45 protein-coding genes are annotated in these 42,595 nt (G+C 59.5%); 23 read left to right on the top strand and 22 right to left on the bottom strand.

Annotated features, from left to right (window positions below; translation table 11 throughout):
• Positions 1–1,066 (top strand): hypothetical protein (locus C0398_00145; protein ID MBA4364405.1); only part of this gene is annotated, 1,066 nt, incomplete at its 5' end.
• 123 nt (positions 1,067–1,189) lie between these two features.
• Here the strand turns inward: C0398_00145 and C0398_00150 are convergent.
• Positions 1,190–1,489, bottom strand: a complete 300-nt coding sequence (locus tag C0398_00150; GenBank protein ID MBA4364406.1) for a hypothetical protein — start codon at positions 1,487–1,489, stop codon at positions 1,190–1,192.
• Positions 1,490–1,625: 136 nt separating this feature from the next.
• Complete coding sequence (locus C0398_00155; protein ID MBA4364407.1) at positions 1,626–1,928, bottom strand: hypothetical protein; 303 nt, start codon at positions 1,926–1,928, stop codon at positions 1,626–1,628.
• Positions 1,929–2,101: 173 nt separating this feature from the next.
• On the opposite strand from C0398_00155, the gene C0398_00160 reads away from it, so the two are divergent.
• From C0398_00160 to C0398_00170, 3 genes are read left to right on the top strand one after another with little or no spacing between them, the layout of a single operon-like run.
• Complete coding sequence (locus tag C0398_00160) at positions 2,102–2,995, top strand: aldo/keto reductase (GenBank protein MBA4364408.1); 894 nt, start codon at positions 2,102–2,104, stop codon at positions 2,993–2,995.
• A gap of 30 nt (positions 2,996–3,025) precedes the next feature.
• Entirely contained in the window at positions 3,026–4,048 is a 1,023-nt protein-coding gene (locus C0398_00165; GenBank protein ID MBA4364409.1) for a DUF2804 domain-containing protein, read from the top strand.
• A gap of 7 nt (positions 4,049–4,055) precedes the next feature.
• Complete coding sequence (locus C0398_00170) at positions 4,056–4,853, top strand: hypothetical protein (GenBank protein MBA4364410.1); 798 nt, start codon at positions 4,056–4,058, stop codon at positions 4,851–4,853.
• Positions 4,854–4,938: 85 nt separating this feature from the next.
• On the opposite strand, the gene C0398_00175 is transcribed toward C0398_00170, so the two are convergent.
• The 6 genes from C0398_00175 to C0398_00200 all read right to left on the bottom strand — a co-directional run bounded on the left by C0398_00175 (position 4,939) and on the right by C0398_00200 (position 9,359).
• The gene (locus C0398_00175; GenBank protein ID MBA4364411.1) at positions 4,939–5,946 is read right to left on the bottom strand and encodes a hypothetical protein; all 1,008 of its coding nucleotides are present in this window, start codon (positions 5,944–5,946) and stop codon (positions 4,939–4,941) included.
• A gap of 301 nt (positions 5,947–6,247) precedes the next feature.
• On the bottom strand, positions 6,248–6,577 hold the full coding sequence (locus tag C0398_00180; GenBank protein ID MBA4364412.1) for a hypothetical protein: 330 nt from the start codon (positions 6,575–6,577) through the stop codon (positions 6,248–6,250).
• Between the two features lie 46 nt (positions 6,578–6,623).
• Positions 6,624–7,079, bottom strand: coding sequence for a hypothetical protein (locus C0398_00185; protein ID MBA4364413.1), 456 nt, complete (start codon positions 7,077–7,079; stop codon positions 6,624–6,626).
• A 29-nt stretch (positions 7,080–7,108) separates the two neighbouring features.
• Entirely contained in the window at positions 7,109–8,251 is a 1,143-nt protein-coding gene (locus tag C0398_00190) for an NADH-dependent alcohol dehydrogenase (GenBank protein MBA4364414.1), read from the bottom strand.
• Positions 8,252–8,350: 99 nt separating this feature from the next.
• Positions 8,351–9,172 carry a hypothetical protein gene (locus tag C0398_00195; protein ID MBA4364415.1) on the bottom strand — a complete coding sequence of 274 codons (822 nt, stop codon included), beginning with the start codon at positions 9,170–9,172 and terminating at the stop codon, positions 8,351–8,353.
• Position 9,173: 1 nt separating this feature from the next.
• Positions 9,174–9,359: a hypothetical protein gene (locus C0398_00200; protein ID MBA4364416.1), complete on the bottom strand. Its 186-nt coding sequence runs from the start codon at positions 9,357–9,359 to the stop codon at positions 9,174–9,176.
• Positions 9,360–9,511: 152 nt separating this feature from the next.
• Between C0398_00200 and C0398_00205 the strand changes: the two genes are divergently transcribed.
• Complete coding sequence (locus C0398_00205) at positions 9,512–10,051, top strand: flavin reductase family protein (protein MBA4364417.1); 540 nt, start codon at positions 9,512–9,514, stop codon at positions 10,049–10,051.
• A gap of 194 nt (positions 10,052–10,245) precedes the next feature.
• Positions 10,246–10,689, top strand: coding sequence for a hypothetical protein (locus C0398_00210; GenBank protein ID MBA4364418.1), 444 nt, complete (start codon positions 10,246–10,248; stop codon positions 10,687–10,689).
• A gap of 75 nt (positions 10,690–10,764) precedes the next feature.
• Here C0398_00210 and C0398_00215 read toward each other — a convergent pair whose 3' ends face one another.
• On the bottom strand, positions 10,765–11,331 hold the full coding sequence (locus C0398_00215; GenBank protein ID MBA4364419.1) for a chromate resistance protein ChrB: 567 nt from the start codon (positions 11,329–11,331) through the stop codon (positions 10,765–10,767).
• Positions 11,328–12,602, bottom strand: coding sequence for an MFS transporter (locus tag C0398_00220; protein MBA4364420.1), 1,275 nt, complete (start codon positions 12,600–12,602; stop codon positions 11,328–11,330). Before C0398_00220 ends, C0398_00215 begins: the two co-directional genes overlap by 4 nt.
• Before the next feature lie 535 nt (positions 12,603–13,137).
• On the opposite strand from C0398_00220, the gene C0398_00225 reads away from it, so the two are divergent.
• Positions 13,138–14,004 carry a hypothetical protein gene (locus C0398_00225; protein ID MBA4364421.1) on the top strand — a complete coding sequence of 289 codons (867 nt, stop codon included), beginning with the start codon at positions 13,138–13,140 and terminating at the stop codon, positions 14,002–14,004.
• A gap of 548 nt (positions 14,005–14,552) precedes the next feature.
• On the opposite strand, the gene C0398_00230 is transcribed toward C0398_00225, so the two are convergent.
• The 3 genes from C0398_00230 to C0398_00240 are packed head-to-tail and all read right to left on the bottom strand — an operon-like array spanning position 14,553 to position 16,265.
• A complete protein-coding gene (locus tag C0398_00230) occupies positions 14,553–15,500 on the bottom strand; it encodes an alcohol dehydrogenase (protein MBA4364422.1) in 948 nt (315 codons plus the stop codon).
• Positions 15,501–15,550: 50 nt separating this feature from the next.
• The gene (locus tag C0398_00235) at positions 15,551–15,778 is read right to left on the bottom strand and encodes a transcriptional regulator (protein ID MBA4364423.1); all 228 of its coding nucleotides are present in this window, start codon (positions 15,776–15,778) and stop codon (positions 15,551–15,553) included.
• Positions 15,771–16,265 (bottom strand): hypothetical protein, encoded by a 495-nt coding sequence (locus tag C0398_00240; protein ID MBA4364424.1) that lies wholly within the window; start codon positions 16,263–16,265, stop codon positions 15,771–15,773. The genes C0398_00235 and C0398_00240 overlap by 8 nt, the downstream gene beginning before the upstream one ends.
• Before the next feature lie 316 nt (positions 16,266–16,581).
• On the opposite strand from C0398_00240, the gene rlmN reads away from it, so the two are divergent.
• On the top strand, positions 16,582–17,625 hold the full coding sequence (rlmN, locus tag C0398_00245) for a 23S rRNA (adenine(2503)-C(2))-methyltransferase RlmN (GenBank protein ID MBA4364425.1): 1,044 nt from the start codon (positions 16,582–16,584) through the stop codon (positions 17,623–17,625).
• 96 nt (positions 17,626–17,721) lie between these two features.
• Here the strand turns inward: rlmN and C0398_00250 are convergent, their stop codons facing one another.
• From C0398_00250 to C0398_00265, 4 genes are all read right to left on the bottom strand, one after another.
• A complete protein-coding gene (locus C0398_00250) occupies positions 17,722–18,468 on the bottom strand; it encodes a 2,3-diphosphoglycerate-dependent phosphoglycerate mutase (protein MBA4364426.1) in 747 nt (248 codons plus the stop codon).
• An 87-nt stretch (positions 18,469–18,555) separates the two neighbouring features.
• Positions 18,556–19,086, bottom strand: a complete 531-nt coding sequence (locus C0398_00255; protein ID MBA4364427.1) for an ECF transporter S component — start codon at positions 19,084–19,086, stop codon at positions 18,556–18,558.
• Between the two features lie 191 nt (positions 19,087–19,277).
• Positions 19,278–19,925, bottom strand: coding sequence for a hypothetical protein (locus C0398_00260; protein ID MBA4364428.1), 648 nt, complete (start codon positions 19,923–19,925; stop codon positions 19,278–19,280).
• Between the two features lie 109 nt (positions 19,926–20,034).
• Complete coding sequence (locus tag C0398_00265; protein ID MBA4364429.1) at positions 20,035–20,568, bottom strand: hypothetical protein; 534 nt, start codon at positions 20,566–20,568, stop codon at positions 20,035–20,037.
• A 208-nt stretch (positions 20,569–20,776) separates the two neighbouring features.
• On the opposite strand from C0398_00265, the gene C0398_00270 reads away from it, so the two are divergent.
• From C0398_00270 to C0398_00280, 3 genes are all read left to right on the top strand, one after another.
• Positions 20,777–20,983: a cold-shock protein gene (locus C0398_00270; GenBank protein MBA4364430.1), complete on the top strand. Its 207-nt coding sequence runs from the start codon at positions 20,777–20,779 to the stop codon at positions 20,981–20,983.
• A 149-nt stretch (positions 20,984–21,132) separates the two neighbouring features.
• Positions 21,133–22,647, top strand: coding sequence for a carboxypeptidase M32 (locus C0398_00275; protein MBA4364431.1), 1,515 nt, complete (start codon positions 21,133–21,135; stop codon positions 22,645–22,647).
• A 158-nt stretch (positions 22,648–22,805) separates the two neighbouring features.
• Complete coding sequence (locus C0398_00280) at positions 22,806–23,021, top strand: cold-shock protein (protein MBA4364432.1); 216 nt, start codon at positions 22,806–22,808, stop codon at positions 23,019–23,021.
• Between the two features lie 147 nt (positions 23,022–23,168).
• On the opposite strand, the gene C0398_00285 is transcribed toward C0398_00280, so the two are convergent.
• Positions 23,169–25,664: a hypothetical protein gene (locus tag C0398_00285; GenBank protein ID MBA4364433.1), complete on the bottom strand. Its 2,496-nt coding sequence runs from the start codon at positions 25,662–25,664 to the stop codon at positions 23,169–23,171.
• Positions 25,665–25,929: 265 nt separating this feature from the next.
• Here C0398_00285 and C0398_00290 point away from each other — a divergent pair, with 265 nt between their 5' ends.
• The 8 genes from C0398_00290 (at position 25,930) to C0398_00325 (ending at position 37,141) form a co-directional block, all read left to right on the top strand.
• Complete coding sequence (locus C0398_00290) at positions 25,930–26,958, top strand: hypothetical protein (protein MBA4364434.1); 1,029 nt, start codon at positions 25,930–25,932, stop codon at positions 26,956–26,958.
• 211 nt (positions 26,959–27,169) lie between these two features.
• Positions 27,170–27,985, top strand: coding sequence for a hypothetical protein (locus C0398_00295; GenBank protein MBA4364435.1), 816 nt, complete (start codon positions 27,170–27,172; stop codon positions 27,983–27,985).
• Between the two features lie 261 nt (positions 27,986–28,246).
• Entirely contained in the window at positions 28,247–29,653 is a 1,407-nt protein-coding gene (locus C0398_00300) for a maltose-binding protein (GenBank protein MBA4364436.1), read from the top strand.
• Between the two features lie 122 nt (positions 29,654–29,775).
• A complete protein-coding gene (locus C0398_00305) occupies positions 29,776–31,188 on the top strand; it encodes a sugar ABC transporter permease (protein ID MBA4364437.1) in 1,413 nt (470 codons plus the stop codon).
• Positions 31,185–32,066: a sugar ABC transporter permease gene (locus C0398_00310; protein ID MBA4364438.1), complete on the top strand. Its 882-nt coding sequence runs from the start codon at positions 31,185–31,187 to the stop codon at positions 32,064–32,066. The genes C0398_00305 and C0398_00310 overlap by 4 nt, the downstream gene beginning before the upstream one ends.
• A gap of 35 nt (positions 32,067–32,101) precedes the next feature.
• A complete protein-coding gene (locus C0398_00315) occupies positions 32,102–33,646 on the top strand; it encodes a glycosylase (protein MBA4364439.1) in 1,545 nt (514 codons plus the stop codon).
• A gap of 10 nt (positions 33,647–33,656) precedes the next feature.
• Positions 33,657–35,267, top strand: a complete 1,611-nt coding sequence (locus C0398_00320; GenBank protein MBA4364440.1) for a hypothetical protein — start codon at positions 33,657–33,659, stop codon at positions 35,265–35,267.
• 275 nt (positions 35,268–35,542) lie between these two features.
• On the top strand, positions 35,543–37,141 hold the full coding sequence (locus C0398_00325; GenBank protein MBA4364441.1) for an alpha-glucan family phosphorylase: 1,599 nt from the start codon (positions 35,543–35,545) through the stop codon (positions 37,139–37,141).
• Between the two features lie 70 nt (positions 37,142–37,211).
• Here the strand turns inward: C0398_00325 and C0398_00330 are convergent, their stop codons facing one another.
• Positions 37,212–37,883, bottom strand: a complete 672-nt coding sequence (locus C0398_00330; protein MBA4364442.1) for a hypothetical protein — start codon at positions 37,881–37,883, stop codon at positions 37,212–37,214.
• 288 nt (positions 37,884–38,171) lie between these two features.
• On the opposite strand from C0398_00330, the gene C0398_00335 reads away from it, so the two are divergent.
• Positions 38,172–39,239 carry an aspartate--ammonia ligase gene (locus tag C0398_00335; protein MBA4364443.1) on the top strand — a complete coding sequence of 356 codons (1,068 nt, stop codon included), beginning with the start codon at positions 38,172–38,174 and terminating at the stop codon, positions 39,237–39,239.
• Between the two features lie 17 nt (positions 39,240–39,256).
• Here the strand turns inward: C0398_00335 and C0398_00340 are convergent, their stop codons facing one another.
• From C0398_00340 to C0398_00350, 3 genes are all read right to left on the bottom strand, one after another.
• On the bottom strand, positions 39,257–39,715 hold the full coding sequence (locus C0398_00340) for a hypothetical protein (GenBank protein MBA4364444.1): 459 nt from the start codon (positions 39,713–39,715) through the stop codon (positions 39,257–39,259).
• Between the two features lie 72 nt (positions 39,716–39,787).
• Positions 39,788–39,979 (bottom strand): hypothetical protein, encoded by a 192-nt coding sequence (locus tag C0398_00345; protein MBA4364445.1) that lies wholly within the window; start codon positions 39,977–39,979, stop codon positions 39,788–39,790.
• Positions 39,954–40,226: a hypothetical protein gene (locus C0398_00350; protein ID MBA4364446.1), complete on the bottom strand. Its 273-nt coding sequence runs from the start codon at positions 40,224–40,226 to the stop codon at positions 39,954–39,956. The genes C0398_00345 and C0398_00350 overlap by 26 nt, the downstream gene beginning before the upstream one ends.
• 246 nt (positions 40,227–40,472) lie before the next feature.
• Between C0398_00350 and C0398_00355 the strand changes: the two genes are divergently transcribed.
• The 3 genes from C0398_00355 to C0398_00365 form a co-directional block, all read left to right on the top strand.
• Complete coding sequence (locus C0398_00355) at positions 40,473–41,102, top strand: hypothetical protein (GenBank protein MBA4364447.1); 630 nt, start codon at positions 40,473–40,475, stop codon at positions 41,100–41,102.
• 382 nt (positions 41,103–41,484) lie between these two features.
• Positions 41,485–41,700, top strand: a complete 216-nt coding sequence (locus C0398_00360; protein ID MBA4364448.1) for a hypothetical protein — start codon at positions 41,485–41,487, stop codon at positions 41,698–41,700.
• Between the two features lie 232 nt (positions 41,701–41,932).
• Positions 41,933–42,595 (top strand): heavy metal translocating P-type ATPase (locus tag C0398_00365; protein MBA4364449.1); only part of this gene is annotated, 663 nt, incomplete at its 3' end.

Raw genomic sequence — 42,595 nt, forward strand, 5'->3', positions numbered from 1 at the left:
GGTCATCAGCGGGATGACGTGGCAAGAGTTTTTCCGTGTCCGTATCGCCGAACCTCTCGGTATGAGGAGTACGACCTTCAACTTGATAGGCCTCAACCGGAATCCAAATGTGGCGGGCGGCGCACGTTCGACAGCCGAGGACTATGCCCGGTTCCTAACCATGCTCCTTCAGGGCGGCATCTGGTTCGGCAAGCATATCCTCTCGGAGCAGGCTGTCTCCCAGATCGAGCAGGACCAGGCTGCCACATCCACCATCGCCGTGACTCCCTATACCGCAGTCGTGTCGCTTCTCCCGTCGACCAGTCGTGCCCGTCCAGGGCTGGGCATGTGGCGGGAGGAAACCGACCCCAGTACCGGAATCCTCCTTATCGCCTCGTGTCCGGGAACCTACGGGTTCACGCCATGGATCGACCACAGACTGAACCTCGTGGGGGTCCTCTCCATGGAGTACGACCTGGCCAAGGCCGCCTATGCCATCATGCGCGTGCGCCAGCTGGTGCCCCAGGCCATTGCCGCCGGACTCCGCTTCAAGGATGTCCCGACCACATCGTGGGCCTTCGCCGCCGTCACCGACCTGAGTGCCCGCGGTCTCGTCACCGGGTATGAAGACGGCAAGTTCCACCCGGACAACGCGGTGACGCGAGCAGAGTATGCCAAGCTTGTCTGCACCGCCCTGGGTGTCGAGCCGGACACCGTGACCTCCGATCCCTTCAGGGACGTCTCGGCCGCTCACTGGGCGTCAGGCTACGTCGCTGCTGCTGTCCGCAAGGGATGGCTGACCGGGTACCCCGGAGGCGTCTTCGAGCCCGAAAACCCTGTGAGCACGGCCGAAGTCCTTGCGGCTATCGCCCGTTCACAGAGTTGGAACGACACAGCAACCCTCCCCTATGCGGACGTCCAGTCCGACTACTGGGCCTACGCCTTCATCGAGGCCTGTTTTACCAGAGGCATCATCAGAAATCCCGACCCCGGCATCGAATCTGGGGGAAAGCTGAACCCCGAGGGCCATTGCACACGCGCACAGGCATGCGTTCTCCTCAGCCGCCTGCTGTCCCTGCAATCCTGACCCTCCGTTCAGAGTTGTAACACTGACGTCTGTCCTTGATGTTACAACAATGAGGACTGTCCCGTGTTACAACGCCCCGGAGCAATCCGGGGCGTTCTTCATTCAGGAGACTTGGGCGAACAACTATTCGTCTTCGTCGTCCTGGGCTTCCTCCGCTTCTTCCTCTTCCTTTTCCTCGTCGTCCCAGTCGGTGTCACTATCGGCAAGGTCCTCCAGGATGTCCTGAAGGTCGTCCAGCCGGTCCATCAGATCATCGATATCATCATCCGACAGGCCGGACGCATCGATCTGTTCATATGCCTCATCAAGCTCTGCCCGCAAGCGTGCTGCCTCTTCCACGGCAACGTTGTCCTCGTCCAACTCGCTGATCTTCAGTTCGAGCGCACTGACGACTCCCTCGACCCGTACTCTCTCGTCATCCATGACTGCCTCCCATGTGAACATGTGGGTGTGATGCCGGCACTATAGAGAAAACGCCCCATGTTTCAAGCCTAGGACGCAGAAATGCCAGACGGCCGGGCAAAAACCCGGCCGTCTGCAGTACCCCAGCGGGGGCAGATTACTGTGCTGAAGTCTCAGTCTTGTCCACGGACGAGCCTTCGACAGTCGGTTTCGCCGGCGCGTCGACAAGCTCTACGGCAATGGTATACGACGCCGCGAGAGCGGCGACTGCCCCAATGGCCGCCCACACGGGAAGCAGGACCGCGCCCACGACGCCTGCGGTGAGCGGGACCTCAAACAGCGCGATGCCGTCCTTGTCCTTGATCGTGATGCGCCGGACGTTGCCCTGATGGACCAGGTCCCTGACCTGCTGTAGAAGCCTCTCGCCACTGACTTTGAACTCTTCCGTTCGATTACTCATGTCTCGTCTCCTCTGATGTTGTTGTCGATGCGAAGGATCACTGCACTGCGCCTGTCCTGTCGTCACCTTGTCTACGCGGGTGAAGGAGCCAAGGTTACACTGGCGCTGGTACGGCTGCCCCGTGAGGCTATACTATTACTGAACGCGGCCTCACCGCGGAAGGGAGGAACCTCATGGAGAAACGACCATTTGGCAAGACCGGTGTCGAACTCCCGATCCTGAGCCTTGGATGCCAGCGACTGGTGAATGAGGAAGGCTGCAACCAGGACCAGGCTGTTGCCATCCTCGAGCGGGCCCTGAAACGCGGCGTGTGGTACTTCGACACGGCGCCCGCCTATTCGGAGGGCGAAAGCGAACGACGTGTCGGGCTGGTGGCAATGAGCCGGCGCACGGACATGTGGATAGCGACCAAGGTCAACGAGACCACGCGGGACAGTGCCCGTCGGCAGCTCGAGGCGAGTCTCGGCCGACTGCAGACCGACCACGTGGAAGAAGTGCGTCTGCACAACGTCTTCAGCTTTGACCGGCTGAATGCCATGACCGGCAAGGGTGGGGCGCTCGAGGCCCTGATCGAGGCGCGAGACGAGGGCCTGGTCCGGTTCATCAGTATCTCGGGGCATGCAAATCCACAGGTACTTGTCGAGGCCATCCGGCGATTTCCGTTCGACACAGCCCTGTGCGCCGTCTCGGCGCTGGACCATTTCATCTACAGCTTCGCAGAGGAGTTTCTGCCATTTGCTCTCCAGAAATGCATGGGCGTTGTCGGCATGAAGGTTCTGGGCTTCAAGGCCCTGGCTGCCGACTGGCAGCGGGCGCTGCGGTACAGCATGGGTCTGCCGCTCACCACCGTCATTACCGGCTGCTCCACCATTGAACAGCTGGACGGCAACATTGACCTTGCCGAGAGCTTCGTGCCAATGACCAGCGTCGAGCGCCTGGCATTCTTCCGCGACATCCTGCCGATGGTCACACCGCAGAACATGCCCTGGAAATCCAAGGACTGGGCCCGCAAGGACTGGATCGAACGGAAAGAGCCTTTCGGATTGACGCGCACCGACTGCCAGTAATGGCACGGCGCACGGAAAAGGGAGCTGTCGATGCAGCATGAGCTGACTACGAACATAGACCTGTTGAGCGACAGGGGCGAACTGAACGAGAAGGGATGGGCACGCCAACTGGTAGCCACGTACAACCGCGAACGCGTCGCCGCAAGCTGGCTGCGCATCAAGGAGTGGGACTACTACTGTGTCCTGACCCCGGACTATGGCGTGGCCATGACCATCTCGGACATCGGCTACCTGGCCAACATCTCTGTGACCTGGCTGGATTTCGCGAACCGGACTGAGGTCACGGAAACCGTCATGAAGCCGTTCACGCGCGGGGCGCTCAACCTGCCGCGCACGTCTGAGACAGGTGACATCGCGTACAAGGACAGCCGCATCGACATGCGCTTCACCCGCAACCCTGCGTCACGCGTGCTGACCCTGGATGTCCCGGGTTTCGACCACGGCAAGGGGATCAAGGGCAGCCTGAGACTCGACCAGGACCCAACTTTGGAAAGCATGGTCATCCTGACCCCGTTCGAGCGTGCGCCGAAAGCCTTCTACTACAACCAGAAAGTCAACTGCATGCCCGCGACAGGAACCATCACAATCGGCGGCGTGGACCATGTCTTCGATCCACAGACCTCGGCCGGCGTCCTCGACTGGGGTCGGGGTGTCTGGACGTACCGCAACACCTGGTACTGGGGTTCCGGCTCCGGCCATGTGGACGGGCATTCCTTCGGCTTCAACATCGGCTACGGGTTTGGCGACACCAGTGCCGCCAGCGAGAACGTCATCGTCTGGGACGGCAGGGTTCACAAGTTCGACCGCATCGAGTTCCAGATTCCGCCGGACTCCTTCCTCAAGCCGTGGAAATTCGTGAGCAGCGACGGTCGATTCGACATGGACTTCGAGCCCATCCTGGACCGCCATGCCAAGACTGACATCGGCGTCATCAAGACCGTTCAGCATCAGGTCTTTGGGCGCTTCACCGGTGACGCCGTCCTCGACGACGGGACCCGGGTGCACCTCGACCACTTCCTCGGTTTCGCCGAGAAAGTACTCAACCAATGGTGAGGCCATCATGAGCGCAACAAGAATTCTTCCGGTAGCAGTACGCAACGCGGGCGACCTTGCCACGATCTGTGCAGGAGAAGGCGCGAAATCCGATCCGTTGTGGGAACGGGCGACCAAGGCCAAGAGACAGTGGGCCCGCGACCGTCTCGCCGAACTGGGCACGTTTGCCTGGGTCGCCTACAACGGTGCCGACCCCATCGGCATGATCCAGTGCCATCCCGACCGCGACCCCATGGGCGTGGGTGTGGCCGTCATCGACTGTATCTGGGTTCCCAAGAAATCCCGCTGGGGACGAGGCATCGGTAGCAAGCTTCTGGCAGAGGTTGAGACGACGATGCAGCGTCAGCATCGCTGGTTCGACGGCAAGACTGCTGATGGCATGGCTGCCATCGCCTTTCATGGCGAAGCCGAGGGCCAGCAGTCCGCCGAATCATTCTACCTGCACCACGGGTTTGTCCACGTGGATGGCGACCCCGACCTCATGTTCAAGCCCTTCCTGCCGGAAACCGTCTGGACCTCGACCCCGCGCGCAGTGGTGGAGCCGACGACGTTGCCCGACGACCAAGCCCGCGTCACCGTGCTGCTCGGACCTCTCTCGTGTCCGTTCCAGTACCGTATCCTCAGCCAGACCGGCACCTATGTCGGCGAGAAGCTCGGCATACCGGTCACCGAAGTGGACGCCGTCATCGATCCTGAACGTTATCTGGCTCATGGCGGACACCCTGGCATCCTCGTGCACGGCCGTCCGCTCCAGTATGACCTTCTGCAGCGTGAGAGACTTAATGAGGAGCTGCGCGGATTGTAGAATCCTCCTGAAGAATCAGGTGTGTCTCATCGGAGCCCCGCGGCGCGGGGCTCCTTTGCGTCTGGGGGCGATGTCTGGACCGGGTTCAGTCCGCAGGCGCCTCAAAGGAACCTGCAACGCCGAACAGCGGCCCCGTCGTCGTCCGAAGCACATCAGTACTGGGGATGACGTACGATATGCCGTCCACCACCTCCGGCAGTCCCGGGAAGGGGACCGACTCCACGCCTTCGGCCGCGACGTCCTTGTAGGTTATGGCGATGCGCGCCATAACGCCGAACGACATGTCGGTTGTCACGGCCGCTTGCACAGCGCGGATGACCGCAGGGAGGCGCAGCAGCGTCCGCACCTCTTTCGTCTGGTCGATGACGGCCGCCAGGAGCTTCTTCTGGCGCGCCACACGCCCGTGGTCCTGGCCGGACCATGTGCCGAAATCCCCGATGGCATCCATCCTGAACCGCGCATACTCCAGCGCCTGCTCGCCATCGAGATGCTGGACGCCCGGCTGCAAGTCGATGACTACGTCGACCCCCTTGTAGAGCATCCTCTCCTCGACGTCGATGGTTACGCCGCCCAGAGCGTCGATTATGGCCGCAAACCCTGCGAAATCGGTTTTGACCGTGTAGTCGATGCGGAGACCCGGCAGCAGGTCTGTTGTGATGGTGTCGACCAGCAGACTGGTCCCCCCGCCCTGGTAGTATCCGCTGGAAGTCTGGTTCAGCTTGTTCACGCCGTGGCCGGGGATCGTGACGCGTGTGTCGCGTGGGAGAGACAGCAGGCGTACGTGCTTCGTCGCCGGGTCCAGCCGCACCAGCATGATCGTGTCCGCCCGCCCGGGGTCGTCCTTCTCGCGGGAGTCAGCCCCAAGCAACAGGATGTTGAGCGGTTTGTCAAGGTCGGGCTGTGGCTCGAGAGGAATCGGGGGCACCACGCGCTGCGCAGGAACGGGGTGGTCCAGTGCCGAAGGGTTCGCAGTATCACCAGTGACGACGTAGGATAGAGGCAGACCACGTGACACAGCGGCGACTCCGACAAGCAGCGCCGCTATCGCCAGCAGTGCCAGAATTCTATGCAGAGTTCGCTCTTGTACCGCCATGGTGCTCCTTGTGCCAGTCAGAGAACCAGCTTTTTAGTATACAGCATCATGGAGCATTCCCTTCGCTAAACACGTTGGTCTGTCATTCCCGCGCATGTGAGGCCCTTGGTCTGTCATTCCCGCGCATGTGAGGCCCTTGGTCTGTCATTCCCGCGCATGCGGGAATCCAGTCCTGGTTCGACGCGTGGGTTCCCGCCTTCGCGGGAACGACGGAAGGGGCAGAGGTATCCTGCCGCTTATCATTCTTGGGCACGTGAGTCCTTGTGTCCGTCATTCCCGGGCATGTGAGGCCCTTGGTCTGTCATTCCCGCGCATGCGGGAATCCAATCTTCTCGTCCCCCGTGATATCGGGCCAGAGGTCATGCCAGTCAGGATTGCCCTGTTCGATCAGGTCGACCTTCCACTGGCGGTTCCATTTCTTGATCTGCTTCTCGCGCTGAATTGCCGCGATCATGTCGGCGTGGAGTTCATAGTAGACCAGGCAGTGGACGCCATACCGCTTCGTGAATCCGTCGGCGACGTTGTTTCGGTGTTCGTAGATGCGTCTTACGAGGTCGCTGGTCACCCCGGTGTACAGGGTCCCGTTAGTTCTGCTGGTCAGGATGTAGACGGCAGGTTGTCTCGTCGCCATACGCCTCCTCTTCTGTCATTCCTGTACACATGAGGCCCCTAGTCTGTCATTCACGGGTCCGAGGGAATCCATTCTTGGTTCGACGTGTGGGTTCCCGCCTTCGCGGGAACGACAGAGTAATTGCCCCCGGCTGGTTGAAACCGAACAGCGCAGCGACGCTCGGAACAAGATACAGGAGCGTCACCATTACGCGCGAATCCTGGTTGAGGCGCAGAGGCTCTGCCAGCAGGAGAACAAGCACGAGTCCCAGGACTGCCCCGAAGATGCCTCGCCAGAGACTGTGAGGAAGACGCAATCGCCACGCTACCAGCCACATGCCAACCACGAATCCGACGGGGTAGGCGAGAACACTGCCAACCAAGGCCCCGATGATGTCTCCCCAGCCATTGCTGGCACCGCTGCCCAGCTTCGCTCCGATCCAGCTGCCCAGTAGCAGCATGCACCCTCCCAGGACGACGCCCACGATCAGTTCCAGCAGCGTCGTACGCAGTGAGTCTCTCACGGACGCGTCACGCTACACTTCCTCCGCACCTAGAGCACAGGCTTGAGCAGCTCGACCACGTCACGCGCCGTCAGGATACGCAGTTTTCCGAGCGGACCCTCGGAAAGCGCATTGAAGGCAATGTCACGGAGCTCACCAGCTGCAATGCCAAGGTCTCCCAGTGTCGACGGAGCGCCCCAACGCTGGAACGCCGTCCTCATGGCCATGATGCCTTCTTCGACCGTTCCTGCTCCCCAGACGGTTTTTGCCCACCGCTGAAACTGGCCGGGGTTATTCTCGCGCTGGTAGGTCATCCAGGCGGGAAGGATGACCGCCATGCCTGCTCCATGGGCTACTTCGGGGTGTAGCGCGCTCATGGCTGACTCGATGCTCCGGGCTGACCAGTCACTGTCCTCGATGCCGGCGGAGCTCAGACCGTTCATGGCCAGCGTCGCAGCCCAGGCGAGGTTCGCGCGGGCGCCGTAGTCGGCGTGATCTGCCTGCAGTCGGTCGACCATCTTGATGACCGTACGCATCAGTCCCTCGTCGAGTGCAAGCGTCGTCTCCTCGAACGATCCCACCAGGTAGGTGGCCATGATGTGGCTGAGGACACCGATAGCACCGTTCACGGTCTGGCGCCACGGCAGGCTGGTCTGGACGCTCGGATCCACGATCGCAAACCGGGGGTACAGGACGGGAGAGGAAATGCTCCACTTCCTGTGCTGCTCGCTCTGAGTCAGGACAGCCCACGGGTCCATCTCGCTTCCGGAAGCCGAGATTGTCAGAACCACGAAGACCGGGAGTGCCTTGTCGATCGGACACCGTCTCTCGAAACAGCTCCAGAGGTTGTCGACATACACGCCCGCCGCAACACACTTGGCCGTATCGATGACGCTGCCGCCTCCGACAGCCAGCACGCCGTCCACTTGCTGCTCACGGGCAATCTGCACCAGCTGCTGGGCAAGCGCCAGCTCAGGGTTGGGCCGTACCCCCCAGGCTTCTACCACCTCAATGCCCTGCACGCTCAGGGACTGGATGACGGCCTGATAGACGCCGTTCTCGCGGATGGAACCGCCGCCGGCGATCAACAGCACCTTGTGAGCGCCTTCGCGAGCGATGGCCGGGCCTACCTGCTGCACGGTCCCGCGACCGAAGATCACCCGCGTCGGATTGCAGAACTCGAAACTGTGCATGCGTCACCCCTTTCGCGCCAGTCCGGCGCGTTCCTCTAGACTAGCACCTGTGACAGACGGTATCAGCATAGTACCTTTTCGCCGCAGAACTCGCCGCGGCTAGTCCGGCTCCACCGTGAGTGCACCAATCCCGGGGCGCCAGTCGAACACGGCGATGTCTCCGACACTGTCGAAGCCAAGGCGGACATACAGCGACACCACCTCGGGATTCGCCTGCAGCACGAGGTGTGAATAGCCCATGCGAGCCGCCTGAGCCAGTGCCTCCCGGCTGAGCAGGATACCCGCCCCACGTTTTCGGAACATCTGAGGCACACCGAGCCAGTGCAGTCCCGCCACGCCGTCACCTGCAAACAAGAGTGCGCCGCCCACCGGGGTCCCGTTCTGCAGTGCCGTCAAACGATGCCAGCGGCCAGAGAGGACGCCGGTCTCTGTAAGCATCGACTCCAGGTCATGAAACTGTGTCAAGCCAAACCCATCGAGGACGACGTGCATCCACTGCTCCCGTTCATCAGGGGAGACTGCATCGACTACCGTGATGCCCGACGGCACGTCCTCCTCCCCCACCGGACCGTCAAGCAAGCGGACCATGCCGGTCCAGAAATATCGCAGCTCAAGCCCATGGCTCACCAGCCGTGTCGCGAGGTCGTTGGGCTTGGAACAGCCGTCGACATACCAGGTGACCGGCACGGCGGCACGGCGAAACGGCAGCAGGAGCCGTTCGATGCTTTGATCGGCAGTGTCCGCGCCAAGACGAGCCCTGAAAATGCGATTGCGGTCGACTTGCGGCGCCCGCACAGAGGAAGCGGACACGTCGCCCAAGACGTACGTTCCCGGCTGGCCGTCCACCGTCAGGAAGTATTGCGCCATCTCCTCGCTGACGAGGCACGCGCCGGCGTTCATCGTCAGGCTGTCCAGAGCCATGTCAGTCCTCTTCCTCTTCGTGACCGTCGCCCAATACCTGCTCTACCAGGGTTCGCATGTTCGCCATGGTCTGCTCTCTGGCCACGACAAGGAACTCGGTGCCCAGCCGCGAACCATAATTGTGAAGCCTGCCGGTCTCCCCAGGTCCCTGAATGTACCGATCCGGGGCCCCTATGATCCTCGTCATCGTCGACCTCCTGTTGTCGGAGCATTGGTGTGGCTGCACAGCACCGCTGTTCCTGTCCCTATTCTACGCACTGGGCATTCCAACGCAACCATGTCCCACTATACTGGAACCACGAGTCCGGTGCGCCTCTGCCAGACCGCCCAGGAGACAACATGGCCAAACTTGTCAAAGCACCCTCGACGGCACTCACCCCCGTCCCAGCCGTCCTCGTGACTGCGGGCACGATGGAAGCATCCGACGTCACAACCCTCGCCTGGGTCGGAACTGTCTGCTCCGAACCCCCGATGATCAGCATCAGCGTCCGCCCGGAACGCTGGCTGCACCACTTCATCGTGGAGGGAGGCGCCTTCGTCGTCAACATTGTGGACACCGCCCATGCACGCGCCCTCGACCTCTGCGGCAATGTGTCCGGCAAGGATACCGACAAGTGGGAGCTGAGCGCCCTTACCCGCGAGCAGGGAACAGCCACAGCCGTGCCTCTGGTGGCGGAGTGCCCCATCAACATCGAGTGTGTCGTGCGCCAGACTCTGCACCTTGGCACCCATGATATGTTCATCGGCGAGGTCGTCGCAGTGCACGTGGATGAGCGCGTCCAGACAGGCGGTCGTGTCCTGGACCCAGTCTGCTACGTAAGTGGCCAGTACTGGAAGCTGGGAGACCTTATCGGCCCCTCGGGGTTCTCGCGCAAATAGCTCCGCAGTAATGCGCTTTCCGCTCTCGGCGGCGTGAATGGGACGTCCCGGATGAGCTTCACCTTCACGGTTCCTCTTGCACGAATCCAGCGGAACTCTATTCTGCTAATAGAGGATACGAGGGGGAGTGCACCTCGGCCGCGGTTGATTGTGCGGCAGATACCCCCCACACACTAGGTATCAGGGAGACAGACATGAGAATGAAGAGGTCGATTGCAGCGGTCTTGCTGTTCCTTCTCGTCGTTGGCGTCGCAGGGTGCAGCGCCCCCAAGGATACCACGACCCCCTCGACAGGGGACACCACGGTTGATACCAACCGCACCATTGTTGAGGTTAATGCCAAGAAGGTCGAAGAGCTTATCCAGACAGACCGCGATCTCGTCATCATCGACGTATCTGGTAAATGGGCCGACGGACACATCGTGGGTGCATTGGATACTCCGGTTGACAAGCTGCAGGAGATCATCAACGGCAACTTCACGCTCAGTGCCAGCAAACACTACGTCGTCTACTCCCGTGACGAGGAATCCAGCAAGAAGGCGGCCACCATGTTGCTGACAAGCTCCTTCACCGTCATCAATCGCCTGGTAGGTGGGTATGACGCCTGGGTGGCGAACGGCGGCTACGTCGAGAAATAGGCGCCCTGAACACTGACAACAGTGAAGCCCCAGTCATGTGAGGCTGGGGCTTCTGCATGACCTGCCGTCTGCCGTTCAGGAGTGTTTGTCGTGTGGCAGGTTGACGTCCTCGGCATGACCCTCGCGACGCTCGACTTCTTCCGTGTAGGTGTCTGAGCGCTTCGCAGCATCTTCGACGGCCTGCTCTGCGCGCGCATGACCGGACGCTACAAACCAGTCCCGCGCGACGATACGCTCCATCCACTTGTGAATCCGGGCCAGCTCGGTTTCGTTCTCCTCGATCTCGGCGTACGTGAACTTCTCCTTCTCGGTCTCGCGGTCCAGTTCATACACCAGGCGTTCGCACTGCTCCACGATCTCATCGTAATCTCCGTCGCGCTGCAGTTGAAACGCAGCAATCACACGAGCATCGTCTTCTTCATCGATGAACTCCATCCTCCCGACGAGAACCTCACCCCCGCTGGACACCACCTCGGCTTTGAGAGCGAGCACCTGCGCGAGCAGGGTCTCCGTCATTGGCAGCACGGCGGCCCCCTGCTGGACGTAGACCGCGCCCAGCTCCTTCAGTTTCCTCCACAGGTACACACGCGTGCGCGATGGCTCTGCAGGAACCTTGTACGTGATAGCCAGCCAGGTCTTCATGCTGCGACCATCGGCTTCGCACGAGTTGAAGCCCGCATCAGAACCGTGAGAGCGATCATGGCCACAAACGCGAGGATGGACCCGAAGATGAACGGCGCGCTCGGGTTGATGCGTTCCCACAGGATGCCGGCGATCAGGCTCGCAGGGAGTGCACTGACGCCCACGGTAGCATTGTACAGACCGAACGCTGTGCCGCGCTTCTCAGACTGTGGGACGAGGTCGGCGACCAGCGCGCTTGCGACGCCGTCCGTCATGGCGTAGTAGACACCATACAGAGCATACAGCGCCCAAATCTGCCATCCCTGTGTGGCGAACCCGAAGCCCAGGTACACGAGGGCATACACCATCCAGCCAGCGCGGATGACACGGTTGCGCCCGATACGGTCCGACACGATGCCCGCGGGGATGGATAGCGCCGATGTCACGCCCTTCCACATGGCCAGCATGAGGAAGATCTGCACGATATCCAGACCGGCCTTCTGAGCTTTGAGCATGAGGAAGGCGTCGCTGCTGTTGCCCAGGGTGAAGACGATCATGATGACCAGGAATGCCTTGAAGCGCCAGTCGAACCCCTTCAGCGACAAGTTCAGGGTCCTCGGATTCGCAGTGCGCGGCGCGTTTTCACGTACGAAAGCGGCGATCAGGGGAAGCGCCAGAACGGCAGGGATGCTCACCATGATGATCAGTTTCTGATAGACCGAGCGTGTCAGCGTTATCGCCGCCGCAGATCCGCTGGCGGCAACCATGCCGGCCGCAGCCAGCATGCCAAAGACGGACCCGAGCGTGTCCATGGAGCGGCCGTACCCGAAGGAGCGACCAAGCTTCTTGTTCTCGGACGAGTCGGCCAGCAGGGCATCCTTGGGAGACGAACGGACTCCCTTGCCCGTACGATCGGCGAAGCGCAGGACCGCGGCAAAAGGCCATGAGCTCACGAAATACAGCAGCGGCTTCGTGACATTAGAGATGACGTAACCGCTGAACGCCAGCCATTTGCGCTTCTTCATCCTGTCAGACAGCCAGCCGAACACCCACTTCAGAATCGTGGCCGTCGTCTCCGCCAGTCCCTCGATGAACCCGATGACCGCTGGCTTGACACCGAGCGCGTTGGCAAGGAACAGCGGCAACGTCTTGACCGTCACCTCGCTGCTGAAATCCGTCAGCAACGAGACAAAGCCAAAGACGAAAACGTTCTGACTCAGCCCAAAGAACTTGCGCTGCGGTCTCTCCTGGCTCGTTTCCACCGGCACGCTCACTTCACCTGCGTCTTCCATACTTGACTCCTCTCAACTGATACATGTAACTGTTGTTACAGTATACCTAGTGTTACATGATGTCAAGTGAGCGATGTGGTGGTTTGGGCGCGACAAATAGAGTCGTGGAATCTGCAAATATGTCGTGGAATTGATGATGACAGCACGGGAGGGCTGAGACGCCGAGGTACCGCAATGTCGTCTCCACGGTTGATTGCACCAGCGTCCGCGATAGTGACAGAGATTTCGCTCTGAGATGTCTCACGCGCCATGTCCTTCTCCGTCTCCCTTGTTTGGCCCCTTCTCGTGGCCACAATTCGTTGATGATGCTACACTAGTATTGGAAAGCATGGCGCGGTCGTCTTGATAACTAACGCCGAAGGGGGCACCATGGCTCGCGGAAAGACAAAGAACAGCATAGCAGTCAAATCAAGCAGAGGGACTTTGTCGCCCATTGAGACCATCTTGACTGACCAGGTACTTTTCGAACGATACAACCTGACTCGGGAAGTCATAGACTTCTTTGAATCCAAAATCCGTCGAATAGAGGCGAACAATGAGTGACGAACATGCGCTGGCAGTCTTTGAGAACTTCAAGATCCGAAGGGCATACGACGAAAAGTCAGAAACGTGGTATTTTTCCGTGGTTGATATTGTCGGGGCATTGCTTCAGCGGGCGGATTATCAGACTGCCAGAAACTACTGGAAGGTCCTGAAAAGCCGCCTTAAGAAAGAGGGAAGTCAAACGGTTACAGATTGTAACCGGTTGAGAATGATCGCCGAAGATGGCAAAATGCGGGAGACCGACGTTGCCTCGCCAAAAACGCTCCTGCGAATCATTCAGTCGGTGCCCAGCCCCAAAGCAGAACCCATTAAGTTATGGCTCGCGAAGGTGGGTTATGAACGAATTCAGGACATGAGCGACCCGGTCCGTTCTCTTGACCGCGCCCGGGAATACTGGCAACAGCAGGGCCGGAGCGAAAAATGGATTCAGCAAAGGATGATGGGGCAGGAAACCCGCAACAAGCTCACTGATTACTGGAAAGAACACGAGATCAAGGATGAAGAGGAATACGCCATTCTGACCAATATCATTCATCAAGAGTGGAGCGGCATTTCGGTCAAACAACACAAACAGATCAAGGGCATCAAGACCCAGAACCTGCGCGATCATATGAGTGAAGCGGAGCTGATCTTTACTGCCCTTGCAGAGCTTTCTACCCGTCAGATTGCCCAGAGCGTCGAAGCGACTCGCATGACGGAAAATGCCGAAGCGGGAAGGAAAGGCGGAAAGATCGCCCGAAGAGCGCGCCTTGAACTCGAGCAGGAAACCGGCAAGAGCGTGGTTACAAGCGAGAATTTCCTGCCGCCTGGCGCCCCGCGGAAGAAACTGAAGGGAGATTCGAACGAGCGCAGCGAGTGACACCGCAACACTTCGCCGACATATCCGGACCCTCAGGAACCTCTGACAATTTGACCGATTGAAGCCACTGCCTGGGCAAATAGAAACAAGATCCGGAAGGCTTTTGACGGTTGGGACAGACTTGGACAAACGGAACAGGTCCGCGCGAGAATCGACATCCGGACTTGCAGGGAAAGTCATCTTGGAGTAGTCCGGATCTCCCATCCGGAAGGCGATCCTGCCCAGCTGGCTTGCTCAACCAGGCCCGGACTACTGCGGAGATTCCATCCTGGTTGGCATTCCAGAATCCGGGTTCATTTCCCAAGAACCGCGTTCATTCTCCAGATCCCCCGATTCGCGCCAGATTTCCCGGACTCGCGCTGACGCCGCTGTCCCAAGCCGACAAGGGCGCCTCGACGACCACGCTGCAGTAGGAGTACCTGGCGCGTGACGCAAATACTCTCAGAATACTATCGGAATCCTTGCCCTCCCTCAAGTTCCTTTCTACAGATATACAGGTGGTTACTGCAAGTCCTTCAAATACACCAAATCTTGAAACCGAATTCAGGTCAGGTTTCCCCTGGTACCCGAATCAGCACCTTGCCCAAGGCATGACCGGCTGCAAGATAGAGGAAGGCGGCAGCGCCCTCGGTGAGTGGGAATGTCCTATCAATGACGGGATTCAGCTTTCCCTCCTGTAGAAGTTCCATAATGAATGCCAGATCTTTTGTGTTGGGTTTTGCCGCCAGAGACCGGATCTTCTTTTTGCCCAGCGACATCATCGGTCCGAAGAGCAGGGATTCTATGATCTGGGGGAACGTGCCGCCGACCATGACATAGGTACCTGCAGACGCCAGAGACCGCTTGTACGCCGACAACGGATGGTAGCCGTTGATGGCAATGATGAGATCGTATCGGATTCCACTCTTGGTGAAGTCTTCCACCCTGTAGTCAATCACATGGTCCGCCCCAAGGTCCCGTATCTTCTGTACGTTTCCCGTGCTGCATACGGCGGTAACTTCGGCACCGTAGTACTTGGCAAGCTGGACCGCGAAGGTTCCCACGCCGCCGCTTGCTCCGTGGATCAGGACTGTTTGCCCCGGCTTGATACATCCGATATCACGCAGTGCCTGGAGAGCAGTAACAGACGCCATCGGCGAAGCCGCTGCATCTTCAAAAGACACCCCCGGTGGCTTTCGAACCACTATGCTCTGAGAAGCTCGAACGTATTCAGCCATACCGCCGGATCCGCAGCCCGAAGTATCGGCAACGACTTCGGCCCCTGCCTTGAATGCCAAGACGTTCTTGCCGACCGACTCTACCGTTCCGGCAACATCAGCCCCGAATATTCCGGTTTTCGGTATGCCGAGTCCCATCTTGAAGGTTCGGTAATCCATGGCATTCAAGGCTGTAGTATGGACCTTGATCAGGACGTCGCCATCGCTGGATACAGGCTTTTCAACGTCACAGTAAGAAAGGCGATCTGGGGATGTCCTGTCGTAGACTATTGCTTTCATTCCACTCTCCTCATGCTCTGAAATCGTTCTTCTGTCGTTGCCGGTACTCATCACGTATTCTCCCTAGCCTTGTACCCAAACACCTCAGTGATCGGCATGCCGAATGCGTCGGCGATGCGGAAAGCCAGTTCGAGTGTGGGCGAGTATTTTCCTGCTTCCACAGCGATAATCGTTTGTCTGGAGACATCTGCCTTTTCAGCGAGTTCCTGCTGGGTCATTTCACTGGCAAAGAAACGAAGCGTGCGGATGTTGTTCGTAACTTCGAACTTCTTAGGCATTGCTGACACCCTTGCCATAGAAGTACAGGCTCGCGGCGCCTTCCACCAACGATCCGACAAGGAATGAAAGGTACATCACGTTCAGCATGACGACCGTTGAATAGCCGAGGACCAGAAGGATCAGCGCGCCGACAAATCCGACACCGGCGAGAACGAAGCCTATCTGCGAGGACTTCAACTCGATGAGCTTGTCCATCTCATCCTCTATCACAGTGGCCTCAACTCTCTTGTCAATCTCCTTCTCATCGCATGCCCGGTCTTTGACGGCAATGCCAATCGACAGGGCGATATGGAAGACGATCTGGAGGATAATGGTCACTACGATTCCGATGCCGATAAAGACAAGCATTGTCCCGGCCCAGAACTTCAGATTTCCTTCAGCAATTGCGCCCGAAGAATAGCGACCGAATGCATAGATGCAGTACTCGGCAAGAACTAGGGCTCCCCCAACCATACTTGTTATTGTCTTCTTGCTTTGGTAGGACATAGTCGACACTCTCCTTTACAATGTGTAATGTCTGGTAAACGTATTGTAAAGTATGTTAGTCTTCGTGTCAAGAGTCCTTGCCATGAATGGCAAAGTTGCTTCTGTTTAGCGCTTGTCTTGGTCAACAGTAAGAGGAGTCGCTGGCATTCATGGATGCCATCTCTGAAGTGCCAACGGCTCGAAGCAAGTCCCGGGCGGAGAAAGAGAGGCGAAAGAGAGTGTGTGGTGGAGATAGGGGGGATCGAACCCCCGACCCCACGCCTGCCCTTTGCAGAAACGCCTCAAAGGATCCGCGAAAGTAGGCTATAGTGGACGCATGGATCTGGACAAACTTCGGACGACCCTGCAAGAGCTGGGAGAACCCACTTACCGTCTCAAGCAGATAACATTGGCGGTCTATCGAGACCTGAAGGAAGGTTTCGATGCTGTCGACACGGTACCACAGGCGCTGAGGAACGACCTGACTCGGCTCCTGGCCTTCAATGAGCTCACCCTCAAGGCGGAGCAGGAATCGCCCGATGGTTCCGGCAAGGCCCTGCTCTTCACGCATGACAACCTGGCGATCGAAAGCGTTCTCATCAAGCACGAAGACGGCAGCCGCACGGTGTGCGTGTCGACTGAAGCCGGCTGCCAGATCGATTGCTCATTCTGCGCTACCGGACACCTGGGCTTCAAGAGAATCCTCACGCAATTTGAGATCGCTGAGCAGGCGATATGGTTTGCCCGCAAGTTGAGAGGCGCAGGAGAGAAGGTCACCAATGTGGTATTCATGGGAATGGGGGAACCCTTTCTCAACTACGACAATGTCAAGAGGGCGATCCTGCTGCTGAACGACAAGGATGGCTTCAACTTGGGGCAACGACGCATCTCCGTCTCCACGAGCGGCATTATTCCCGGGATTGAACGTTTTGGGGCTGAAGACTGGCAGGTCAACCTGGCGATCTCTCTGCATGCTCCCAGCAATGCCTTGCGTTCCAGGTTGATGCCGATCAACACGACCTATCCCCTGGAGAAGCTGATGCCCGCTCTCGACAGGTACGTCGCAAGAACCAACAGGCGACTCATGATCGAGTACCTGCTTCTGGGGGGAGTAAACGACAGCCCCGGCCAGGCTCAGGCCCTGGCGGTTCTCATCCACGCTTACAGAGATGTCTCTCGCCTGAGCGTGGTGAACCTGATCACCTACAATGCGACTGGCGACAGCCACGACGCGTTCAAGGCTCCGAGCCCGGCCGCGCTGAGAGCATTCGAAGGGGTCCTGACTCACCAAGGGATTGCGTGGACACGCAGAGTGAGTTTTGGAAGTGACATCGGCGGAGCTTGTGGCCAGCTGGCCGGTGAGCTGCACTCCACAGCATGACAGCGCACTGACGGAAGACACCACACACTACCGAACCCCCGGCTCAAAGCCGGGGGTTCTCTCTACATCCTATGCGTGTGGAGCCATGTCCGATAACTACTTGGTCTTCGCCTGGTTTGCGACGGCAGCTGCTGCCTGTGCAGCGGCCTCCGGGTCGCCGAGATAGGCGTGGCTGATCGGCTTGAGGTGCTCGTCCAGCTTGTACAGGAGCGGGATGCCGGTGGGGATGTTCAGCTCGGTGATGTCGTCATCGCTGATGCCGTCGAGATACTTGACGAGAGCACGAATCGAGTTGCCGTGTGCAGTGACGATGACCTTCTTGCCGGCCTTCACTGAGGGAGCAATCGTCCCTTCCCAATACGGAACGAACCGTGCTACGGTGTCCTTGAGACACTCGGTCAGCGGGAGGTCGGCCTCGGGAACGTCCGCGTAGCGAGGATCGTGTCCCGGCCAGCGGTCATCGGTCTTCAGGAGAGCAGGCGGCTGAGTGATGTAGCTGCGCCGCCACAGCTTGACCTGGGCCTCACCGTACTTCTCGGCTGTCTCCGCCTTGTTGAGTCCCTGGAGGGCTCCGTAGTGACGCTCGTTGAGCCGCCAGCTGCGCACCTCCGGGACCCACATGAGGTCCATCTCGTCGAGGACGATCCACAGCGTGCGGATAGCGCGCTTGAGGACCGACGTGTACGCCAGGTCGAAGGTGAAACCGGTCTCCTTCAGGAGCTTGCCTGCGTCGTGCGCTTCGGCGACGCCCTTCTCGGACAGCTCAACGTCGGTCCATCCCGTGAACCGGTTCTCCTTGTTCCACGTGCTTTCACCGTGCCGCAGCAACACTACTTCGTACATGTGTCTCCTCCTTGGATGATCGATTCTTGTTCAGCATAGCGGATGCATCATGCATATTGTGAAACCTCTGTGGAGAGGCGGGTCCCGTCAGCGTTCCGCGATCGACCGCTCGAGGCGTCCGCGGGCGAGAAGGAGCGGGATACCCACAACCTGCACAGCAATGCCGGGGAGGCCCGTGACGATGGCGGCAACGACATAGGCGACAGGTTCAGCCTTGAGCCCAATGAATGGCCCCAGCACCGCGACCGCGAGACCCAACGCGATTCTGCCCGCCATCATGGCCAACAGGAGCGACCAGAAAGCCGTCAGCCGCCAGCTACGGCGGGCGACTCCGGCAACCAGACCGTAAACCGCCAGCTCGACGGCCATCGGCGGCAAGATGGCGACCGCTGGCATGCCCGTCATGAGCGTGCTCACCGTGGGAGTGGCCACGCCGAGGAATACCCCTGCAACGGGGCCCAGCAGCAGTCCACCCAGCAGGACGGCATAGTGCATCGGCAGGAGGGTCCTGCCGCCGAGCGCTCCGAACAGGGAGTGAAACACCAATGGCAACAGCAACCCAACGGCCAGCAACAGGCCGGCCGTCGTCAGAGTTCGGACAGGAAAGCGTCGTGTCATCGGTCCCTCAAGGCCAAGCAGGATGAGTGCCTCTCACTATAGGAACAGCCCCCGCAACTGTCAACTTGCGTTCTGATGACGCGTCCCGTGAGGCTGAGAACAGCTGCGACGAACGGTAGAGGAGATGCCGGTCCACTGAAAGAAAGCCCGGCCGCACAGCGACCGGGCAGAACAATGGAGAGATCGACGCTCTAGGGGCTCCGAGTGATGTCGTCCTGGGGATGATCCTGCTGGACGGGGGGTTGTGATGGAGTCGAGGTGGCCTGCGTCGAACCCGGCCTCTGAACGTTGCTGTCGCGCTCGCCGGTCATGGACGTCACATAGATAGCGGCACCGGCTGCAATGAGGAGCACCGGCACAACGATGCGCCCGGCAGCGCCAAGCCGGAAACCGCCGATCCCAAGCACAACTTCGAAGAAGATGCCAAAGGCGATGAAGAGCATGACAGCGATCCGCAGAGTCTTCTCGGCAGAACGCACTGCTGCCGAATTGCCCGTACGCTTGCCCCACAGGTACTGACCGAGGCCGATGCTGCCCGGAAACAGGAGAGCCCACGCATATGCCCAACTCTGCCATTGCCCTGTGACGTTCTGGACAAAGAGGATGATGCCCGTTACGGCAACGATGCTACCAAAGATGACCAGGCCTTCGTTGCTGCGGTGTGTGTCACGGAAGCCGAGAGCCATGATGAGTCCACCGGGGACGATGACCCAAAAGGGCCACAGCCAGGATCCCAGGTCGATATGGATGAATCTGGCGATCAGGATCCAGGCTCCCACGCCGAGAAGCAAGAGTCCAAGGGCTCTTGTATTGCGTTCGTGCTGTTCATTGTTGTTCATCTCGTACCCCCTTGTACAGGCTGCAGGAAGACCTGGGCTCAGGCCCGTGACAAGGGGTGAGCTGGTTCATGCACCGTTCATTTCGTATACGCCGACCAGGCCGGTCGGGTTACAGCGCCCTTCCCTCCCGGGCCGTCATGGCAAGTTCAAGGTCGTGTACCCAGCGCTGAGTCCGTATGGTGATGCTGCTCAGTCCTGCCGCGACGGGGTCGAGAAAACTCAACGTATCCGTCATGACGGTCGACGTGCTCAACATACGGGCGACATGTTTGAATGCGGGTCCGGGAGCATTGCGGTAGCTGCAGAAGAGTGCGACGCGCTTGCGTGCGAGAGGAGCTGTCCGGATGTAGCTGCGAAGCACGGGACTGAACGTACCAAGCCAGACGGGGCTGCCCAGAATGATAAGGTCGTAGGTTGAAGCATCGTGTTCGACGGGGACCAACAGAGGCTTCTGAGACAGCAGCAGATGGCGCAGCGTCCAGAAATAGTGCCCTGCTCCTGTCCCCGACGGCTCGCCGACCGCCCGCAGTTCCTCCAGATCGGCCTGTGCCGCGTTGGCGACCTGTTCAGCGATGGTCCGCGTGTGGCCGGCGGAGGAATAGTACATGACCAGGACCTTGAGCTGTCTTCCTGCGACCTGCATGGGCTTCCTCCTGGCGGAACATCCTCTCTCGAAGGAGAGTATATGCAGCTTTGATCAGCTTGCCACAAGGGCTGAGGCAAGATGGGGAGGTGATCCGACCGAGCAAGCTATTTGACGCTGTCTCAAGGGTCTTGACGCGATTTTTCCGAAATTGTATACTTGTTTATGGCAGGATACGACATGCCAGAATTGTGTATGGAGGTCATCGGTGCTTACAGGCAAGGTAAAGTGGTTCAACGGAGAGAAGGGTTATGGCTTCATCACTCGTGATGACGGCGAGAAGGACGTATTTGTCCACTACAGCGCAATCATCGGCTCCGGCTTCAAGTCCCTCAAAGAGGGCGACGTTGTGGAGTTTGAGGTTGTGCAGGGCGACAAGGGCCCGCAGGCGAAGGACGTCCAGGCCAAGGCCTGATCACTGACACCTGAACCGAATCGAGTCCCCGGCTTGCGCCGGGGACTTTCCATTCTTGCAGCCAGATCGTACGGATACCGATTGACATGAGTCTGCACCGCCCATATGCTATGGTGCGCTGGATGACATTCAGTGGGGAGAGTGGCACAATGGACATCAGGGAGTTCTACGACTACTGCAAGGAGATCGCGAACTACAGCAGCGCCGCGGCGCTTGTCGAATGGGACATGAGGACCAAGATGCCTCCAAAAGCGGCACCAGACCGATCGGAGGTGGCAGGGAAGCTGGGAAGGACTGCTTTCGAGATGTCGACATCTCCGCGGATGGCCGCGTTCGTCGAGTACTTCAACCGGCCTGCAGTCGACCGGCAGCTCAGCGAGGTCGACCGGAGAAACGTATACCTCGAGACGAAGCAGTACCGGAAGATCTCCGCAATCCCTGCCGACAGGTTCGAGAAGTTCACTGTGGCTTGCTCGAAAGGCGAGTACGCATGGCAGGAGGCAAAAGCCAAGTCCGATTTCGCGACGTTCCGTCCCTGCCTCGAGGAGATCGTCGCGTACCAGAAGGAGTTCGTCGAGTACTGCGGCTACGAGAAGAACAGGTACGATGTGCTGCTGGACGACTATGAGCCTTCCGTGACGACTGAAGACCTCAGGGTTATTATCGACGGCCTCAAGTCCGAGCTGGTGCCATTCATCCGACAGCTGCAGGAAGAAGGAAAGCGACCCGACACCTCGTTCCTCAAGGGAACCTTCGACAAGGCCACACAGAAACAACTGTCACTGGATATCCTGAAGGTCATGACGTACGATTTCGACGCCGGCCGGATCGACGAGACGGCACATCCCTTCACCACAGGCATCGGCTTCGGCGACGTCCGCGTGACGACCCATTACTACGAAGACAACGTCGCCTCGGCACTCTTCTCGACGATGCACGAGGGAGGGCACGCCCTTTACGGACAGGGGATTTCCGAGGAATACCGATGGATGCCTATCCAGAAGGGAGCTTCCATGGGTATTCACGAGTCACAGTCCAGAACCTGGGAGAACCTGGTCGGTCGGTCCGAAGCGTTCTGGAAGTACTACTATCCATGCTTTCAGAGCCACTTTGTACAGTTTGAGGGTGTCCCTGTCGAGGACTTCTATCGGGCAATCAACGTCGCCGAACCGTCGCTCATACGGACCGAGGCAGACGAGGTCACGTACAACCTGCACGTGATGCTCCGTTTCGAGATCGAGGAAGCTCTGATCAATGGGAGAGTCCAGGTGGCGGAACTCCCGGACCTCTGGAACGCCAAAATGAAAGAGTATCTCGGCATGGAGGTTCCCGACGACGCACACGGCGTCCTGCAGGATGTCCACTGGTCGGGTGGCCTGTTCGGCTACTTCCCGTCGTACATGCTCGGGAATCTCTACGCTGCGCAATTCTTCGCTACGGCCAGGCAAGAGATCCCGGATCTCGACGGACAGATCGCCGCCGGCCACCTTGACGTGTTGCGCGAATGGCAGCGGTCCAACATTCACCAGTACGGCGCCCTGTACGATCCAAAGGACCTCATTGTGCGGGTGACCGGGAAACCGCTGGACTACCGCTGTTTCATGAGCGAGGTGAAGGAGAAGTACTCCAGGATCTACGGGATGGTGCCGTCAGAGACGAAGTAGCGCGCAGGATTCATCCTCATTCGCTCCCGCATGTGCCGGGAGGACACGTCGGAGGAAATGAGAATACATGGTGAATTCACACGCTGCAACTCTGGCACTTGTATCGGGGAAGATCCTTTATATACTGCTCTATGGCAAGATAGTACATGCCAAGTTTTATGGAGGTTTCAGTGCTTACAGGCAAAGTCAAGTGGTTCAACGCAGAGAAGGGTTATGGTTTCATTACTCGTGATGACGGCGACAAGGACGTTTTCGTCCACTACAGCGCCATCCTCGGTTCAGGTTTCAAGTCGCTGAAGGAAGGCGACGCGGTCGAATTCGAAGTCGTGCAAGGCGACAAGGGTCCGCAGGCCAAGGACGTTACGATCAAGTAGTCTTCCCCCTAAACTGAACCCAATCAGCCCCCGGCTTTCGCCGGGGGCTTTCGTTTGTCCTGCCCTCTTGACTGTGACGCAACGTGAGGTGATAGGAGACGCGCCCCGGCTGTATGCCAGAGCGCGTTTTCTTTAATGAAAGGCATGCTAGATGAAGAAGTTGATGTGTCCCTGGTCCGCGTCGCCCAGCATAGTCGCCACGCCACCCTCTTCGATGCCATCGATGAGCTCTTCGCGACGGATTCCCATGAGATTCATCGACATCGTGCACGCGATGAATGTGCCACCGCCATCGAGGATAGACCGCATCATTGCCTCGACAGGCGTTACATTGTACTTCTTCATGAGACCCAGGATCATGCCAGTGCCCATCCCCATCATGTGCATCTTGCCCAGAATGAGACGCGTCGCGCCACGTGGCATCATCATGCCAAACATCCGTTCGATGAACGTCTTCTTGATGCGCACGTTCTCGTCCTTGCGCAGGACGTTCAGACCCCAGAAGGTGAAGAACATACTGATCTTCTTGCCCATGGCCTGGGCGCCGTTTGCGATGATGGATGCTGCGATGACCTTGTCCAGGTCGTTGCTGAACACGATGATGGTCGCGTGGTCGTCCGCCTTGCCGGAGACGACGGTAACTCCCGGCGCAGCGGCAGCCTGAACAGGCTTTCGCAATGTCGCCGTGACCAGCTTGCCGCGCTGGCGGTCGACTACTTCCAGACCCTGTGCCTGAGCAAAGGCCGCGACGTCAGCGTAGAACCCGGGGTCCGAGGCCGTGACCTTGATCGTGTCACCGGGTTCTGTCACTGCAAGTGCTTCTTTCAGCTTGAGCAGCGGTCCTGGGCACTGAAGGCCACAGGCGTCGATCTCGACGGTCTTCGTCGAAGCTGCGGTGTCTGGCGCCAGCAATTCTGCCTTCGTGGCGCACGGCCCGCTCGTGCAGGTCTGCTGATCGTCCGCCTCGCGCTCGGGGCGAGTGGGCTGTTCCTCAATACCGTGTGTCACAGAAGCTTCCCAGCTTGTATACCCACCGGTCAGGTTGGCGACCTGGAACCCGTTCTGGGCCAGGATTCTCTGTGCAACGTACCCGCGCAGGCCCACCTTGCAGTAGGTAAGGATGATCTTCTTCCCCGCGGGCAACTCGCCGATACGGTCGCGCAGGGTGGAGAGTGGAATGGTGACGGCGTCGGGGATGATGCCACAGGACGTCTCCTCCGGCTCACGCACGTCCAGGAGAATCGCACCCTTGGCCAGTTCGTCGGTCAGATGGTCGGGCGTTACGACGGGTGCCAGGCTCTCGAGGTCGTTCTGGGCCACAAAACCCGCCATGTTGACCGGGTCCTTGGCACTGCCGTAGGGTGGGGCATAGGCAAGCTCAAGGTCCGTGAGGTCATCGACGGTAGCACCCAGACGCATGGCTGTGGCCAGGACGTCGATGCGTTTGTCGACGCCGTCGTAGCCGGCGGCCTGAGCACCGAGCAGCTTGCCCTCCGGGCTGTAGAGCAGTTTAAGATGGACTGGGGTGCTGCCCGGATAGTATCCTGCGTGCGAACCCGGATGGATGGTAACGGACCGGAAGGGGATACCCAGTTTTGTCAACAGGGCCGAGCTGGCGCCAGTGGCCCCTGCAGCAAGATCGAACACCTTGACGATGGATGTCCCCTGCGTGCCCTCGTAGACGTCATCGCGCCCCACAATGTTGTTGGCGGCGATGCGCGCTTGTCGGTTGGCCGGGCCCGCCAGTGGAATGAGCGCCCTGCTCTTCGTCACGAAATGTTCGACCTCAATGACGTCGCCGATGGCGTAGATGTCGGGGTCACTAGTGCGCAGGTGCTCATCCACCAGAACACCGTGAGAGGTGCCGATCGTCAGCCCTACGTGTTCAGCAATCTGCGTGTTTGGTCGTACACCGATGGCGAGAATGACCATGTCTGCTGCAAGCCGGGCCCCACTGGTCAGGGTTACGATCAATGTGCCGTCGATGTTCTTCGCAAACGATTTGACTCCATCACCCAGGCGCAGGTCTACACCATGGATCTGTAGTTCCTGATGGGCGTAGGCAGCGATGTCCGGGTCGAGGAACGCCAGCACCTGCGGCAGCATCTCGACCAGCGTGACATCGACCTTCTGCTCCCTCAGGTTCTCGGCGACTTCGACGCCGATGAAGCCCCCTCCAACGACGACGGCCTTCGTGGCACCAGCACGGACCGCCTGGATGATGCGGTCCATGTCGGGGATGGTCCAGAGCGAGTAGATGCCTTCACTGTCAATGCCCGGGATGGGTGGGCGCAAGGGAGAACCGCCGGGAGACAGGACCAGCTTGTCATACCGGTCGGTCGTCTCGGTGCCGGTGGCGACATCCTTCACGGTAACCGTCTGTGCCTGCCGATCGATGCTGGTCACCTCGCGCCCCGTCAGGAAGTCGATATTGAACCGCTCCTTCATCGACGCGGGTGTCTGGACAAGTAGCTGATTGCGATCGGCAATAACGTTGCCGATGTGATAGGGAAGCCCACAATTGGCGAAGCTGATGTAATCTCCCTTTTCGTAGACGACGATCTCCGCCTGTTCGTCGAGACGGCGCAGGCGCGCTGCGGCCGAAGCTCCTCCAGCGTTTCCACCAACAATAATGACTCTCACATGTTCCTCCTGTTTTCTGGTGCCGTTCATCTCAGAGTCTCAAGACCGTCACGTACATACAAAGACTCTACGGACTAAACCACAAGAAGTCTGTGGCCATATGCCAAAAAGTCAACGGCACAAATTGACAACAACGTGCGGGCGCCACAATACACTCTTGTATGAAGGAGTCCCTTTGCCATACTGATGCCATGACTGAGACTGGCACGGGCAATGCGTTCAAGTGCGCAGGCAGGACGCTCTGTGACCGAGAGCAATCGTTCGCATGACGCACCTTGGCATCGTTTGGCATCCTGAGATGTTCCACGGGCGTGGATGGCGCCCCAGCGGATTCGACGGGTGGTACTTCAAGGTCGTCGATCCCTCCGAGCAGCACGTGTGGGCAATCATACCGGGCATCTGGATGGACCGCGACCCAGCCAGGCAGTACTGCTTCATCCAGTTCCTCGATGGACGGACAGGCCACACGACGATGCACCGCTATCCCACCCAGCAGTTCTGGTCATCGCGCGAGCGATTCGATATCGCGGTCGGCCAGAGCCGCTTCAGCCTGACGTCCATGCACATCGACATCGACGAGCCAGGCCTGTGCCTGAAGGGTGACCTGCGGTTCTCACAATCGCAAGGGTGGCCCGTTCATCTGTGGGCGCCGGGGGCAATGGGACCTCTTGCTTTCCTGCCATTCCTCGAAGGGTATCACGCCATCACGAGTGTCGACCCCCGCATCGTCGGATCTCTCTCCGTCGATGGCGATGAGATGGACTTCACTGGAGGGCGGGCCTACATGGAGCGGGACTGGGGCAGTGCGTTCCCACGTGCCTGGGTGTGGACACAGTCCAACCACTTCGACGAAGACCATGTCTGTCTGACTGCTTCGATCGCGGACATCCCGCTGGCTGGCAGAGTCCTTCGGGGGTTCATCGTCGGGTTCCTGTTCGACGGTGTGTTCTATCGGTGGACCACATGGAATGGATCGCGACTGGCACACTTCGCGTATGACGATGAACATGTCGAGTTCACGGTCGTGGGCGGGAAACGCGTGCTGGAAGTCTGGAGTGGCGGACGGAGTGGGATGGGTCAGGTGTTCGCTCCACGTGCCGGAGCAATGACGAAGATGCTCATCGAAGAATTGAACGCCGTCGTGCAGGTCCGCCTGATCGAGCGGCACGTGCACGGAGACCTCCTGTTGTTCGAAGGCCGCGGACGCAACGGCGGGCTCGAGATCAGCGGCGACATGGCTGCCGTCGTGGGGACACCCGAGGCGCACACCGTCCAGGGTCTGGCTCGTCCATAAGGATGCGGCGAGAGTAGTAGATTTCGATCACCGCGGAGTCGGACCACAGCACGCGCCGTTCCTCGGATGCGGAAGAGGCGCCGACCGCGTGTTGGTGACGGTGTAACCTTCAGGTCCTCCTGGTCGTACGCAAGGTGAGAGCAGGACAGGGGTACGAACACAAACCCGCCTGCCGCAAGCGGTCGTTCCGCTTTCCTGTGGGAGGTAGTGCATGAGAGGACTTGCCATTTTCCTGGTGATTGTGCTCCTGATCGTCGGAGGATTGTATACGATGGGTGTTTTCTCGGGCAAGTCGTGGTGGGAGCCCAACCCCAGTGATCAGCCGGCCCCCGGCGACGTCATGACCGAGGACAAGGCCGTCGAAACGCAGGGCGCACAGAGTGCGCGCGTCGAGCTCAGGATGGGCGCGGGCAAGGTGACTGTGCGGGGCGGGGCTTCGGATCTCATGAATGCCACGTTCTCGTACAACGTCCCTGCGTGGAAACCCATCGTCGACTACGTCGTGACAAACGACCAGGGAAGGCTTCTGGTGCGCGAACCCAGTGGCTCCTACTCTTTCAGCGCCAAGTACCGATATGACTGGGACATCCGGCTGAACAGCTCAACACCGATCGACCTCGAGGTAAAGACTGGGGCCGGGAACGCAAGCCTGGACCTCAGCGACATGATGGTGCGCACCGTGACTGTGGACGCGGGCGCATCCAGCGCAGTGATCACATGTTCTCCGAAGGCCATGACTTCCATGGACGTGAAGACAGGTGTGGGGTCGGTCAACATCGACCTGACCGGCGACTGGAAGAACAGCGCGACCGTACACGTTAGCGGTGGAGTCGGCAGCATCAGGCTGGTCGTCCCCAGGAACGTCGGCGTTACGGTCGAAGCCAAACGAGGAATCGGTTCGATCAGCACACCGGGCTTCACAAAGGACGGAAACACCTACCGCAACGCGGCCTATGGATCCAGCGCCGTTACCCTGAGCATCGACCTCAATGTCGGCGTGGGCTCGGTGACCATCACGCAGAAGTAGCAGGTTCTCCTCGCAGGAGACTGAGGCGGGGCATGGGGGATACCACGTGTTCCGTTCTGTATGCCGCCTGTATGCGGCTGTCGTTCCCGCGAAGGCGGGAACCCACGTCCTTGGACAGGAATGGACTTCCGCCTGCGCGGGAGTGACGGATGAGCCCCCTTGGATGTCGTCAGGGTAGGTATTGATGTTTGACCGGGACACGATTGTGAGTATAACAGGAACTAGACGGTGGCCCTGAGGCTTCGCGGGCACAGACTGGGTATGCTGCGAGAAGCAGGCGTGGATTTGTGCAGGGGAGGTGAGAACGAGGCATCAGTTGGAACAATGATTGTTCCAGTTGATTATGTCGACTGGACGAACGTCGTCAGTATTCTTCAGAAAGTGCGAGCTTGTGACTCATTCAGATGCTCTGGCAAACAGAGAAGAGGAGGATGCATGTTCGGCAACATGAAGAGGATTCTTGCACTTGTTCTGGTAGTTGCCATGACGGTAACGCTTGTGACAGGCTGCGCTCCAAAGCCAAAACCCGTAGTTGCACTGGTTCTGTGGGGATCGCAGGACGACCAGGCGATGCTGCAGACGATGGCCGACTCATTCAAGGCAGCACACACCAACAAAGACTACACCATCACGCTTGGTGTCTGCGGTGAGGATGTCGCCAAGGATACAGTTCTGAGGGACCTGGACGCCGCGGGTGATGTATTTGCCTTCGCCAGCGACCAGATTGCCGCGCTGCAGAGCGCGGGAGCCCTCCTGCCGGTCACCATCAATACGGACGCGATCAAGGCGGCCAACGCGCCTGCTTCGGTAACGGCGGCGACGGTCGACGGTCAGTTAGTGGCCTATCCATCTTCCGCCGACACCTATTTCCTCTACTATGACAAAAAGTATGTATCCGACACAGAGGTAGGCTCTCTCGAGACCATCATGGGCAAGTCCCTGCCGACCGGTGTCACCAACTTCGCCATGAACATGAGCAATGGCTGGTACATCGCCTCGTTCTTCTTTGCCGGCGGATGCAAGCTGTTCGGCGCGACCGGGACAGACGCCACGGTCTGCGATTTCAACAATGCGGGCGGCCTTGCCGCCGGCCAGTACATGATCAAGCTTGCCGCAGACAAGAAGAAATTTGCGGACTACGGTGCCAACTATGACTCGACCATGTGCCAGAACTTCAAGGACCGGAAGCTTGCAGCGGCCGTTTCGGGTACATGGAACGCCACGAAGGTTCAGGAAGCCCTTGGCGCCGACTACGCGGCGACCAAGCTGCCGAGCATCAAGATCAACGGGAGCGACGTCAACATGGGCTCCTTCGCCAACTTCAAACTCTACGGTGTCAACTCCCACACGAAAGCCGCCGAAGACGCACTGGCGCTTGCAGAGTGGTTGACCAACAAGGACAACCAGCTGTTGCGGTTCCAGACGAGGAGCTTCGCACCGACAAACGTGACGATCGATACAGCGACTCTTGCGTCGAACGTAGCTGTTGCCGCCGATGCCCTGCAGGGCAAGTTCGCAACACTGCAGCCCTCCATCAAGCAGATCAGCAACTACTGGACGCCGGCTGCCGCCCTCGGCACCAGCATCGAGACCGGCAAGACCACCACTGCCACACTGCAGAAGGATCTTGACGCGCTGGTCAAGCAGATTCTCGCAGCACTGCAGTAGATTTCTTCTTGCTGAAGTAGTAATGAAGGCGACGGCACGGTTCGTGCGACAGATGCGCGGCTGTGCCGTCGCCTCGTTCCTGCCTTGCAGGAACTGCGAGGCGGACGGAAGGTTGGTGCGACATGGAAGAGAAGAAGGCGTCGAGAAGGACTGAGCGGTCTGGTCTGGCGAACGTACTGGTCACGCTCCGAACCCAGCTGACGTTCCTGGTCAGCAGTTTCCGCAAGGGTGACGGCAGGACGCGTCTATCGTACGTTTTCATGGGTTTCTCCAACCTGGCACGAGGCCAAGTGGCGAAAGGCATCTACTATCTTGTGTGCGAACTGCTGTTTGTCGCTTACATGGTGACGAGTGGCGCGCGTTCTGTCGCAGGGCTTCGCACGCTCGGGACACAGACGCAGCACATCGAGGCGATCTCTGGACAGGTGCCGAAACTCATCCCTGGCGACAACTCCATGCTCATGCTGCTATATGGGGTCGCTGCCATCCTGCTGGTCGTGTGGTTCATCGCCACGTACTTCTGGAATGTCTCCTCCGCCGTTCGAGCTCAGGAATTCCAGCAACAGGGCAAGCCACTGCCCAATTTCAGAACCGAAGCGCGGGAATACCTCGACGCCAAGTTCCACGCCACACTCCTGTTCCTGCCTGTCACCGGCGTCCTGCTGTTTACGGTGCTGCCGCTCCTGTTCATGATCCTGATCGCCTTCACCAACTACGACAGTTCCCACCAGCCCCCTGGATCTCTGTTCCACTGGACAGGGCTGTACAGCTTCAAAGGCCTGTTCTCCAACAGCGGAGTCCTGGGCGGCACGTTCTGGCCCGTGCTGGGCTGGACCCTCACGTGGGCGGTCGTCGCAACCGTGTCCAACTACGTGCTGGGAATGCTCCTCGCCATCCTCATCAACAAGAAGGGCATCAAGTTCAAGGGTTTCTTCAGAACAGTTTTCGTGCTGTCGATTGCCATACCGCAATTTGTGTCTCTGCTCATCATGAGGAACATGCTCGACGACTTCGGCCCCATCAACGGGGTCCTGCAGCAGTGGGGACTCGTAAGCAAGTTCGTGCCGTTTCTGACCAATGCCACGTTCGCAAGGCTCAGTGTTCTGGTCGTCAACCTCTGGGTGGGCATTCCGTATAGTATGCTGATAACGAGCGGAATCCTCATCAGCATTCCCAAGGAACTCTATGAGGCTGCCATGATCGACGGGGCCTCACCGTTCAGCATGTACACCAAGATCATCCTGCCGTTTGTCCTGTTCGTGACGGCGCCATATCTGATCACTCAGTTCATCGGCAATATCAACAACTTCAACGTCATCTACCTGCTGACCGGCGGAGGGCCGAACAGTCTCACTTACTACCAGGCAGGCAAGACCGACCTGCTGGTGACGTGGCTGTACAAGCTGACGGTCAACACGCGCGACTACAGCTACGCGTCAGCGATCGGCATCTGTGTCTTCATCATCTCCGGCGTGCTGTCCCTCATCGCCTACAGGAACACGAAGTCATACAAGAACGAGGAGACCTTCCAATGAGTGGTCAAGCGTCTGCCCGTGCGAAAGGCCGCGCCGTCGCCGGCAACACGCTGGCCTACGTTCTTCTGGCGGTCCTGTGCCTGATCTGGCTGATTCCGATCGTGTGGATCATCGTGATCTCGTTCAGCAAAGGCGTGGCTGGTGTTCCCAACTACTTCTGGCCGAAATACGGCCTCACCTTCCAGAACTACATCAACCTCTTTTCCAACGCGGGGATCAAGTCCGGGTTCTATTTCCCGAGATGGTTCCTGAACACGTTGCTGGTAGCGATCTGTTCGTGTGCCCTCTCCACAGTCCTGGTCCTGTCGGTCGCATACGCTCTTTCGCGCATGCGCTTCCACATGCGGAAGCCGCTCATGAATGTCGCGCTTGTGCTGGGCATGTTCCCCGGCTTCATGTCCATGATCGCCGTGTACTACATCCTGAAAGCATTCGACCTGACGAACACCCTGTTTGCGCTCATCCTCGTCTATGCTGGAGGCGCGGGACTTGGGTTCTACGTCGCGAAGGGCTTCTTTGATGCGGTTCCCAAGGAGATGGACGAGGCGGCCATGATCGACGGAGCGACACGGGCACAGATCTTCTGGAGGATCACGGTCCCGCTGTCCAAACCCGTCATCGTCTACACGATTCTTACGTCATTCCTGGCTCCATGGGCGGACTTCATCTTCGTGAACATGATCATGGGGCCGACCGCCTACAAGAACTACACGGTCGCCCTTGGCCTGTTCCGCATGATCGACCGCGAGCACATCACGACCTACTTCTCCATGTTCACTGCAGGCGCGGTCCTGGTATCGATCCCGATTGTGGCCCTCTTCATCTCCATGCAGAGGTTCTACATCGAGGGCATCACCGGCGGCTCGGTCAAGGGTTGACACCACGGCGTGGGCGTCGCCTTCGGAATGACCTGATGCCTGCCTGGCTAGGTGATGCCATCTTCTATGAAGTATACCCTCAGTCGTTTTGCGACGCGAACGGTGACGGGATCGGCGACATCGAGGGCATTGCCTCGAAGCTGGACTACATCCGCAGCCTCGGCTGCAACGCGATCTGGATCAACCCCTGTTTCGTCTCGCCCTTCAAGGACGGCGGCTATGATGTTGCCGACTACCGGACGGTAGCGCCCCGGTATGGGACGAACGAGGACCTGTGCCGGCTATTCGCCACAGCGCACGCGGCGGGAATACATATCCTGCTGGACCTCGTACCAGGACATACATCGGACGAGCACCCATGGTTCCTGCAGAGTCTCCTGCCGTTCACGAACGAGTATACCAATCGCTACATCTGGACGGATACCGCCTGGACTGCGCCACGGGACTTCCGGTGCGTCAGCGGCAGGTTCGACCGGAACGGCAACTACCTGGTGAACTTCTTCAGCACCCAGCCGGCGCTCAACTACGGTTTCGAGCACGTCACTGAGAGATGGCAGCTACCCTCCACGCATCCTGACTGCCTGGCAACGAGGGAGGCAATAAAGGACATCATGCGGTTCTGGCTCGACAAGGGGTGTGACGGGTTCCGGGTCGACATGGCCGACTCGCTCGTGAAGAATGATTGCGACAAGAAGGCCACGGGTGACATCTGGCGAGACGTACGGGCGATGTTCGACAGCGACTACCCCGAGGCCGTGCTGGTGTCGGAGTGGTCCGACCCCGGGCGGGCGCTGAGGTGCGGGTTCCACGCCGACTTCTACCTGGACCACGAGGACAACGGGTACCACGCCCTGTTCAGGCTTAAGGACCCGGCAACCGGCGAACCGCTGGGCTTCTTCAGCAAACAGGGGAACGGGGACATCAGCCTGTTCATCGGCGACTACCTGAGGCGGTACGAGGACTCAGAGGACTATGGGTACATCAGTTTCATCACGGGCAATCACGACACGCCGAGGATACGCCGTACGTACGACGAGACCGAGCTGAAGCTCGCCTACGCCTTCATCTTCACCATGCCCGGCGTCCCGTTCCTCTACTACGGCGACGAGATCGGCATGCGGTACATCGAAGGGCTCGTCAGCAAGGAGGGGGGATACGATCGTACGGGATCGAGGACCCCCATGCAGTGGACCAGAGGATCCAACTGCGGGTTCTCGGATGCTCCCGCAGACAAGCTGTACATCCCGGTGGACCCGGGCGCTGACGCCCCGACCGTCGAAGCGCAGGCAAGAGATCCCCAATCACTACTGAACACAGTGATCAAGCTCATCCATCTGCGGCATGTGAACGCCGACCTGCAGGCGGACGGGTCGTTCGCCGTGCTGTATGCCGAGAAGAAGGCATATCCCTTTGTCTATCGCAGGGGAGGACTCGTCATCGCCGTCAATCCCTCCGCCCGTCATGCCAGCGCCCCCGTGAACACCATGGGTACGGTCCTGTTCTCGCTCGGAGAATTGCCGACCCGATCCGAACACGAGACGAGCATGGCCCCACAGTCCTTTGTCGTCGTCCAGCTATGAGACCATACCCATGAAGAAGAGGCTCTCAGGACTGATCGCTGTCGTCATTGCCTTCATGTTGCTTGCACCGGGCTGTTCGCGGACCACCCGCTACGAGTACGAGCAGCCCCTCAATGTGGTCAACGACGCGTACCGCACCTGGTACGAGGTCTTCGTCCCCTCGTTCTATGATGCGGACGGCGACGGCACCGGCGACCTGGCCGGGTTGACTGCCAGACTCGACTACCTCAACGACGGGAAGGGCGGCGGCCTGGGCGTGGGAGGCATCTGGCTGATGCCCATCATGCCGTCCCCCTCCTACCACAAGTACGACGTCACCGACTACGAGAACGTCGACCCGGCATATGGTACCCTGGGCGACCTCGAGCGGCTGGTCACCGAGTGTCACAAGAGAGGCATGCGCCTCATCATCGACTATGAGCTCAACCATACGTCCTCCCAGCACCCGTGGTTCCTGTCTGCGACAGCTACCCTTCAGCAGAACCCCGCGCAGCCGGCAGCAAATCCGTACCTGGAGTACTACAACTTCGTCCGGGGCAGACCCGCGGTCGGCAGCTATGCCCGGGTTGGCACAACAGACTGGTACTATGAGGACCAGTTCAGTCCGTCGATGCCCGACCTCAATCTCGACAACGCCGGCCTGCGAACGCAGATTCAGAAATCCACACGTTTCTGGTTGGATAAGGGTGTCGACGGCTTCCGCCTGGACGGGGTGTTGTACTACTACGGAGGCAACAACTCTGGGGACACGGACCGCAACGTTGCATTTGTCGACTGGCTTGTCGACTACTGCCGGACAATCGATCCCGACGCGTACGTCGTGGGCGAGGTCTGGAGCAACGCGTCGACCATCGCGGAGTACTACGGGAGCCACGCGTCGAGCTTCTTCGCATTCCCCTTTGCGCAGGCGACGGGGGTGGTCGCGTCGACGCTAAACGGGACTGGCGCGGATGCGTCCGCTCAGTCATTCTGCAAGGCGACCGCAGCGTGGCAGCGGATGCTGCAGGAGTACGACATGCAGGCGATCGACGCCCCCTTCATCGGCAATCACGACACGGCGCGACCAGCGGGGTTCTTCTCGGGCGACCTGCAGAAAACCAAGATGGCCGGGGGCCTGTACCTCATGATGAGCGGAGGCCCATTTGTCTACTACGGCGAGGAGCTTGGAATGACCGGTTCGCGCATCGACGAGGACAAACGTGGACCCATGCAGTGGTCGGACACGGTGACGACCGGCATGACGAAGGGGCCTCCGGGGATGGACCCACCCGTTCTACTTTTCGAGGCCGAGGAAGTTCAGGACAAGGACCCTGGTTCTCTGCTCAACTACTACCGCCGCGCGATACGCCTGCGGAACGAGAACCCCGAGATTGCCCGTGGTACGGTAACCGTGCTGGGCGGGATCGCGGACCCGGAGGTCTGTGCCATCGCCAAGGCCTGGAACGGGTCGCACATCATCCTGGTGATCAGCACGTCAGAGGAGGCCAAGGTGGTCGAATTCAGCAGGACGGCGAACCAGTGCACCGGTATCCGCGGATACCTGTCGACGACGGGTGCTGCTGTGACTCTGCGGGGGGACCGGCTTACCCTGCCTCCCATGTCCATCGTGGTGCTGAAATGAGCCAGCTACCCGATTGCATCGCGGACATCAGGATTATGCTTGAAATCCTGCACAGCAGGAAGGGCACATGCGGAGCTGAATGGTTTGTCCTGGAACGCTGGAACCACGCCGCGTACCAAGGCGGCACTACCTGTCCCTTCTCGGCGACCCGGGGTACTTCATGAAGCAGGAGAAGCTCCTGCCCCATGGGAACTTGACGATGCTCTGCTATCATAACTCGGCTCGCGCCGTCTGAAGTTGTAGTCATGGAAATCGGAAAGTAACGGAGGTTTTCAATGGATGATAGAACGCCCAGAGTGGCCTACTTCTGCATGGAGTTCGGGCTGCATGAGAAGCTGCACATTTACGCCGGGGGTCTGGGCATCCTGGCGGGTGATATCCTGAAAGCGGCAGCCGACGCCGGACGTCCGATGGTCGGGGTCGGCATCCTGTGGCGCCAAGACTACACCGCGCAGTTTATCGACGAGAACGACCGCCCGTACGACAGCTACCATGAGTATCAGTACGACTTCCTTGAGGACACAGGCGTCGTCGTTACTGTACCCATCCGCGACCAACAGGTGCGGGCGAAAGTGTGGAAATGCACGGCCTTTGGCAACGCGCCGCTGTACCTCCTCGACACGTACCTGCCGGACAATGCGGGCTGGAACCTGACGGGACAGCTGTACGGCTGGTTCGAGGAAGAACGTATCGCCCAGGAGATGATCCTTGGCATCGGCGGCATCCGCGCACTGCAGGCGCTCGGCATCGATGTGGACATTTTCCACTTCAACGACAGCCACGCGGTGTTCGCCGGCGTCGAACTGATCCGCCAGCAGATGGCGAACGGCGTACCCTTTACGGACGCACTCTGGTCCGTGAAGCAGCACATCGTGTTCACAACGCACACGCCGGTGTTCGCCGGCAACGAGGTGCACGCCCACCGCATCCTGCAGTACATGAGCTCGTACGACGGACTCTCCTCCGACCAGATCGTCCAGCTGGGTGGCGACCCGTTCAGCATGACTGCCGCGGGGCTGCGCCTGTCCAGAAAGGCAAATGCTGTGTCGCAGCTTCATGGACACACGGCGCGCGAAATGTGGAAGTACGTCCCCGGAGGCTCCGACATCCTGTCCGTCACGAACGGTGTCCACAACGGTACGTGGCAGGACGACAGCATCCGGCAAGCCCATGCGTCCGGAGGGGACCTGTGGGCCGCTCACAGTGCACTGAAGCGAGCAATGATCGACGACATCGAGCGGCGGAACGGGGTCCGGCTCGACGAGAACGTCCTGACCATCGGGTTCGCCCGCCGCGCCACGCCGTACAAGCGGAGCGACCTCATCTTCTCGAACAGAGAGGTCGTCGGTGACCTGCTGCGCAACCACAGGATTCAGATCGTGCTGTCTGGCAAGGCGCACCCCAACGACATGGGAGGGAAGGCCACCATTACAAACCTCGTACGCATCGCCAGGGAGTATCCTGGCAGCGTCGTGTTCGTGCAGGGCTATGACATGGCCATCGGCAAGATGCTGACACGCGGGTGCGACGTCTGGCTCAACAACCCGGTGCGGCCGATGGAAGCGAGCGGCACGTCAGGCATGAAGGCCGCAATGAACGGTGTCCTCAACCTGAGCACGCTTGACGGGTGGTGGCCCGAGGCCTGCCAGCACGGCGTCAACGGCTGGCAGTTCGGCGGTGGATACGAGGGGTGCGACTGCAATAGCGTGGACGTTGCCTCGCTGTATCAGGTTCTGACCGGCAACGTCATCCCCACCTATGAGAACCGGCGGGACGCGTGGGTCGGCATGATGCATGCCAGCATTGACATGGCACAGTGGGAGTTCTCGGCTGCGCGCATGCTGCAGGACTACTACGAGAAGATGTACGTCTGACGGCGTCGCTCACGACATAGACAACGCACAGCACAGGGAGGGGCCGACGAGGCCCCTCCCTGCATTTCGTCTATGCCAGTTCCGGGACCGGGATCGTCTGCTGTCTGGAGAGCTCGAGGAAGACGGCGCTCCAAGCGATATCGACGGTGGGGATGGCCCAGACGAGCCCGACACCCAAGCACAGGACTCCCAGGATAGTGACACCCAGAGATGCAAAGCAGAGGCCAAACAGTTCGCCCTTGTGGCCGTCCGTCGCGGCGGCGCTCATCTGCAGCGCCTCGACGGGGCCTACACCCTGCGTCACCAGGTAGTGCCCGTACAGGCAGTAGCGAAGTCCCCAGATGATGCCAGGGACGACCAGCAGGATCATGCCGACGCCGACGATGAGGCCATACAGGAGCGTGCCCAGGACAAAGCGCCCTACGTTCTCCCATGTAAGGAAGAAGTCACGTGCAGCGACCTCTTCGCCACGCGCTGCCTTCACCGAGCCGTGGATGACGCCCATACGGATCCACATGGATACGACATAGGCCACGATGCTGAGGACGACGGCCGCGATCGCAATGCCTTGTCTCTGTGGTCCCAGGTTATGCCACCAGAGGTGCAGGCTCCTGGTGCCGTCAGCCTCCTCATGCCATGTCACCGCGCCGTCCAGGACCCATTGCAGCAGAAGCGCCGGCAGAAATGCCCAGACCCACAGACGTGCCTTGTTCCACCCATACCGTATCGACTGAAGGATCATTTTGCAGCTCCTTGTTCCAGCTTGGGGCGTGATTTGCCTCCACGCCACACTACAGTGTACTGTTCTCTGTCCCCACAGGTTACGTCCTGTCCCTGTTTGTCGTTCCCGTTCAGGCGTGTTCCGTCTTCTCTCTCCGTCGTTCCCGCACCCCTTCTGTCGTTCCCGCGAAGGCGGGAACCCAGTCCCTTTTCTCGTTCACAATTTCCGCATAGTGGAACAGCCCTTCCTGCTATCCTCTACGAAATACCCTCACGTCCGGCACTGGCGGCGAGGTAACGGGAGATGCACATGAAAATTGAGACGGCTCAAACGTACATCAGCGGCAGGCTTTGTCTGCCCGAAGGGTACACGCCCTCACTGTCGCTGCGGGAGACGGAACAGGCCATCAAGTTCATTAAGGATACCTTTCAGAGTGGCCTTGCCGCCGCGCTCAACCTTGCGCGTGTCTCGGCGCCGCTGTGTGTGACTGCCGCCTCCGGTCTCAACGATCACCTCAACGGTGTCGAGCACCCGGTCCGGTTTGGCATCCGCAGTATCGACGTGGACGCCGAGATCGTGCAGTCACTGGCCAAGTGGAAGCGTGCTGCTCTGGCCGACTACGGCTTCGGCCACGGCGAAGGCCTCTACACCGACATGAACGCCATCCGCCCTGACGAAATCCTGGACAACCTGCACTCCGTGTACGTCGACCAGTGGGACTGGGAGCGCGTCATCGACGCCGGCGAGCGCACCGTTCCGTTCCTTGAGGGGATCGTGCGAGACATCTACGGTGTCCTGCTGCGCACGAGTCGGCTCGTGCACGAGCGCTATCCTTCGGTACCGACTCTGGAACTGCCGGACGAGCTGGTCTTCGTGTCCAGCGAGGACCTGGAGGCCGATGACCCCAACCACACGCCTCAGGAGCGAGTGGACCGCATCTGCCGTGATGCGGGCGCCGTGTTCGTCATCGGTATCGGAGCGCTGCTGCGCAGCGGGTTTCCCCACGACGGGCGCGCAGCTGACTACGATGACTGGTCGACACCCGTGGACGAGACACATCGTGGCCTCAACGGAGACCTGTTCATCTGGAACTCCGTCCTGGGTTGTGCGTTCGAGCTTTCGTCGATGGGCATCCGCGTAGATCCGTCCGCCCTGCTGCGCCAGCTTGAAGCGCGCAGCGAGCTCGCCAGCTGCGACCTCCCATATCACCGCCGCCTGCTTGCGGGCGACCTTCCTCTGACCATCGGTGGTGGCATCGGACAGTCGCGGCTCTGCATGCTTCTTCTGCACACTGCCCACATCGGCGAGGTCCAGTCGGGCATCTGGTCTGGTGCCATGCGGTCCGCCTGTCTCGCTGCAGGGATACCTCTGCTCTAGAACGGATGCGTGAAGCGCTACCCGGCGACGGCGCTCCGCGCAAACTCCTCTGCCCCGGTGAGGTCCGCGGCATCCGGGTGTGTGCGGTTAAAGAGCAGGAACCTTCCCCGGCAGAAGTAGCACTTGTCAGCTACGACGATCCCCTGCCGTGCCAATAGGTCCTTCATGACCCCCACTGCCTTCTCCTTGTGCTCCGGAAAGCCCGTACTGAACACTATCACCTGCTTGACGAGGGCCGGATCGAGCCCTTCGATGTACTTCTTCATCGATGAATCGATGTCGCCGCCATGGACCGCTGCCCCCAGGAACAGCATGTCCACCGGCTCGCTCACGACCGCAGCGCTGACTGGCTCCGCCACGCAGCCTGCAGCGCGCGCAATCGCCTCGGCCACCTTCTTCGTGTTGCCTGTCGTGGACTGGTACACTACTCTAGCACGCATGATACCTCCATTGACTACGTTCACGTCTGGCTCCATGGGAGCCTCACAGCCGCATTGATGGCGAATACTCAGAGTCTGGCCGTTGATCTCTGACGCCTGCCTACAATGTTATATCACAACACTGAACACGAGCAGCAACAGCTCCCCGGCAATCGCTCCGCCGTGCGACCTCCACAGACCCAGGCCCACCGTCGGCGACCCAGCGAACAGCAGGGGCAGGTCAGGCTGAACCGACGGCCACATGGGATGAGAGACGAAATCCAGGATCCAGTGGCTAAACACGACCAGTCCGATGAGCACCCCGGCACGCCGATCGCGGTACAGGCAGGCGGGTGGCAGCCAGCCCGCCGGCCAGCGACCACACTGACGCCATGAGGAGACCGTGCGACCAGGGCGAACCCGAGGGCGGCAGGTGCTCGACCCCCGTGAGCAGGAACACGCCCCACACGATGTCGAGAGCCTCTGCAGCCGCCAGCAGAACGACCAGCGATACCCGTGGAGCTGCCTTCTTTGCCACCAGACTGGCTGCGACGTGCCCGAATATCACCAGATCCCCCTCAGGCGAGATACCAGGTAGTCTACAGGTGTCTTCGTCGGAAGCCAGAGTTGGCGAGAATTTATGACATGAGTAGGTTGCATGCGACGGCAGTCCGTTGCTCAGCGCATACCATCGGACTGTCGTCATCGGACACAGGGAGGACTATGGAACTCTCGCGGCGCAAGCATGTCATAGTGAGGAGACATCTGGATGTGCTCGTTGGTTCGACATCGCCCAGATGGACGGGGAGGAACGATGAGAAGAGTATTGGCTGTCCTGATACTGATTGCAGTTACGGTCTCGTTGACTGCATGCAAGGGTCCCGAGCCTGTGAGCTTTGAGGAGCTGCTCTCTTACAACAATATCATCGCACACATACGTGCGTCCGACGTGGAGAGCATCCCAAAGGGACTGACCTACAGGGAAATCATCACGAGACTTGGCAAGTCACGAGACGTGGGCAGCGGCCTGCATGTAGCGCAGTACATCGTGGACGACAAGTGGAATCTGTACATCTCCTTCCCCAGCCCGGACGAGGTCTGCGTAAAGAGTGGAACAGAGCTTTTGCAGGGTGCTCAACCCATCGTCGACGACAGCGACACGATCGGCATCAGGGGCGTCGTGAAGGACATCGTGCAGGGAAAGGATGACATCACGATGCTCGTGGAAGGCAAGCTGGAACACGACACGTCGTTCGACAAGGCGAGCGTCACGGTGAACATGAAATCCACGGTAGTGCGAGGCAATACCACCATCACGGTTCTGTTCACCTTCTCGGAGATCAAGGCGGGCGATACGGTCGAGGTCACGTTCAATGGCCCGGTAGCCGAGAGCTACCCCGTGCAGGGTGTGGCAGCAACCGTTCGTATCGTGACTGCACCGTAACGTAGTGAGAACGGTCTCCGCGCAATCGGGGCTGACGTCTGGCACCACGAGCAGGGAAGCAAGGGGGCCTGACTGCCCTGACTACGCGCCAGCTGGCCACCTCTACAACGGTCCTTTATTGGCTAGCAAGTGGCGCTGCGAGACGCCAGATTGTCACCCTAGTACGCTGCAACATCTTGACAGTAACGTTCTAGTGCATTATGGTAAGGGTGTCTCTACGAAGGTGCAACCGGAAAGAACGCGAGTCAGTTTTGCCTGACGCTTCTGTAGGCCGGTGCTTCTAAGGTTAAGTGACCAGTGACACGATGAAGGTGCCCTGGATTCTGACCTGGCAGGCTATTCATCGATAAGATGACTTGCCCCATCATTCAAGGAGACTCCGATGGTCAAGATTTGTTTCAACCAGTGGGACCTAGTTTGTGGCATGTTGCTCAACAATTATGAGGCCGAATACACGGAGGAGTTCGAAGGCAAGACCTACGGCTTCTGCAGCCAGTGGTGCAAGGACTCGTTTCACGGGAAACCCAAGAGGTACATTGAAATGCCCGGCTCACACAAAGGCGTGCCGACGCCCAGGGACGCTCCCGAGAAGCACTAGCACCGTCTACTATACCGTCTGAAACGACGAGCGGCTCGGAGAAATCCGAGCCGCTCGTTCCATTCTAGTCGCTTTGTCGTGCGAAACGACGACATGGGGGCAGGGGCCTGCCCATACGGCCCGATGCGGACAGGAATGGACTCTGCGCCACCGAGTCTCGTGCGCGGTAACGTTGAGTATGTGCAGCTTCGACATAGACTGGCATTCATAAGCTAGTCGTGCGGAGGCACACATGGAAGACCGCGAGCACATGCATCACGATATTGCCGATGACATGCACTCAATGCATGAGGGAGGGCACGACCACTCCGTAAATGCGGAGATGGCACATGATGGACACGAGATGGGTCCCGGCCATATGGGCCACGACGAACACCAGAGGCATGATCACCACGCTCACATGATCCGTGACTTCCAAAGCCGGTTCCTGGTCTGCCTGGTCCTGACCGTCCCGGTCCTGCTCCTGTCGGAGCCCGTGCAGATGCTGCTGCATCTTGGCACGAAGCTGCAGTTCCCCGGTTCGACGTGGGTTTTGTTTGTGTTGTCAGCGTTCATCTATGTGTACGGTGGCATGCCCTTCCTCAAGGGGATGTTCGAGGAGCTCAAAGCCAGGACCCCCGGCATGATGACCCTCATTGCCATGGCAATCACGGTGGCCTTTGTCTACAGCGCTGCAGTCTCGTTGGGCCTTCAGGGCATGGTCTTCTACTGGGAGCTGGCGACGCTGATCGATATCATGCTGGTGGGTCACTGGCTGGAGATGAAGTCGGTAATGGGTGCCTCCCGAGCGCTGGAGAGCCTGGCACGACTCATGCCCTCTGATGCGCACGTGATCATGCCTGACGGTACCGTGATGGACCACCCGGTCGCTCACCTCGCGGCCGGGGACCGCGTA

Origin of the sequence: Coprothermobacter sp. (genome assembly GCA_013824685.1) — a bacterium.
Classification (GTDB): Bacteria; Caldisericota; Caldisericia; order Cryosericales; family Cryosericaceae; genus Cryosericum.

Excerpts from the sequence above, each read along its gene's own strand:
- C0398_00150 (MBA4364406.1), bottom strand. The coding sequence starts at position 1,489 with ATGGATGACGAGAGAGTACGGGTCGAGGGAGTCGTCAGTGCGCTCGAA.
- C0398_00155 (MBA4364407.1), bottom strand. The coding sequence starts at position 1,928 with ATGAGTAATCGAACGGAAGAGTTCAAAGTCAGTGGCGAGAGGCTTCTA.
- C0398_00160 (MBA4364408.1), top strand. The coding sequence starts at position 2,102 with ATGGAGAAACGACCATTTGGCAAGACCGGTGTCGAACTCCCGATCCTG.
- C0398_00165 (MBA4364409.1), top strand. The coding sequence starts at position 3,026 with ATGCAGCATGAGCTGACTACGAACATAGACCTGTTGAGCGACAGGGGC.
- C0398_00170 (MBA4364410.1), top strand. The coding sequence starts at position 4,056 with ATGAGCGCAACAAGAATTCTTCCGGTAGCAGTACGCAACGCGGGCGAC.
- C0398_00175 (MBA4364411.1), bottom strand. The coding sequence starts at position 5,946 with ATGGCGGTACAAGAGCGAACTCTGCATAGAATTCTGGCACTGCTGGCG.
- C0398_00180 (MBA4364412.1), bottom strand. The coding sequence starts at position 6,577 with ATGGCGACGAGACAACCTGCCGTCTACATCCTGACCAGCAGAACTAAC.
- C0398_00190 (MBA4364414.1), bottom strand. The coding sequence starts at position 8,251 with ATGCACAGTTTCGAGTTCTGCAATCCGACGCGGGTGATCTTCGGTCGC.
- C0398_00195 (MBA4364415.1), bottom strand. The coding sequence starts at position 9,172 with ATGGCTCTGGACAGCCTGACGATGAACGCCGGCGCGTGCCTCGTCAGC.
- C0398_00200 (MBA4364416.1), bottom strand. The coding sequence starts at position 9,359 with ATGACGAGGATCATAGGGGCCCCGGATCGGTACATTCAGGGACCTGGG.
- C0398_00205 (MBA4364417.1), top strand. The coding sequence starts at position 9,512 with ATGGCCAAACTTGTCAAAGCACCCTCGACGGCACTCACCCCCGTCCCA.
- C0398_00210 (MBA4364418.1), top strand. The coding sequence starts at position 10,246 with ATGAGAATGAAGAGGTCGATTGCAGCGGTCTTGCTGTTCCTTCTCGTC.
- C0398_00215 (MBA4364419.1), bottom strand. The coding sequence starts at position 11,331 with ATGAAGACCTGGCTGGCTATCACGTACAAGGTTCCTGCAGAGCCATCG.
- C0398_00220 (MBA4364420.1), bottom strand. The coding sequence starts at position 12,602 with ATGGAAGACGCAGGTGAAGTGAGCGTGCCGGTGGAAACGAGCCAGGAG.
- C0398_00225 (MBA4364421.1), top strand. The coding sequence starts at position 13,138 with ATGAGTGACGAACATGCGCTGGCAGTCTTTGAGAACTTCAAGATCCGA.
- C0398_00230 (MBA4364422.1), bottom strand. The coding sequence starts at position 15,500 with ATGAAAGCAATAGTCTACGACAGGACATCCCCAGATCGCCTTTCTTAC.
- C0398_00235 (MBA4364423.1), bottom strand. The coding sequence starts at position 15,778 with ATGCCTAAGAAGTTCGAAGTTACGAACAACATCCGCACGCTTCGTTTC.
- C0398_00240 (MBA4364424.1), bottom strand. The coding sequence starts at position 16,265 with ATGTCCTACCAAAGCAAGAAGACAATAACAAGTATGGTTGGGGGAGCC.
- rlmN (MBA4364425.1), top strand. The coding sequence starts at position 16,582 with ATGGATCTGGACAAACTTCGGACGACCCTGCAAGAGCTGGGAGAACCC.
- C0398_00250 (MBA4364426.1), bottom strand. The coding sequence starts at position 18,468 with ATGTACGAAGTAGTGTTGCTGCGGCACGGTGAAAGCACGTGGAACAAG.
- C0398_00255 (MBA4364427.1), bottom strand. The coding sequence starts at position 19,086 with ATGACACGACGCTTTCCTGTCCGAACTCTGACGACGGCCGGCCTGTTG.
- C0398_00260 (MBA4364428.1), bottom strand. The coding sequence starts at position 19,925 with ATGAACAACAATGAACAGCACGAACGCAATACAAGAGCCCTTGGACTC.
- C0398_00265 (MBA4364429.1), bottom strand. The coding sequence starts at position 20,568 with ATGCAGGTCGCAGGAAGACAGCTCAAGGTCCTGGTCATGTACTATTCC.
- C0398_00275 (MBA4364431.1), top strand. The coding sequence starts at position 21,133 with ATGGACATCAGGGAGTTCTACGACTACTGCAAGGAGATCGCGAACTAC.
- C0398_00280 (MBA4364432.1), top strand. The coding sequence starts at position 22,806 with ATGGAGGTTTCAGTGCTTACAGGCAAAGTCAAGTGGTTCAACGCAGAG.
- C0398_00290 (MBA4364434.1), top strand. The coding sequence starts at position 25,930 with ATGACGCACCTTGGCATCGTTTGGCATCCTGAGATGTTCCACGGGCGT.
- C0398_00295 (MBA4364435.1), top strand. The coding sequence starts at position 27,170 with ATGAGAGGACTTGCCATTTTCCTGGTGATTGTGCTCCTGATCGTCGGA.
- C0398_00300 (MBA4364436.1), top strand. The coding sequence starts at position 28,247 with ATGCTGCGAGAAGCAGGCGTGGATTTGTGCAGGGGAGGTGAGAACGAG.
- C0398_00305 (MBA4364437.1), top strand. The coding sequence starts at position 29,776 with ATGGAAGAGAAGAAGGCGTCGAGAAGGACTGAGCGGTCTGGTCTGGCG.
- C0398_00310 (MBA4364438.1), top strand. The coding sequence starts at position 31,185 with ATGAGTGGTCAAGCGTCTGCCCGTGCGAAAGGCCGCGCCGTCGCCGGC.
- C0398_00315 (MBA4364439.1), top strand. The coding sequence starts at position 32,102 with ATGCCTGCCTGGCTAGGTGATGCCATCTTCTATGAAGTATACCCTCAG.
- C0398_00320 (MBA4364440.1), top strand. The coding sequence starts at position 33,657 with ATGAAGAAGAGGCTCTCAGGACTGATCGCTGTCGTCATTGCCTTCATG.
- C0398_00325 (MBA4364441.1), top strand. The coding sequence starts at position 35,543 with ATGGATGATAGAACGCCCAGAGTGGCCTACTTCTGCATGGAGTTCGGG.
- C0398_00330 (MBA4364442.1), bottom strand. The coding sequence starts at position 37,883 with ATGATCCTTCAGTCGATACGGTATGGGTGGAACAAGGCACGTCTGTGG.
- C0398_00335 (MBA4364443.1), top strand. The coding sequence starts at position 38,172 with ATGAAAATTGAGACGGCTCAAACGTACATCAGCGGCAGGCTTTGTCTG.
- C0398_00340 (MBA4364444.1), bottom strand. The coding sequence starts at position 39,715 with ATGGAGCCAGACGTGAACGTAGTCAATGGAGGTATCATGCGTGCTAGA.
- C0398_00355 (MBA4364447.1), top strand. The coding sequence starts at position 40,473 with ATGAGAAGAGTATTGGCTGTCCTGATACTGATTGCAGTTACGGTCTCG.
- C0398_00360 (MBA4364448.1), top strand. The coding sequence starts at position 41,485 with ATGGTCAAGATTTGTTTCAACCAGTGGGACCTAGTTTGTGGCATGTTG.